The following is a 56,137-nucleotide window of genomic DNA, read 5'->3' on the forward strand; positions in this document are numbered from 1 at the left end:
GCGGTCGGGATCGGTGCGGACGTCTCCGACGCGGCGTCGGTCGACGCGGCGGTCGAGCGGGTCGTGGGCGAGCTCGGCGGGATCCACGTGCTGGTCAACAACGCCGGCATCACCCGCGACAACCTGCTGTTCAAGATGACCGAGGCCGACTGGGACCTGGTCATGGGCGTCCACCTCAAGGGCGCGTTCTTGATGACCAAGGCCGCCCAGAAGCACTTCGTGGAGCAGAAGTACGGCAAGATCGTGAACCTCTCCAGCGTCTCGGCGCTGGGCAACCGCGGCCAGGCCAACTACTCCGCGGCGAAGATGGGCGTGCAGGGCTTCACCCGCACCCTGGGCATCGAGCTCGGCCCGTTCGGCATCAACGTCAACGCCGTCGCGCCGGGCTTCATCGCCACCGAGATGACCGACGCCACCGCCGCGCGGCTCAAGATGGACGTCGAGGAGTTCCGCAAGGTCAACGCCGAGGCCAACCCGGTGCGCCGGGTCGGGTTCCCCGAGGACATCGCGGCCGCGGTCGCGTTCCTGGCCAGCGACGAGGCGTCGTACATCACCGGCCAGACCCTCTACGTCGACGGCGGCGGCAAGCTCTGAGGAATCCCACGGCTCTCGCCATGACACGGAAACCGTGGCCCGCCAGCGCTCGCGACGAGGGCAAGCCGTGCTTCGAGACGCTCCAGTGCTCCGACGCCGATCGGCGCTGGCCGAGCGAGGAGTCAGTCGACGCGAAGCTGGCGGTTCAGGTGGCGCTCATGACCGCTGCCGGCGCCATGGCCTGCGTCCCGCTACTCGCTTCCGCGCCGCACCCGCGAGCGGCGTCTCTGCGGTGAGCAGGAGATCTCCCGTCACCGGCGGGGCCGTACGGGCGGTGCCCGCCGCCGCGCCGCCGTATCGGCAGGGCGTCGCGGACGTCGCCAGCCCTCACCACTCGTCCCTGAGCGACGACGCCGGTCGCCGCCCGAAAGTGCTAGGAGAAGTCATGGCAACGTTCCCCGCGATCGCAGTCGACCTCGAGGGCCTCGAATCCTGCATCGGGGCCACCGCCGGTCCTGGGCCGTGGCTCGCAGTGGATCAAGGACGTATCGGCCAGTTCGCAGACGTCACTGAGGATCATCAGTGGATCCATGTCGATCCCCAGCGAGCGGCTGCCGGGCCCTTCGGAGGAACCGTCGCGCATGGCTATCTGACGCTCTCCCTCATACCCCGCCTCATCGAGGACCTGATCGCGGTCGACGGCGTGACGATGGGTGTGAACTACGGCCTCAACAAGGTGCGCTTCCCCGCCTCCGTGCCAGCCGGAAGTCGCGTCCGCGCGAGCGTGGAGCTCATGGACGTCACGCGGGTCTCCGGTGGAGCACAGCTCCAGGTCCGGGTGATCGTCGAGTCCGACGTGCAGGAGCGGCCGGTGTGTGTAGCCGAGGTCGTCTTCCTCTACTTCTCCTGAGCGAGCCGACCGGAAAGATCAAGGCGTGCTCCGCCAGGGGAGTTCAAGCGCGTCGCGGAAGTCTTCGCGCGTTGACCGGTTGATCCTCGCGATCCGCCGGCGTGTCACCTGCGTCGCAGGCAGGGCGCCATGGGACAAGCGCCGGCGATCGGCTCGGTGCCGCCCCTGCGCCGCTGGTGCTCGGCGTCAGGAGCACCCCTCGGCAGTGGGCGCATGGAAGCCTCTCCGGCGCCCAGCGGCGCAGGCGAACGGACCGCGGGCGTCCCCGGGTTGTCTCACCTCGGCACCATGAAGTCCCACGACTCGCGTCGTCAGGCGATGGGTGCTCGTCCGAGTGTGGCGTCCGCGCCGTCGCTCTCGCCTGCGTCGTCTGTCCAGGACAACGAGATGGTGTCCCCTGCGTTGTAGCGCGCGAGCCAACGGCGGAGCGCGCCGGCGCTCTCGATGGCGTGGCCGTCCAGAGCGGTGATCGTGTCGCCCGCAGGCAGGCCGGCATCAGCGGCCCCACCCTCGAGGACCTTTGTGGCGGTCGCAGGATCGGTGTCTCGAGTGCTCAGCGCGATCCCGAGGAAGGCGTCGTAGCCGAGGTCGATGGTGGCCGATCCGTCGCCGGCGAGCACGGCGGAGGCGACCCGCAGCACGCGGGCGACCGGGATCGCGTAGCCGGTGATGTCGGTCGTGCCGGAGGACGCGGCGACGTTCATACCGATGACGTCACCGTCGGCGTCGAGCAGCGCGCCGCCGGAGTCGCCCGCGATGATGTCGGCGTCGACCTCGATGAGTCCTCGGATCGTGGTCTGCGTGCCGTCGTCGTCGGTGACGGTCACCGGTGCCCGCGTGTCGGTGATCGTGCCCGTGGCGGCCGTCAGGGTCCCGCCGTCGCCGCCGGCGTCCCCGACGGCGGTGATCTGGTCCCTGACCTCGAGGGCGTCAGTGTCGAGCGTGACCTCGTCCAGGGCGGGTGCGTCGGTGAGCTCGAGCACGGCAATGTCGTGGGTGGCGTCGGCCCCGAGCAGGGTGGCGGTGTAGGTCTGGCCGGTGGTGGCGATGGTGACCTCGATGCTCGTCGCGCCCTCGACGAGGTGGTGGTTCGTGACCACGATGCCGTTCTCCCCGTCCATGACCATGCCGGTGCCGGCGGCCTCGCCGGTGCCGAAGTCGAGGACGCTGTCGATGAGCACGACGCCGGTGGACTGCTCGTCGGTGGCGTCGGTCGTGTCGAGCCCGGCAGTTTCCGGGGCGACGCTCGAGCCGTTGGTCGGTGGCAGCGGCGCGCCGTAGACGCCGTACGCGGCGGCTGATTCTCCCCCGTAGGTGCCGTCGGGGTTGTGCGGGTAGGCCGGCCACCCGTGCTCCACGGGTCGGACCACGTCGGCCCGGTCGGACGGTGCAGTGGCCGCGACAGCGACAGGAACGACGCCCAGGGTCATGGGGACGGCGCTGACCATGGCAGTCAGTCCGGCGACGGTTCGGCGCAAGCGAGGCATGGGGGGCTCCTTGAGTAGCAGTGGCTTGGTCTCGTCCAGAACCGTCGCGACCGTGCCTGTGCGAACGCAGTGCGGGAGCCCGGACGTCCCTGCGAAGGCAGCGCTCGTTCTCCTCGACGCTCGCGCGACGCGCCGAGCGGCAGCCTTTGGTGCCTTGTCGAGGATCATCGCCCAGGAGCCGCACAGCCTGCACACAGGAACGTCGGTCACGCTTGTCCCATGGACGCTGGCTCTTCACTCACCCGGCCGGACGGGTCGCCTCTGCGCGTGTTGGTGGTCGACGACGAGGTCAACCTCGCCGAGCTCATCTCCATGGCGCTGCGGTACGAGGGCTGGCAGGTCGAGGTGGCTCACACCGGCGCGAAGGCAGTGAGCGCAGCCAAGGAGCAGCGCCCCGATGCCGTCGTGCTGGACATGATGCTGCCTGACTCCGATGGTCTGGAGGTGCTGCGACGCATGCGGGCCAGCGACCCTGGGTTGCCGGTCGTGTTCCTGACCGCCCGTGACGCCGTGGAGGATCGCATCGCCGGGCTGACGGCAGGAGGCGACGACTACGTCACCAAGCCGTTCTCCCTCGAGGAGGTCGTCGCGCGGCTGCGCGGCCTCATGCGCCGAGCCGGAGCGCAGCAGGCCGCGACGTCCTCGGTGCTGACCGTGGGGGACCTGACGCTGGACGAGGACAGTCGAGAGGTGACCCGAGCCGGTGAGGAGGTCTCGCTCACGGCGACGGAGTTCGAGCTGCTGCGCTTCCTGATGCGGAACCCACGCCGGGTGCTGAGCAAGGCGCAGATCCTGGACCGGGTGTGGAACTACGACTTCGGCGGCCAAGCGAACGTCGTCGAGCTGTACATCTCCTACCTGCGCAAGAAAATCGACGCAGGCCGGGCACCGATGATCCACACCATGCGCGGCGCGGGCTACGTGCTCAAGCCCGCCGATCGATGACCCCGCACCCGCAGCGGTCGGCCGAGCTCCGTCGCAAGCCACGTCGGCCGTCGCTCAGCCCGCACAGCCTGACCTCACGGGTCGTGGCCGCCGCCGTTCTCCTCGTCGCGGCGGTAGCGATCTGCATCGCCGCGGCGACCACGTTCGGAGTGCGCGGGTACCTGCTGGACCGCCTCGACGACCAGGTGCAGCGCTCGGCCGAACGGTCCGACAACGATCTCGCTCTGTATCAACAGGGCATCGTGCCCGGCCTCACCGCAGGGCCCGGAGGGGATGACGGCGGGCAGGTCGACGGCCCACGAGGACCACGCATCCAGGACCTCGGCTCCCTCACCGCGTTCCTCGACGTCTCCGGCCGACCGGACTTCGGTTGGGTCCTCGGTCAAGGCCGGGCCGGCCAGGGCGAGTCCAGGCAGCTCGACGACGACGCGATCGCGTCCCTGTTCGACGTACCCGCCGACGGTCGCACCCACCGGATCGACATCGACGGTCTCGGTTCCTACCTCGTCGTCGTCACGGACCTGGCGGGCGGGACCGTCGTCTCGGGACTGCCCACCAGCGAGGTCGACGCGGTCGTGGGGACCTTGGTGCGATGGGAGGCGGCGCTCATCGCCGTCGGCGGCGTGGTCGCGCTCGGCGTCGGTCTCGTCGTCGTACGACGCCAGCTCCGCCCGCTGCGGGAGGTCGCAGCCACGGCGCACGAGGTCGCAGCGCTCCCCCTGGGCGCCGGTGATGTCGAAGGCCTGTCCGGCCGCGTGCCGATGCATCTGTGCGACGCGACCACGGAGGTCGGCCAGGTCGGCGCGGCGCTCAACACGCTCCTGGCCCATGTCGAGTCGTCGCTCCGGGCCCGTCACCGCAGCGAGCAGCAGGTCCGCCAGTTCGTCGCGGACGCGTCCCACGAGCTGCGCACCCCGCTGGCGACCATTGCCGGCTACACCGAGCTGGCCCGGCGACACCCCGAGGACGCCACTGCCGCCGCGACGGCGCTGACCAAGGTCGCCGAGGAGTCGACGCGGATGACGGCCCTGGTGGAGGACCTGCTGCTGCTCGCGCGCCTGGACGCCGGTCGACCGCTCGCCCACGGGCCGGTGGACCTGACGCGACTCCTCCTGGAGGCCACAGAGGACGCACGCGTGCTCGCGCCGACCCACCACTGGCGACTCGACCTGCCGAGCGAGTCCGTCGAGGTCACGGGGGACGAGCAGCGGCTCCACCAGCTCGTGACGAACCTGCTGACCAACGCGCGCAAGTACACGCCTCCGGGCAGCACCGTCACCGTGGCCATCGCGGCCGATGAGGGCAGGCGATGCAGGACGCTGGTCGTCGCCGACGACGGACCGGGGTTCCCGCCCGAGCTCGTCGACCACGCCTTCGAGCGTTTCGCACGGGGGGACGCCTCCCGCAACCGCGAAGGCGGAGTGGGGCTCGGCCTCGCCATCGTGGCCGCCATCGTGGCAGCCCACGGCGGCACCGTCTCACTCAGCAGCGCACCAGGAAGAACAGTGCTCGAGGTCTCCCTGCCGCGCTCGGAGTGACGCGTACGGTCGATGCACGAAGCGTCGGCGCCGCCGCCCGTCGGCTGGTCATCGCGCTCGTCGGCCGGGCGTGGCCCACAGCAGGGCGGGGATGAGCGCGAGCGCCAGCAGGCCTCCGCCGATGGCGAGCGCCGGGTAGCTGGTGAGGGCGACGACGATTCCGGAGAGGGCGCCACCGCTGGCTCCCGCAAGAGCGACGAGGACGTCGATCCGGCCCTGGGTGCGGGGCCGGTTGGAAGGTTCGGTGGCGTCGACGACGAGCGTCGTCCCCGAGATGAGGCCGAGGTTCCAACCCAGGCCGAGGAGAACCAACGCCAGGATGAGCAGCCCCAGGGAGTCTCCCGGGGCGGCGGCGGCGGTGCCGCCAGCGGCGAGGAGGACGACCCCGGAGGCGGCGGCCACGGCGGATCGGCCGATGCGGTCGACGAGCAGGCCAGTGATCGGGGACGGCAGGTACATGGCGGCGATGTGAAGCCCGATGACCAGGCCGACGTCGCTCATGCCGTGGTGGTGCGCTCGCATGTGGACCGGGGTCATGGTCATGACCGCCACCATGGTGATCTGGGTGAGGACCATGATGGTCGCGCCGACGTGGGCGCCACGACCCACGGGGGGTGCCACCGGTCGCATGCCTTCGGATGCCTGTGCGGGCGGTGCGAGGGCGCGCCGCTCGTCCTCGAGACGCCGCGCCAGCAGAAGCGGGTCGGGGCGCAGCAACGCGAACAGGGCGGTGCCAGCAGCGGAGTACGCGACCGCGGCGAGGAGGAACGGGCCGGACAGTGCCGGGAGACCGAGGCCGGTGGCGAGGTGTCCGAGCGGCTCGACCAGGTTCGGTCCTGCGACTGCGCCGAGGGTCGTGGCGACGAGAGCAGCGCTGATCGCAGTGCCGCGGGTCGCCGGGGTCGCGAGGTCGGCGCCGGCGTAGCGAGCCTGCAGGTTGGTGGCGGTGCCGGCCCCGTAGACGAGTAGTGCGACGAACAGCAGGGGCACGCTGTCGGTCGCTGCGGCCACGACGACGCCCGCTGCGCCGAGGCCACCTGCGGCGAATCCGAGGGTGAGGCCGATGCGCCGCCCGGCGCGTTCGCTGATGCCGCCGACCAGGTACGCGGCGAGTGCTGACCCGAGGGTGAAGAGAGCCGCGGGCAGGCCCGCGAGGCCCTCGGTGCCGAGCATGTCCTCTGCGAGCAGGGCGCCGACGGTGACGCCGGCAGCGAGGCCGGCGCCGCCGAGGACCTGCCCGACCATGACGACCTTGACGGTGCGGCGGTGGATGCGGGAGCGCTCGCCCTCGGAGACGTACATGCTTGTATCCTACTTGTATCCCAGACCTCAGGGGTCGGCGCGCATCGCTTGTGGTGCACACGGGGGCCCGCCTATGGACGAACTACGCTGCGGTGCACTGGCCCTGTCGACAGCGAGAGGCGATGATGCAGACCTCACCGACGCCCGGTCGCGCCGCGGATCGGGCCCACGCGCACATCCGTGAGGAGATCCTGCAGGGCCGCCTCGCTCCGGGAACGATGCTGAGCGAGAACGACCTGGCGACGACCCTGTCGATGAGCCGCACGCCGGTGAGAGCCGCGCTGACGCGGCTGCAGGACGAAGGATGGGTCACGATCTACCCGCAGCGCGGGGCACTGGTGCGCGAGCTGAGCGAGCAGGAGGTCCGCGAGTCCGCCGACGTGCGCCACGCGCTGGAGTCGGCCGGGATCCAGCGCAGCGATCCGCTGCGGCGTGCGCACCTGGCGGACCAGCTCGCGGAGAACGTCGATGAGCAACAGCGTGCGCTTCGCCGTGGAGACTTCGCGGCCTTCACCGTCCTGGCCATGCGGTTCCACCGCTCCTTCGTGGAGATGTCGGGCAATCGCGTGATGCTCTCGGTCTACGACCGCCTCCAGGACCAGCAGCAGCTCTCGATCGTCCGCAGCTCGGACCGCATCACCGGCGAGCCCGACCAGGTGCTCGCCGAGCACCGGACGCTCCTCGATGACGCTCGCCGCGGGGACTGGGCGGCGTTCGGCGCTCACCTCCACGAGCACCAGGCCCGCTCCCACGGCGTCGAGACCGGCCTGAGCGCAGAGGCGGCCAGGTTCGCTTGACGTCAGCCGTTGCGGTCCTTGACGACCCGGTCGCGGAGTCCCTCCGAGGGGCACATGCTCACCTCGCCCGTCGCCGTGGCCGCGCCCCCGATACGAGCGCGACGTCGCCACCTTCGTCGCCGTCCCGGCCGAGCACGTGCCTGAGGACTGGGCCGACCTGGCCCACCTGCTCGGCCCCGGGGGTTTCGCCGACATGTTCAGCTCGGCTGCCGAGCCGCCCGGTGGGTGGGACCCCGTGTTCGCGATGTCCGGGGTGCAGATGGTCGCCGACAGGGCGACCTTCGCGGGCCAGGTCCGCGATCCCGACGTCGTCGAGCTCGGTGAGGACGACGTTGCCAGCATGCTCGCGCTGGCCGCGACCGCACGGCCGGGGCCCTACTGGCCGCGGACCCACCTGATGGGTACCTATGTAGGAATCCGCCATCGAGGCCGACTGGTAGCGATGGCCGGCGAACGGCTGCGCCCGCCGGGCTGGACCGAGATTAGCGCCGTCTGCACGCTGCCCGGCTTCCGCGGGCGCGGACTCGCCAGCCGCGTCGTGCGCGCCCTGGCCGCCGGCATCGCAGGTCGCGGGGATCGGCCGTTCCTGCACGTGGGGACCGAGAACGCCGCCGCCGTCGCCTTGTACCAGCGCCTCGGTTTCACCACGCGCAGGCCTGTCGCCTTCCGCGGGTTCCGCGTACCGCCGCGCTAGCGGCTCAGCCTGCGGGAGGAGCTGCGGGCGCGCCCTCGGGTGCTTCGCTGTCGGCAGGCGAGGTCCCACCGTCGCCGGGGCCCCCGGAGCCGCCGGGGCTACCGCTCATGCCGGTGGCTGCCTGCTGCGTCGCGCTGCCGGCGTAGTCGTTGCTGGGGTCGCGGTAGATGGTGTGGACGTGACCCCAGCCGGACGTGGTGACGCCGTCGACGTCGGCGCCCGCTGAGCCCTGCTGGGCCTGGAAGGCCAGGTAGACGTCCGGACCGGAGACGGAGAAGTTGATGCCGTCGCCGGTGCTCATGTCGTAGGTGGCCTCCCCGGACCACGCGATGACGGTGTCGTCGAGGGTGGCCTCGATCTCGGCAAGGGCGGTCTGGGTGGTCTGCTCGTCAGCCATGCCGGCCCAGTTGGCGATCAGGTCGAGCAGGAGCTGCCGCTGCTCCTCGGTGAGGTCGGCACCGGTCAGCCCGCCTCCGACGGGGTAGTCGCAGGTGTCGCCGGGCGCGCACATCGTGACCTCACCGGAGGTGAGGGTCGCCTGCTGCTCCTCGGTGAGGCCGTCGAAGAACGCGAAGGCGTCGGTGTAGATGTCGTCGAAGGGCTGGACCTCGTCGCCGTCCGCGTTGGTGTAGACGGCCGGTTGGACGCCGAGGTGCGTGGGGGCGAAGGTGAGGGTGTCCTCGGCTCCAGTCATGGTGGCGTTGATGCCGAGGTGGTGGCCGCCGAACTGGACCTCCCAGGCGTCGGTGGTGGAGGGGTCGCCGAAGAAGGCGATGTAGTACTGGCCGAGGGAGTCCTCGGTGGAGCTGCTGTTGTCGGCGAGGTACTGGTCACCGCCGATGATCCCGGCGACTGTCTGGTAGGCCTCGTCGCTCAGCAGGGCCTCGAGCACCTCCATGGCCGCCACCTGCTGTTCCTCGGTCAGGTCGGCCAGGTTCACGCCGGCGCGCTCGACGAAGGTGACGGGGAAGTTCGACCACGAGGTCGTCTTCGTGTCGTCGTCGAAGTCGTACAGGACGGCTTCGCGCTGCTCGTCCGAGAGGGTGGCGAGGAACGCTTTCGCTGCTGTCGCCGTGTCCTCGATCGTCTGGGCCGTCGTGGTCGCGTCTGAGGTCGAGGCAGACGAAGCCGCCGAGGTGGTGGCAGCCTGCGCGACCGTGCTCGAGGACGTGGCAGACGTCGTGCTGGAGGTGAGGTCGGTGGTGGCGTCGGTCCCGGCACATCCGGTGAAGGCGAGGGCGCCGATGAGCGCGAGGGAGGACAGTGCGGCGAGGGCTCGGGGGCGCTTGCGGCGGACGGGGGCAGTAGTTCGGTGGGTCATGCATCCAGGTTGGAGTCGCCGCCTGTCCGGAACCTGTGAGCCTTCTGTACGGCGGTTCTGGATCGGCGGCGTTGGAGACCCCGGACCGGCGCTTGCTCGGGCGTTCAGCCCAGCACGTCCCGGACGAGCTCCACGTAGAAGTCGACGCCGTTCTCCAGGATCGCGTCGTTGAACACGTAGTCGTGACTGTGCAGCGGCACGCCCCCGGCGCCCGGCTCCGCGCCGTTGCCCAGGAGGACCAGGCATCCCGGCACGTGGGACGCGAGCACGCCGAAGTCTTCACTCGCCATGATCGGGTCCGCGTGGGCGTCGACCTGTTCCCCGCCCAGGGCGGTGGACGCGGCACGCTCGGCGGTGGCCACGCAACCGGGGTCGTTGACGGTCGGTGTGAACTCGTGGGTGTACTGCACGTCCACGGTGGCGCCGTGGGCGGCGGCGACGCCGGCGCTGATCTGCCGGACGCGACGTTCCAGGACTGCTTGGGCGGCTGGGTCGAAGCTGCGGGTGTCGCCGCTGATGGTGACGTGGGTGGGGATGGCGTTGCGGGCGCCATCGGTGACGACGTCGGTGCACGAGAGCACCGCGGTGTCCGTGGGGCTGATGCTGCGGGCGACGACGGTCTGCAGCGCGACGATGATCTCGGCTGCGACGACGAGCGGATCGATGACCAGGTGCGGCGCGGAGGCGTGACCGCCTCGACCGACGACTCGGATGACGAAGTCGTCCTCGCTCGCCATGATCGGGCCGGTGCGGGTGAGCAGCTGCCCGGCGCGGAAGCCAGGTATGTTGTGGATGGCGTACACGCTGTCGACCGGGAACCGGTCGAGGAGCCCGTCGTCGATCATCGCCTGCGCCCCGCGGCCCGGCTCCTCGGCCGGTTGGAAGAGGACTCGCACGGTGCCGTCGAACCCACCTTCCTCGGCCAGCCGCGCGGCAGCGCCGAGGAGCATCGCCATGTGCCCATCGTGACCGCAGGCGTGCATCGCGCCGGGATGCGTGGAGGTGTACTCGACGCCGCTGTGCTCCTCGATCCGGAGGGCGTCGAGCTCGGCGCGCAGCGCGACGGCGCGTCCGGACGCACCGCGGGTCAGCGACCCGACCAGTCCGGTCCCGCCGATGCCGGTCGTCACCCCGTAGCCGAGGCCGGTGAGGACGCCGGCCACGTACGCGCTGGTCCGGTGCTCGGTGAACGCGGTCTCCGGGATGCGGTGGAGGTGGTGCCGCCAGCGGCGCACCTGTTCTCCGCCCGCGGTCACGGCTGGTTCGCCAGGCGGAGGACGGCGTTGGCCAGTACGTCGGTGCCGTTGCCGCAGGCCGCGGGATCGGAGTACTCGCGGGGCGTGTGGCTGATGCCCCCGTGCTCACCCGCCACGAAGACCATGGCGGTCGGGCAGGTGGCGGCGATCTCCTGAGCGTCGTGCCCCGCGCCCGACATCGCCCGGACGTAAGGGAGGCCGAGGTCGTCCGCGGTCGTGGAGAGCACCTCCTGGATGCCCCGGTCGAACGGGACCATCGCAGTCTTGGCCATGCGCTCCCACGCGACCTCGACACCGTGCTGGGTCGCCAGCTCGGCGACGTACGCGGCGAGGTGTCGTTCCGCCGCGCTCATCAGCGTGTCGTCCGGGTTGCGCAGGTCGATGGTGATCACGGCCCGCTGGGGGATGACGTTGGTCTGGCCCTCGCCGATGTCGAAGCTGCCGACCGTGGCGCGGAGCTGCCCGAAGTCGCCGCTGTCGCACATGCGCCGCAGCTCGACCACGACCGACGCCGCGACCAATCCGGCGTCGTGCCGGGAGACGATGGGGGTGGTGCCGGCGTGTGCGGCTTCGCCGTGGATGGTGAGCCGCTGCCAGGAGATCGACTGGACGCCCTCGACGATGCCGATGTCGACACCGGCGTCGGCCAGGATCGGCCCCTGTTCGATGTGGCACTCGATGTAGGCGTAGGGCACGGGCCGGAGCTCGGGCTCGGGCCCGTCGAAGCCGATGCGGACGAGCTCCTCCTCGACGGTCTTGCCCTCGGCGTCGGTGAGCTTGTGGGCGTGGTCGAGCGGGATGCGGCCTGCCGTGACGGCCGAGCCGAGCATGTCGGTGCCGAAACGGACTCCTTCCTCCTCGGTGAAGAAGGCGACCTCGACGTCGCGCAAGGTCTCGATGCCGGCGTCGTTCAAAGCCCGCATCACCTCGATGCCGCCGAGCACGCCGAGCGTCCCGTCGAACGCACCCCCGGTGGCGACCGTGTCGATGTGGGAGCCCATGAGCACGCACGGCAGGGACCGGTCACGGCCCGGGCGAGTGGCGTAGACGTTGCCGATCCTGTCGACGCGGACCTCGAGCCCGGCCTCGACCATCCACGCGACACAACGCCGTCGGGCCTCGGCGTCGGCGTCGGTCAGGGCGAGCCGGCGCACGCCACGCAGCCCGGTCGCCTCGTCGTCGTAGGCGCCGATCTCCTTGAGCTCCATGAGCGTGTCCCAGAGCCGCTCTCGGTCGATGCGGACGAGGTCTCCTCGCAGGTCGGTCATCGGTCGTTCCCTTCGGTGCTGAGCATGACGACGACGGCGTCAGCGGAAAGGTCGAGATGCCGAGCGACGCGGCGGACGCCGGCCAGGGTGGCGGCCCCGCTGGGGCCCGAGGAGACGCCCAGGTCGCCGAGGTCCGCGACCGCTTGCTCGGCCTCGAGGTCGCTGACGGCGACGGCGGCGTCGAGGCCGCTGCGCAGCACCGGCCACGCAGTGGCGGAGACGGTGCCGCAGTTGAGGCCCGCCATGACGGTCCCTGACGTCGGCACCGTCACCGGTCTGTCGGCTTGCATGCTCCTCAGCACACAGGCGGCGGTTGCCGGTTCCACCGACAGGATGCTCGGATGCGGTGCGCCCGGTCGGCGGTGATGACGCACAACCGCCTCGAGCAGCGAGCCGACGCCCACCGGAACCGCGATGACGTCGGGGGCGGTGCCCAGTTGCTCGTCGACCTCTTCGAGGAGCGTGCGGTAGCCGTCGACGATCCACGCAGGCACGTCGGTGTAGCCCTCCCACGCGGTGTCCTGCACGAGTGCTCGGGAGCTCGACTCGGCGGCGTACGCCGCGGCTGCACGGACTGCGTCGTCGTACCCCACGTCGAGGCGGATCACCTCCGCGCCCTCGTCCTCGATCAGGGCCGCGGTCTGGGGGAGCATCACGTCGGGGACGAAGACGGTGGCCGGCACTCCGAAGTGCGCAGCCACACGTGCGACCGCGCGACCGTGGTTCCCGTCCGTCGCGGTCACCAGTCGAACGCCCGGCCGCTCCTCGAGGATCCGGTGACAGGCCCAGGACGCACCGAGCACCTTGAACGCCGGCAGGCCGAGTCGCGCGGACTCGTCCTTGAGCAGCACCCGAGCCACGCCGAGCTCGGCCGCGAGCCTCGGCAGCTCGATCAGCGGCGTCCGCTCGTAGCCGGCCAACGTGCGGTGGAACTCGCGGGCCGAGGTCCCCCGGCTCGGCGCGTCCCACCCGCGTGCGGCAGGGGCCAGGAAGAAGTCCGTCACCCTCTCAATGTCAGGTCCACCCAATGCTCAGGTCCAGCGCGGAACAATGACCTCGACCGTGAAGCAGATCTGAAAGGTCGGCGAAGCCCGTGCTCGACCTCCATCGCCTTCGCCTCCTCCGCGAGCTGCATCGGCGGGGCACCATCACCGCCGTGGCCGAGGCGCTCTCGTACAGCGCGTCGGCGGTCTCGCAGCAGCTTGCGACCCTCGAACGCGAGACCGGGGTGCGGCTGCTCGAGCCGGCCGGCAGAAGAGTCCGGCTCACGGCGCAGGGAGAGATACTGTCCGAGCACGCCGCACTGCTGCTAGAGCAGATGGAGCGCGCCGAGAACGCCCTGGCCAGGTCCGGCCACGAGATAGCCGGCACCCTGCGGGTCGCGGCGTTCCAGACGGCAGTGATGGCGCTCGTTCCCGGAGCCCTCACGCGCCTGCTCGGCGCGCACCAGGGCCTGCGGGTCGAGGTGACCGAGCTCGAACCGGAGATCGGCCTGCCCGCGATGGTGACCGGCGAGTTCGACCTCGTCATCGCCGAGGAGTACCCCGGACAGCCACTGCCTCGACTTCGCGAGACCGACCGGACCGATCTGCTCGAGGACGAGCTGGTCATGGCGGCGCCGACGTCCTGGGGCGCCCGAAGCCTCGAGGACCTGGCCACCCGGCCATTCGTCCTGGAACCGGCCAGCACGACCGCCGGTCAGTGGGCACTGGCTGCCTGCCGTGCAGCCGGCTTCGAACCGGATGTGCGGTACACAAGCACCGACCTGAACATCCACCTCCGGCTCGTCCAGGAGGGCCTCGCCGGCGCGCTCGTGCCAGAACTGGCCCGCGCCCGAGAGGTCCCGAGGGTCGCGGTCCGCAGGCTCGCGGGGCGGCCGTCGCGCACCATCTTCTGTGCGGTTCGACGGGGAGCGGCTGACCGTCCGTCCGTGCGCGCATTCGCCGACGCCATCGTCGTCGCGTCAGCGTCGGGCACGGATTGATGAGCCCCTCAGTCGCCCCACGGGCCTGCGGGACGGCGGTCCGCCGGCGGCACGGGGCGTCTGCGCCTGTTCGGGACGTCGGGACCGGCGCGTGCGCGACGGCCGGACGTCGTGTCGAGAGGAGCAGTTCGTACCCTGCTCGGATGAGTGAACAAGCGGCCTCCCCCGCCCCAGCGGCGACGTCCTTGCAGGACCGGTACTTCCCAGAGCTGCCGTGCTTCGGCTGTGGTCCGTCCAACCAGGACGGCCTGCGACTGAAGAGCTTCGCTGCGGATGACGGCCTCGTCGTGGCTCGGTTCACCCCGTGGCCGCAGCACAACAACGGGCTCGGGTACCTGAACGGCGGCATCATCGCCACCGTCCTCGACTGCCATGCGGCCGCGGCGGTGACGCACGAGGCGCACCTCCGGGGTTGGCCGCCCTTGCCCGGTGCGCCGCTGCCGTACGTCACCGCCGGGCTGGACGTGCGCTACCTGCGTCCCACGCCGCTCGACCGGACCATCGCCCTCTGGGCGCGGGTGACCGAAGCGTCCGAACCCGAGATGACGGTCGAGGTCGGGATCGAGTGGGACGGCAAGGAGCGCAGCAGGGCCGAAGCGCACTGGAAGCGCTGGAGGCCGCGGCCCTAGCCCGGACACGCCGAGGCCCGACCCGCGGTGTGGCGGGCCGGGCGCGACCGGCCGATCAGCTCCGCTGGGCCGAGCTCCCGGCGCCATCCTGCGAGGTGTCCGGGCTGGAGTCCTGCGTGGTGCCGGGGGAGGTGTCGTCGGGCTGCCCGTCGCCGTCGAAGTCGGGTGCCTCCCCCGAGGGCGAGCTGCCGTCGCGTTGCCCGTCCTGGCCGGTCAGCGGGCCGCCCATCCGGCCGTCCTGCGGACCGTCGAAGCCCTCACCGTCCGGGCCGAGGCCCGGCCCCTGGTGGCTGGGGTTCGTCTGCTCCGTGTCGTGGCTCCCGAGGGCGTATCCCGTGCCGAAGCCCGCGCCACCGACGACCAGGGCAGCAGCCGCGGCCGTGGCCGCCACGGCGACGCGTCCACGCGGGCGGCGGCGCAGGACGCGGGCGAGCCGACCGTTCTTGCCGGACGACACGGTGGTCTGCTGGGGGTTGGAGGCGAGCCCGGGGTCCTGCTGGGGGTCCGGGGGCTGCGTGCCCGGGGGCTCGGCGTCGTCGTGCTGAGGGTCTTGGTGCTGGGTGTCCTGGTGGTGGTTGTCCATGGTCGCTCTCCTGTGAGTGGTGGTTCCGTGCGGGCGGGTCGAGCCGGCGCTCAGCGGCCGGCGGGGCGGTGGCCGGCGGGGGCCTCCCCGGCGGTGACGGTGGTGGAGCCGCCGGCGACGGTGACGGTGTAGTCCTGGCCAGGGCTAATGCCGACGGAGGAGAAGACGACGGAGGCGGAGTCCTTCGGGACCGTGTAGGCCGCGAGCTCGGTGCCGTCCTCGTCCGCGATCGTGACTCGTGAGCCGGCAGTGGCGGTCGGTTCGAGGGTGGTCGCGATCCAGCCCTGGCCCGACTCGGTCGACGGTGCCACCAGCATCCCGGCGCTGCCGACGGCGAAGAGGGTTCCGCCGGTGATCTCGAAGGTGTCGTTGACGTCGAGGGCTCCGTTGCCGTCGCTGGTAGGGCCGTAGACGATTAGGTCGCCGCCGGTGAGGGTGGCGTTGCCGTTGGAGTCCAGCCCGTCACCGCTTGCCCAGACCTCGAGGGTTCCGCCGTTGACGACGAGGTTGAGCGAGTCGTCGGCCGCCATGGAGCCGCCGCGACCCGCGTCCGGGGGGCCGCCGGTGCCGTCGGTGCTGGCGCTGTCGTCGGAGGTGGCGACGTTGACGCCGTCGTCGGCGGAGTGCAGCTCGATGTCGCCGCCGTCGATGATGATCAGCGAGCCCTCCATGGCTTCGGTGGAGCCGGCGACGTCGATCGTGCCGCCGGCTACGAGGACCTGGACGCCCTTGATGCCGTCGTCCTGGGAGCTGACCTCGACGGAGCCGTGCTCGACCAGGACGAACCCGGACCCGGGGTCGGTGGTGTTGTCGGACTTGATGCCGTCGTCGACGGCGTCGACCGCGATGTCTCCGCCGCTGATCGCGAGGTAGTCCTTGCCGATGATGCCGTCGTCGACGGCCGTGACCTCGATGGTTCCGCCGGTGATGACCAGGCCGTCCTTGCCGACGATGCCGTTGTTGGTGTTGCCGGTGACGGCGAGGGAACCGGTGCCGCCGATGGTCAGGTCAGCGGTCGAGTAGAGGGCTGCGGTGGGGGCGTCCTCGGAGGTGTCGGCGTACGACGTCGCGTCGGCCAGCATGTTGGTGCTGCCATCGGCCATCACGACCACCACCGACTCGGCGTCCACGATGTCGACGGCTGCGGTCGTCTCGGAGGTGATGGAGACGTCGTCGAGGACCAGGCGTACGACGCCGTCGCCCGCGCTGTCGACGACGAGCTGGCCGTCGAGCTCACCACTCACCCGGTAGGTCCCGGGAGCGCCGATGGTGACGGTGCCGGCCCGGGAGCTGACAGCCTCGCTGTCGGTCTCCGCGCTCGCCCCGGCGAGGGTCACGTCGACCACCTCCAACCCGTCGTAGGACGTGTCACCGGTCTCGACGTCGATGTCGTCCGCCAGGGCGTCGGCGACGGTGGTGGCGTCAGTGAGAGCCACGGTGGACGTCGTGGTGGTGTCGGTGGTCGCGGCGGGCGTGCTGCAGCCGGTCAGGACGGCGGCGGCCGCGGCACCGGCGATCAGCCGCCGGAGGTTCTGGAGTCGCATGGGGGTGTGCCTCTCGGGACGGGTTCACGCCGCGCGCGGCGGCCGGTGGGAGGGAGCGTGGCCAGCGCACCTGTCTGCCCGGTGGCGTGGCTCTGTGCGGTCCCTGTGAGATCGGGCCAGGACCCGGAACGCCGCTCGCGGTTCGGCGGGTCCCGGGCGACGCGCTCGGCCGGGTTCACAGGCTTGGCACAGCGCCGGGGAAGGAGGCGGACAGAAGTCGCGGCGAGCCTCGGGGGACATCCGAACGACCCGGAGGGACTCCGCATGAACACCTACCTGCTCGCCGGCGCCGACATCGTCGCCGTCCTCGTCCTCTCACTCGCCGTGTACTTCCAGCGGCACCGCCGCGGTGACCTGGTGACCGCCTTCGTGGCGGTGAACGTGGGTGTCCTGGCGGTGACGATCGCGCTCTCGAGCAGCGCGGCGACGGTGGGACTGGGGCTGGGACTGTTCGGCGTCTTGTCGATCATCCGGCTCCGGTCTGCCGAGCTCGGGCAGCACGAGATCGCCTACTACTTCGCGGCGTTGGCGCTCGGCCTGCTCGGCGGGCTGGGCGCCGGGGCACCAGGGCTCGCGGTCACGCTGATGGCGTCGGTGGTCGCGGCCGTCGCTGTCGCGGACAGCTCCATGCTCCAACGCGGCGCCCGGCAGCAGGTCGTGGTGCTGGACTCGGCCATCACCGACGAGGACGCGTTGGTCGAGCGCCTCGAGCTGGTCCTGGACGCGCGAGTCCATCGCGCGGTGCCGCTGCGGGTGGACCTCGTCAACGACGCCACCACGGTCGACGTCCGCTACGTCCACGCTCCCCGCCCCACGATGACGGCGTCCGAGCGCAGTGCCGCGAACGTCCTCGTCACCCGCTGACGAGGGCTGCGAGATGGATCCGATCGCACACCTGCCTGCCGTGGGGCTCGACGAGCTCAACACGACCTCGCAGCTGCTGATCCGCACCGACCGCAAGTACGTCGTCCCGCTGACCGAGCTGCCTGCGGTGATCACCGGCGTCGATGGACTGCGGGTGCTCGAGCTGGCCGGCTCCCGACGGGCTCGCTACGAGTCGACCTACTTCGACACCACCACGCTCGCCAGCTGGGCGGCCTCCGCCCACCCGCGCCGGCGCCGCTGGAAGGTCCGCACCCGCCTCTACGCCGACACCGGCGAGTGCTGGCTGGAGGTGAAGACCCGGGGCGCGCGTGGGGCCACGGTCAAGGAGCGGATCCCGCACGACGCCGCGGACCGGGACGACCTCACCGGCCAGGCCGCTGGTTGGGTCGGTGATCGCCTGGCCGCGGCAGGCGCCCCAGACGTCGACGCCCGCGAGCTGGTCGCCACGCTGCACACCAGCTACCGGCGGACGACCCTGCTGCTGCCCAACGGAGCGGGCCGGGCGACGATCGACGCCGACCTGTCCTGGACCTCGAGCAACGGTCGCGCCCATGTCGGCGAGGTGCTGGTCATCGAGACGAAGTCAGCGGGCCGCGCGGCCGGGGCACTCGACCGGAGGTTGTGGCAGCTCGGTCACCGGCCGGCTCGGATCTCCAAGTACGGCACCGGTCTGTGCCTGCTGACCCCGGAGCTTCCGAGGAATCGCTGGCACCGTGTGACGGCCCGCCAGCTGGACCCGACGCTCTGCATCCTTGTGGGCTCGGCCCTCTGAGCGCAACGCCGCGCGGGCTGGGCCGCCCGCGCCGGGGGGTGCCGAGCATCCATCCCGAAACGGTGGTCGCCGATCGCTCGACATGGCGGGGGCAGTGAAGCCACGATGAACGACTATGTCGTTTCAAAAGGTCGGCGTCCGATATGGCCGCCGCCGAACCGAGCGGAGAGTGGCGATGGCTGGCGCACAACTGGCGCATAGGTCGTTCCGTCAGGTGCGCTCCGGTGCTGGTCGGTGCAACGCCGCAGTCCGAGCTTGCACAGCGGCGGGCCCGATCCCGCCTCAACTTGTCCCGAGGTCACGGCTCCGCTCGACAAGCTTGACCTGCGAAAACGTGGCCTCAGAGGCTCGACTGGACCCCGGCGAGGAGCTGGCGGGCCATGACGATCCGCTGGACCTGGTTGGTGCCCTCGTAGATCTGGGTGATCTTGGCGTCGCGCATCATCCGCTCGAGCGGGTAGTCGCGGGTGTAGCCGTAGCCGCCGAGCACCTGCACCGAGTTGGTGGTGACCTCCATCGCGACGTCGGAGGCGAAGCACTTCGCGGCCGCCCCGAAGAAGGTGAGGTCGGCGTCGCCGCGCTCGGAGCGACCGGCGGCGGCGTACGTCATCTGCCGGGCGGCCTCCACCTTCATGCCCATGTCGGCGAGCATGAACTGCAGGCCCTGGAAGTCCGCGATCGGTGCGCCGAACTGGCGGCGCTCCTGGGCGTAGGCCAGCGCGTGGTCCAGCGCCCCCTGGGCGACGCCGACGGCCTGGGCGGCGATGGTGACGCGGGTGTGGTCGAGCGTCTTCATGGCGGTCGCGAAGCCGGTGCCCTCGGCGCCGACCATCCGGTCGGCGGGGATGCGGACCTTGTCGAGGTAGACCTCGCGGGTGGGGGAGCCCTTGATGCCGAGCTTCCGCTCCGGGGCGCCGAAGGAGACGCCCTGGTCGGACTTCTCCACGACGAAGGCGGAGATGCCCTTCGAGCGCTTGTCGGGGTCGGTGACGGCGAGGACGGTGTAGTACTCCGAGACCCCGGCGTTGGTGATCCACCGCTTCACGCCGTCGAGCACCCACTCGTCGCCGTCGCGGACCGCGCGGGTGCGCATCGAGACGGCGTCGGAGCCGGCCTCGGGCTCGGAGAGGCAGTAGGAGAAGCCGCCCTCGCCGCGGGCGAGCGCGCCGAGGTACTGCTTCTTCTGCTCCTCCGACCCCGCGATCTGCACCGGCAACGAGCCGAGCTTGTTGACCGCAGGGATGAGCGAGGCCGACACGTCGGCGCGCGCGACCTCCTCGATGACGATCACGGTGGCGAGCGCGTCGGCGCCGGCGCCGCCGTACTCCTCCGGCACGTGCGGGGCGTGGAAGTCCGCGGCCAGCAGCGCGTCGGCCGCCTCCTGCGGGAAGCGGGCCTGCTCGTCGACCTCGGCGGCGTACGGCGCCACCTTGGCGTCGCAGATCGCGCGGACGGCCCCGCGGACCGCGCGGTGCTCCTCGGACAGGTCGTACAGGGGGAAGTCGTTGCTCATGCGGGGTGTCTCCAGCGTTGGTGCAGGCGGATCAGTACGTGTAGAAGCCGCGGCCGCTCTTGCGGCCCAGCAGGCCGGCGTCGACCATCCGCTGGAGGAGCGGCGGGGCGGCGTACAGCGGCTCCTTGAACTCCTCGTAGAGCGACTCGGCGACGGCCTTCGTGGTGTCGAGGCCGATCAGGTCGGCGAGCGCGAGGGGGCCCTGCGGGTGGGCCGCGCCGAGCACGAGGCCCTGGTCGATGTCCTCGGCGGAGGCGAAGCCGGACTCGTACATCCGGATCGCGGAGAGGATGAACGGGACCAGCAGCGCGTTGACGACGAAGCCGGCGCGGTCCTGGCAGTCGATGGCCTGCTTGCCCAGGCGGTCCTGGACGAAGGCGCGGCTGCGCTCGGTGGTCTCGGGCGCGGTCAGCAGGCTCGGGACGAGCTCGACCAGCTTGAGCACCGGGACCGGGTTGAAGAAGTGGATGCCGAGCACGTTCTCGGGGCGCTGGGTGACGACGCCGAGCTTCATGATCGGGATGGAGGAGGTGTTGGACGCCAGGATCGCCCGGTCGTCGGTGAGCGTGCGGTCGAGGGTGCGGAACAGGTCGACCTTGGCCGCCTCGTCCTCGACGATCGCCTCCACGACGAGCTGCCGGTCGGCGAGCGCGTCGAGGTCGGTGGCCGGAGTGATCCGAGCCAGCACCTCGTCGGCGCTGCCGGTGAGCTTGCCCTTGGCCTCGGCCCGCCGCAGCGACGCCTCCAGCCGCGAGCGGCCGCGGTCCACCGCCGCCTGGTCGGCGTCGACCACGACGACGTCGAGGCCGGCGCGCGCGCTGACCTCCGCGATGCCGGCTCCCATGAGCCCGAACCCGATGACTCCCACGCGCTCCACGTCTGCGTCCTCCTCCCGGCCGGCCGGGCCAGGGCGGCACCGGATACCGCCTGCACGGTACGCCGTACCGTCTAGGCTGCGGGCGGCAGGTCCGGGTCCCGGGTCGCTGCCGAGGCCGCTCGAGACGACCGGGAGGGACGGACGTGCCAGAGTCCAGCGCGCGCGAGCGCATCGTCGACGCCGCGTTCGACCTCTTCGCCGAGCGCGGGTACGACGCGACGACGGTCGAGGACATCGCCGCGCGGGCGGGGGTCGGGCGCACGACGTTCTTCCGCCAGTTCCGCTCCAAGGAGCACGTGGTCTTCCCCGACCACGAGCAGCTGCTGACCGCGATCGCCGCGCGGCTCGCGACCGCCACGCCCCGGACCGCGGTCGTGGGGGTCTCCGAGGCGGCCGGCCTGGTGCTGCAGCACTACCTCGACGAGGGGGAGCGGGCGCGGCGCCGCTACCGCCTGACCCGCAGCGTGCCGGCGCTGCAGGAGCGCGAACGCGCGGGGATCCGGCAGTACGAGCGGACCTTCAACCGCCACATCCACGGCTGGCTCGGCGGGGCGCCGGAGAGCCTGCTGCGCGCCGAGCTGATCGCCAACGCCGTGGTCACCGGCCACAACCACGTGCTCCGGGCCTGGCTGCGCGGGCAGCTGGCGACCGCGTCCGAGGCGCGGCGGGCCTTCCGCGCGGCGATGGCGGAGGTCGAGTCGCACGTCGACGTGCCCGGCCGCGAGGCCGCCGCGCCGGCCGAGGCGCTGCCTGCGGTGCTGGTGCTCCGCGACGCGGGCGACCTCGACCGGCTGCTGCCGCAGATCCGCGACCTGCTCGGCTGAGCCGTCAGAGGCGGAAGGTGAGCCGGCTCGCGTCCAGGTAGTCGCGGGTGTCGCGGACGAACCGCAGCCGGGGACGGCGCGCGGCCGGCAGCCCGGCGAGCCCCTCGCGCAGCACCCGCTCGTACGCCGACGCCGGCGCGGTGATCGGTGGCAGCCAGTTGTCGTGGTGGCTGGGCACGAAGACCTGCGCGCGGACGGCAGCGGCGTAGTCGAGCGGGTCGCGCAGGCCGTTGGTGTACTGCCCGAAGCCCTGGACCGCCCCGACGTGCACGCTCGAGCGCGGCCGACGCCCGAGCACGTCGAGCACCGCGGGCGCGTCCTCGCGCAGCGGACCGGCGGTGTCGTGCCACGTGAGGGAGAAGTCGGCGGCCTCCAGGCGGTAGAGCAGCGACCCGCCCTCCTCGTCCGCCTGGTGCAGCAGGGTGTGCAGCCCGTCGGCCAGGCTCGGTGGGGAGGTGAGGACCGGGGTCAGGTCCGGGAGGGGCACGAACGGCGGCGCCTCGCCGGTGGGCGCCCCGACCGCGGAGTGTACGTGGCGCACCACGCTGACCCGCAGCCCGCGCCCGAGCCGCAGCTCGTCCTCGTCGCCGACGTCCGGCAGTCGCAGCGGGCGGGTGCGGACCGGCCCGAGCCCGAGCGCGGCCGCCTGGGAACGCACCTGGGCGCAGTGCTCGGGGGTGCCCACGACGACCGCCCCCGACGCGGCGGCGACGGGGGCGGCGTCCGCGGCGTGGTCGAAGTGGCCGTGCCCGAGCAGGACGTGGGTCGGCCGGAGCGCCGCCAGGTCGGCGGTGGTGACCGGCACCCGGCGGGCGTAGGTGCCGCGGGGGATCCAGGCGTCGAGCAGGAGCACCTGGCCGCGGACCGCGACCGCGAAGCCGGTCACGCCGAACCACGACAGCAGCACGCGGTCGGGCCGCACGCGACCGTCGGCCGCGACGTTCGCGCGACCGAAGAACATCCGCCGGGCCGCGACCGTCCGGGCCCGGGCGGGGCCGGACGACGGGGCGGCCGCGGCACGCGGCGTACCCCCGAGGGTGAGGGCGGAGGCCGCCGCGCTGCTGGTCAGCAGCGTCCGGCGGGTGAGGTCGCACATGCCCGCGTCAACGACCGGGCCCCCGCGACGTCACCCGCCGGGCGGCCTGGCCGGTCAGCCGGTCAACGCCAGCCGAGGGCGGGAGCGACGTGCTCGACGACCGCCTCGAGGACGTGCGCGTTGTAGTCGACGCCGAGCTGGTTGGGGACGGTGAGCAGCACGGTGTCGGCCGCCGCGACGGCCTCGTCCTCGGCGAGCTCGCGGACGAGCTGGTCCGGCTCGCCGGCGTAGGTCTTGCCGAACCGGGCGCGACCGCCGTCGATCATCCCGACCTGGTCCTGGCTGCGGGACTCGTGGCCGAAGTAGGCGCGGTCCATGTCGTTCACGATCGGGAAGATGCTGCGGCTGACCGAGACGCGCGGCTCGCGCGGGTGGCCGGCCTCGGCCCACGCGGCGCGGAACCGCTCGATCTGCTCGGCCTGGAGCCGGGAGAACGGCACCCCGGTGTCCTCGGTGAGGAGCGTGGAGCTCATCAGGTTCATGCCCTGCTGCGCGGTCCACTCGGCGGTCGCGCGGGAGCCCGCGCCCCACCAGATCCGGTCGCGCAGGCCGGGGGAGTGCGGCTCGAGGCGGAGCAGCCCGGGCGGGTTGGGGAACATCGGTCGCGGGTTCGGCTCGGCGAAGCCCTCGCCGTCGAGCACCTGCAGCAGCACCTCGGTGTGCCGGCGCGCCATGTCCGCGTGGTCCATGCCCTCCGGCGGCTCGTAGCCGAAGTAGCGGAAGCCGTCGACGACCTGCTCCGGTGACCCGCGGCTGATGCCGAGCTGGAGCCTGCCGCCGGAGATGAGGTCGGCCGAGCCGGCGTCCTCGGCCATGTAGAGCGGGTTCTCGTAGCGCATGTCGATGACGCCGGTGCCGATCTCGATCCGGCTGGTGCGGGCGCCGACGGCCGCCAGCAGCGGGAACGGCGACGCGAGCTGCCGCGCGAAGTGGTGCACGCGGAAGTACGCGCCGTCGACGCCGAGCTCCTCGGCCGCCACCGCGAGGTCGATCGACTGCAGCAGCGCGTCCGAGGCCGAGCGCGTCTGCGACTGCGGCGACGGCGTCCAGTGGCCGAAGGAGAGGAAGCCGATGTTCTTCATGACTGGTTGAACATTCACTCGTCGGCGGTTGTTCCGCCCTCACGCCGCTCGTGCAGGCGCTGCTGGGCCTCCCCGAGGAACGCCAGGCAAGGGGCGTCGCTGTCCGGGTGCTTCTCGACCAGGTGGAAGGTCCAGCGGTCCATCGTGCCGAGGTAGCCGTTGTCCTCGCCGGGGCGGTATGCCGACCAGGGCTTGCCGCTGCGGACGGTGCACGCGGTGCAGGAGATCTTGTAGACCAGCTGGTCCGCGGCGTCGACGTCGACCTTCACCCGGGCGAGCGGCCCGGCCTGGGTGGCCGCACGGCGGCCGCGCGCGGATCGGCTAGCAGTCATCCCGCAGAGGCTACGCGCCGCTCGGCCGCGTCCCCGGCAGGGGAGCCCGGGGACGTCCGGCAGGGCGGGACGTCCAGCACGGCGGCGGTGACGCACACGAGCCGTTCCACCCGACGAACCAGCCGCTGCGCGGGTCCGGGTCGGACGGCACGTGTGCGCTCCGCCGTGCCGGTCACCGTCGCCGGCCGCTGCTCCGGGTGGGTGACCAGGAGCCACGCTAGGGCGCCGACGCGCCGAAGCACGACGAAACGGCGGGTACTAGGACCATCGGGCACGCGCGGCTGGCACCCGGCGTACCGTGTCCGCACCCGCCGACCTGCCAGCACGAGAGACCCGCCATGCCCCGTCTGACCACCGCCGTCGCCGGTCTCGCCGTGCTCGCCGGCACCCTCGTCGCGACCCCCGCCGCCGCGGCCGAGCCGATCACCGGGCCGGGCGCCGCCCGGGCCACCGGTCCGGCGTACGTCGCCCTCGGCGACTCCTACGCCTCGGCCGCGGGTGTGCAGCCGGTCGACCCGACGGCGCCGGCCGAGTGCCAGCGGTCGACGCGCAACTACGCCCACGTGATCGCGGAGCGCACCGGCGCGACGCTCACCGACGTGACGTGCGGCGGCGCGCAGACCCGCGACCTCCGCGCCGCCCAGCACCCGGGGGTCGCCCCGCAGCTCGACGCGCTGTCGGCGTCGACCGAGCTGGTGACGGTGACGATCGGCGGCAACGACGGCAGCGTCTTCGGCGGCGCGATCCGCGACTGCAGCCTCGCCGGCTTCTCCACCGGTGGCACCGGCAGCCCGTGCCGCGACCAGCAGGGCTCGCGGTACAAGGACGTCGTCCGCGGCACGACGTACCCCGCGCTCGTCCAGGCGTTCACCGACGTGCGTGAGCGCGCGCCGCGGGCGACGGTGGCCGCGCTCGGCTACCCGTGGATCCTGCCACCCGCGGGCGGCTGCTTCGGCAGCATGCCGGTGGCCGACGGCGACGTGCCCTACCTCCGCAGCCTCCAGCACACGCTCAACGACGCGGTCCGCCGCGCGGCCGAGGAGGCCGGGGCGACCTACGTCGACCTCGAGCAGGTCTCGGAGGGCCACGACGCCTGCCAGCCGGCCGGCACCCGCTGGATCGAGCCGGTCTTCGGCGGCACCAACCCCGTCGTCGTCCACCCGAACGCCCTCGGCGAGCAGCGGATGGCGGAGGCCGTCATCCGCACGTTGGGGCTGACGGTGCTGCCGGAGGAGACGCGCGGGGACAAGGTGCTGCGCCGCTGGGCCGGCCTCGTCGCCCACCAGGAGCTCCCCGCCGCCCGGGCCCGGGCGCTGCGCAAGCACGTCCAGGCGGTGGTGCGGTACGCCGCCCTCGGCCTCGACTCCGACGCCCGGTTGCGCCTCCAGCTGCTCCGCGAGCGGGTGACCCGCCACCAGCAGGCCGGCCACGTCACCCGGCAGCAGGCGAAGGCGCTGAAGCGGTTCACCCGGCGCGCCGCGGTCCTGCTCGACCTGTGAGGGTTGGGCTGTGAGGGCGCGCGTGAGGGGGCAGGCGTGACGTCCGGGCTGCGCACCGACGAGGTGCTCGCGATGCTCCAGGAGGTGGCGGCGGAGGTGATCACGCCCCGCTTCCGCAGCCTGGCCGAGGGGGACGTGACCTCCAAGAGCCACCCGGGTGACCTGGTGACCGTCGCCGACCGCGAGGCGGAGGTGCTCATCACCCGGCGGCTGCGGGCGGCCTACCCGGACGCGCTCGTGCTCGGCGAGGAGGCGGCGTCCGCGGACGCCTCGGTGCTCGACCGCTTCCGGTCCGCCGACCACGCCTTCACCGTCGACCCGGTCGACGGCACCCGGAACTTCGTCAAGGGCTCGCCCGACCACGCGGTGATGGTGGCCGAGCTGCGCGGGGGCGAGGTCGTGCGCAGCTGGATCTGGCAGCCGCAGCACGACGCGGCCTACGTCGCCGAGCGCGGCGCCGGCGCGTGGCGCAATGGCGAGCGGGTGCGGCGACCGCCGGTCGGCGACGGGCTGCTCGGCGTCACCTCGCGCCACGGCTGGATCGGCCGCGCGCTCGGCACGCTGCGGACCCTCGAGCTGTCGTGGCGGTGCTGCGGCGTGGACTACCCCGCGGTGGTCGACGGTCGCGCGGACTACGCGCTCTACAAGAAGACCAAGCCGTGGGACCACGCGCCGGGCTCGCTGCTCGTCACGGAGGCCGGCGGCCACGTCGGGACGTTCCGGGGACAGCCGTACCGGCCCCAGGGCCCGCCGCCCTCCGGCCTGGTGGTGGCGGCCGACCGGGCGACGTACGACGTCGTGCGCGGGCTGGTGCCGGCCCTTCCCGGACGCTGAGGACGGGCGCATCCTGGGAAGGCAACCGGACGGCCGTCCGGTGCGTCCCTTGAGGAGAACCGTCCCCCGACCCGAGGAGCTCCCGTGCTCAAGTCCATCTCCGCGGCGGCCGCGGCAGCCACCGCCGCCGCACTCGTCCTGACCGCCCCCGGCCCGGCCCACGCCGCCACGTCGACCTTCGCCGACAAGGCCGGCGACGTCGGCCCCGGCGTCGACCTCCGCTCGGTGAAGGTCGTCAACGGCAAGCAGAACCTGCGGGTCGTCACGACCCACCGCAACCTGGTCCCCGGCTTCAGGTCCCAGGCCGGCGGCAAGGTCTTCCTCGACACCGACCCGGACGACAAGGGGCCGGAGTACGTCCTGGTCGGCGGCTACTTCGAGGGCACCGACTACGCGCTCGTCGAGGTCGACGGCTGGGCCGACCGGGACGGCGACCGCGTCGAGTGCTCCTACGTCAGCAAGCTGGACTACGAGGCCGAGACCGTGCGCTCGCGCTTCGCCCAGGACTGCTTCGACGACGACGGCACCGACGTCCGGATGGAGGTCCGGGTGAGCGGCGCGAAGAAGGGCGGCGGCACCGCCGTCGACTGGTTGGGCACGCCGCGCACCTTCAGCGCCGTCGTCCCGCGAGGCTGAGCCCCTCGGGCTCGCGCTCGACTCAGGCGGCCGGGGCCTCGACAGGGGCGGCCGGCCGCCGCACGAGCAGCGCGACGAGCACGGCGATCGCGGAGATGACGCCGCCGTAGAACAGCGCGGCGTGGACGCCCGCGGCGGTCGCGTCGACGACCGACGCGCCGGAGGAGACCTCGCTGACGGAGCGCTTGGTCATTACCGTGACGAACAGCGCCGTGCCGGCGGCGCCGGCGACCTGCTGCAGGGTGGAGACCGTGGCGCTGCCGTGGGAGTAGAGGTGCGGCGGGAGCGAGCCCAGCGCCGAGGTCATCAGCGGCGTGAACATCAGCGCCAGGCCGATGCTCATCACGACGTGGATGGCCACGACCGTGCCCTGGCCGGTGGTGGTGTCCAGCATCGACATCGACCACAGGGCGACCGAGGTGATCGCCGCGCCCGGAGCCACGAGCGGGCGGGGGCCGACCCGGTCGAAGAGGCGGCCGACGAACGGCGCCAGCAGGCCCATGGTCAGCCCGCCGGGCAGCAGCACCAGGCCGGTCTCGAGCGTGGTGAGCCCGAGGACGTCCTGCAGGTAGATCGGCAGCAGGATCAGCGTGCCGAAGAGCGCCATCATGCTGACCGCGACCAGGGCGACGGCGACGGTGAAGGTGCTGGTGGCGAAGGTGCGCAGGTCCAGCAGGGCGCGCTCGCGCAGCGACAGCTGGCGCACGACGAAGGCCGCCAGCGCGGCGGCGCCGACCACGAGGGGCAGCCAGACGGGCAGGGGGGTGTCGCCGGCCGCGGCCTCGCCGATGCTGCTCAGCCCGTAGATCAGGCCGCCGAACGCGAACGCGGAGAGCACCACGGAGAGCACGTCGATCGGGATCTGGCGGGGCTCGGTGACGTTGCGGACCCAGGCCGTGCCGAGGGCGAGGGAGACGGCCGCGATCGGCAGCACCAGCCAGAACATCCAGCGCCAGTCGAGCTGGTCGAGCACGATGCCGGAGATCGTCGGGCCGATGGCCGGGGCGACCGAGATGACGATCGAGATCGTGCCCATCATCCGGCCACGTCGCTCCGCGGGGACGATCGTGAGGATCGTGGTGATCAGCAGCGGCATCATCAGCGCGGTGCCGACCGCCTGGACCACCCGGGCGCCGACGAGCACGGCGAAGGTCGGCGCGAGCGCGGCCAGCAGCGTGCCGAGCGTGAACGAGATCATCGCCGCCATGAAGACCCGGCGCAGCGGGAAGCGGGTCAGCAGGAAGCCGGTGATCGGGATGACCACCGCCATGGTCAGCAGGAACGCCGTGGTCAGCCACTGGGCCGTCGCCGCCGGCACGTCGAACTCGCGCATGAGCTCGGGGAGCGCGACGCCCATGATCGTCTCGTTGAGGATCACGACGAACGCCGAGCCGACCAGCAGCGCGATGAGGCGACCCGGCCGCTCCACGACGGGGGCGGACAGGGTGGGCGGAGCGGCGGTGGTGGTCACGAGGGGTAGGAACGCCCGCCGCGACCCGGTTGTTCCCGTCAACCAGTCGGCGCGGGTGTGACTCGGGCGTCAGTCGCGCAGGCGGCGCACCAGCGCGCCGACGTCGTCCGGCGCGACGCCGAGCCCGTCGACCACGTAGGTGCGGAGGTCGCCGTACGCCGCCGCGACGGCGTCCCACGCGGTGCGGAGGTAGGCCTGGTCGGCGACCATGACCGCCTCGTAGACCGCGACCTTCTCGGGTCCGAGGTGCTCGGCGATCTGGCCGAGGTACTTCTCGCGGGTGGCCGTGGAGAAGGTGTTGGTGAGCAGGTAGTCGGCCAGGATCACGTCGTCGGCCACACCGGCGAGCCCGAGCACGACCGCCGCCGCCCAGCCGGTCCGGTCCTTGCCGGCGGTGCAGTGGAACAGCTGCGGGCCGTCGGTGGTCGCCATCGCGGTGAGCAGCTCGCCGAAGGCGGACCGGGCGGCCGGGTGCTCGACGAACCCGCGGTAGACGTCGAGCATCGCGGCCAGGGAGTCCTCCCCGGACTCGAGCGCGGCGACCCGGTCCATCGGGATGCCGCCGACGGGCAGGTGGCGCCAGGTCGCGCCCGGCACGGGCACGTCCGGGTGCGCCTCCACCTCCTGGTCGCCGCGCAGGTCGTAGACCGCCGTGACGCCGAGGTCGCGCAGCGCGTGCGCGTCGGCGTCGGTCAGCTGCAGCTCGTTGGAGCGGAACAGCACGCCGCGGCGCACCCGTCCGCCGTCCGTCGTCGGGTGGCCGTCCCCCGCGACGTCGCGGAAGTTGTCCGCCGACGCGAGCCGGACCAGCTCCTCGCCGACCTGCGGTTCGCTCACCCGCGCAGGATAGGGGCCGTCGGCGACCGGTCGGCGGCGAACCGGCGAACCAGCCGCGAACCACCTGCCAACCGGTGGCGCTCAGACCAGCGGCACGAAGCGGTAGTGGCCCTCGCGTCGCACGGAGGCGCGCTCCCCGTCGCGGTCCACGACCAGCATGACGCCGGCGACCGGCAGCACCATGCGGCCGCCGTCGACGAGCTGGTCGACCAGGCTGCGGGGCAGCTCGGGGGCGTCAGCGGAGACGAGGATGCGGTCGTACGGCGCGTGGCCGGGGTCGCCGAGCACGTCACGGTCGGCCGCCACGAGCGAGGCCCAGGGCCGGTCGGTCCGCGCCAGGTTGGCCGCGCCGAAGGACACCAGCTCCGGGACCACCTCGGTGCCGCGGACCCGGCCGGTGGGGCCGACGAGGTGTGCCAGCAGGGCGGTCGTCCAGCCCGAGCCCGCGCCCACGTCCAGCACGTGCTGCCCCGGGCGCACGTCGAGCAGGCGCAGCATGGCCGCCACCGTGCTCGGCTGGGAGCTGGTCTGCCCGTGGCCGAGCGCGAGCGGTCCGTCGTGCGCCGCGCGGTCCCGCACCTCCGGCGGCAGGAAGCCGGAGCGCGGTGTGGCGGCGAAGGCCGCGGCCACAGCGTCGGCACCGGTCGGCTGCTCGGGGACCACCCCGGACCGGTGCCCGGCCCTGCGGGGAGCAGACCCCCGAGGGCCGGGCCCGACGTCAGGCGTCGGCGAACTGCACGACCAGGACGGGCGTCTCGGACGGCACGACCGACCCACCGGCGGGCTCGACGGTGATGCCGAAGCCGTCCGCGGTGGCCGGGTCGCCCTCCAGCGGGACGACGTTGTCCGGTCCCTCGGGCATCAGCCCGGCCGAGACCATCGTGTCGTCGTGCTGCAGCCAGGCCTGGAAGACCTTGCCCTCCGGCGCCGGACCCATGTCGCTGGTGACCACGACCGCCTCGTTGAGCGAGGCCGAGCGGTAGAGGACCGCCTCGGCGCCGTCGGGGAAGCGGTGGCGGAAGGTCTGCACGTCCGACGCCTGCTGGATCCGCTCGACGGCGGACAGGCGCGGCGCCTGGCTGGTGTCGTCGTCGGCCCACGGCTGCTGGGCCACCACGGTGCCGCCGACGCCGACCGCGACCACCGCGGCGGCTGCGACGAGCAGGGTCCGCAGGCGGCGCGTGCCGGGCGCCGACGTGGAGCCGGTGGACGTCCCGGCATCCGGCGCGGAGCGCGGCGCGGCCTTCGTCCCGGGCCCGTCGGGGGCATCGGTCCCGACGGGTACGACGGGGGGCAGCGGCCGCACGGTGGCGATCTGGGCGAGCACGCGGTCGCGGAGGTCGGCGCCGGGCGGCGTCATCGTGGTCTCGGCGAGCAGCGCGCTCGCCTCCTGGAGGCTCGCGACCTCCTCGCGGCAGGTCTCGCAGCCGGCCAGGTGCCGCTCGAACTGGGCGCGCTCGATGTCGTCCAGCGCGTCGACGGCGTAGGCGCCGGACAGGGCGTGGATGTCGTCGCTCATGTCAGCTCCCTACTCCCATCGTGTCTCGTAGTCGGATCAGCCCGTCGCGGATCCGGGTCTTCGCCGTGCCCACCGGAAGGTCGAGCATGGAGGCCACCTCGGTGTGGGTGTACCCCCCGAAGTACGCCAGCTCCAACGCCTGGCGCTGGACCGGGGTGAGGCTCTGGAGCGCGTGGCGCACCCGGTGGGCCTCCAGCGAGGCGTGGGCGGCCTCGGCGGTGACGTCGTGCGGCACCGGCTGGTTCTGGTGGTGGTAGCCCTGGTCGCGCCGCGTGGCCGCCTCCGCCGAGCGGACCCGGTCGACGGCCTTGCGGTGCGTGATCGTCATCAACCACGACAGCGGGCTGCCGCGGTCGGGGTCGTACCGGCTCGCCGTGCGCCAGATCTCGAGGAACGCCTCCTGGGCGACCTCCTCGGCCTGGGCCGGGTCGCGCACGACCCGGACGGCCAGTCCGACGACCCGCGAGCACGTGGCGTCGTACAGCTGCGCGAAGGCTTGCTGGTCCCCCCGCCCCGCCGACCGCAGCAGGTCGGCGAGGTCGGGTGCGACGGGCGTCCCCTCGTCGGGGCCGCCCGTCGCGACGGGTCTCAGGTGTTCCACCCGATGAATCCTGTCAGTCGCCCGAAGCCGGTGGGTGCCACCGGTCAGGCCGGGGGCATGAGGACCTGGTCGATGACGTACACGGTCGCGTTCGCGGTCGGGATGTTGCCGCAGAGCACGTTCGCGTCGTCGACGGTCATGCCCGAGGTGTCGCCCTCGACGGTGACCATGTCCTTGTTCAGCGTCTCCTGCTCGCCGGCGACCGACTCCGGGTCGAGCTGGCCGGCGACGACGTGGTGGGAGAGGATCGCGGCGAGCTGCTTCTGGTCCTTGAGGACCGCCTGCAGCTGCTTCTCCGGGATCGCGGCGAACGCGTCGTTGGTCGGCGCGAAGACGGTGAGCGCCTCGGCGGAGTTGAGGGTGTCGGCGAGGCCGTCGACGGCGCCGACGGCGGTGACGAGGGTCTCGAGCAGCGGGTTGTTGGACGCCGCGGTCGCGACCGGGTCCTGGACCATGCCGTCGAAGGAGCCGGGGCCGTCGGTGGGCACCGCGGAGCACGCGTCGCCGAAGGTCTGTCCCTCCGCGCCGGCCGCGGCCTCGGTCGTGCCCTCCTCGGCGGGAGCGCTGGTCTCGGCGCTGCTCGAGGAGGTGCTGTCGGAGGCGGTGTCGCTGCTGTCGTCCTCGCTGCTGCAGGCCGCCAGGCCGAGGGAGAGCGAGATCGCGGCGGCCGCGACACCGGTGCGGCGCAGGGTCTGGAGCTTCATGGTGGAGCCTTCCTGGAGGGGCCGTGCGCACCGTGTCGGTGCGCTGTCGGGGGTTGTTCGGCCCCGCGGCCCCGGCGGATTGGTCCGTCCCTGTGACGCGGGCAACGGCGTTCCTCAACGTTGGTGCAAGGAACGTCGCCGGGCCGCTCGATCAGCCGGGTGCGCGGCGCGGCGGAGGTAGCGTCGGTGGCGACCGCGACGGTCTCGTGACCACGACCGCGCGAGCCGGTGCCGAGCATCCGTCGGGCCGGAGGATCGATCCGCCTGCGGTGCAGGCGCACGGCTGGGGGGCCGCACACATGTCCTCGTCCTGGCGCGCGTTCCTCGCGTTCCTCGCCTTCCTCGTGCTGGCGGTGACCGTCACCGTCGTCTCGTTCCTGGTCCCGGCGCTCGCCGGGACGGCCGGCAGCTCGGCGGCCACGTGCAGCGTCGGGGTGACCTGCTCGCCGGAGTGACCTGCTCGCCGGAGTGACCTGTCCGCGGGGGCTGACGTGGCAGTCCACGGGGGTGGTCCGCTCCGAACCACCCCCGTGAACCGACTCCTCGCCGCCCTCGCCGGCGTCCTCGCCACCCTCGCCGGCGTCGCCGCCGGGCACCTGGTCGCCGCCCTCCTCGACCCGGCGACCTCGCCCGTCCTCACGGTCGGCTCGCAGGTCATCGACCTCACGCCCACGCCCGTGAAGGAGTGGGCGATCAGCCAGTTCGGCGACCGCGACAAGCCGATCCTGATCGGGTCGGTGCTCGTCGGGGTCGTGCTGCTCTCCGCGGTCGCCGGGCTGGTGGCCCGGCGGCGGTTCGCGTACGGCGCCGGCGTGCTCGTGCTGCTGGTCGCGGTCCCGGCCACGATCGCCCTGACCCGGCCGGCGGCGGACCCGTCCGCGGTGGTGCCGAGCCTGGTCGCGCTCGTCGTCGGCGTCGCCGCGTTGGGGTGGCTGGTGCGGTCGGCCCGGCCCGCCTCCCCCTCTTCCTCCCCCTCTTCCTCGGGCGCTAGCGCCGCAGGTTCCGGGCCGTCCCGCCGCGGACTGCTCGTGGCGTTCGGCGTCGTGGCCGGCGCCGCGGCCGTCCTCGGCGGCGCGGGCCGGTGGGTGGCGTCGTACCGCTCCCGTGGTGTGGACGTCGACCTGCCCGCGGCTGCGGACCCGCTGGCGCCGCTGCCGCGCGGGCTGGAGGAGCGGTTCCCGGGGATCACGCCGCTGCAGGTGCCGAACGACGAGTTCTACCGCGTCGACACCCGTCTCGACGTGCCGATCGTCGACCACGAGAGCTGGACGCTGACGATCGACGGCGACGTGGAGCGCGAGGTGACGTTCACCTTCGACGACCTGCTGGCGATGGACCTGGTCGAGAAGGACATCACCCTGACCTGCGTCTCCAACAGCGTCGGCGGCAAGTACGTCGGCGGCGCCCGCTGGCTCGGCGTACCGCTCGTCGCGCTGCTCGACCGGGCCGGCGTCGGCTCACGCGCGGACCAGATCCTCTCCACCGACGTCGACGGCATGACGATCTCCACGCCGCTGGCGCTGGCCACCGACGGCCGCGACGCGTTGCTCGCGGTCGGCATGAACGGCGAGCCGCTGCCGCGCGAGCACGGCTTCCCCGCGCGGATGGTCATCCCCGGTCTCTACGGGTTCATCAGCGCCACCAAGTGGGTCACCCGGATGACGCTCACGACGTATGCCGACCAGGACGCCTACTGGACCGAGCGGGACTGGGCCACCGACGCCCCCATCAAGCCGTCGAGCCGCATCGACACCCCGCGTGCCCTCGCCGACCTCGACGCCGGCGAGAACGTCATCGGCGGCGTCGCCTGGGCGCAGTTCGACGGCGGCGTCGGCCGGGTGCAGGTCCGCGTCGACGGCGGCCCCTGGCAGGACGCCGAGCTCGGCGCCGACGTCGGCAACGACTACTGGCGCCAGTGGTTCCTCCGCTGGGACGCCACCCCCGGCCAGCACCGGATCGCCTCCCGCGTCGTCGACGGCGACGGCGACCCCCAGTCCCCCGCCCGCGCCAACCCCTTTCCCTCCGGCTCTAGCGGCATCCAGGAGCTCCTCGTCACCGTCTCCTGAGCCTCGTCGATCTCGTCGACGAGCGACCACAAGTCTCGATGCGGCCCCCGCCCACCTGCGAGAACGGACGCCGCGGCGGAGTTCTGGTAGTTCGCCGACGGCCGACCGGTCCCGCCGCGACCACCCACGGCCCGTGGGCCGAGAGCGCCCAGCAGGGGTCCGGCAGGATGACGGCATGGCTGATGAGCTGGTCCACTACGCGGTCGCCGACGAGGTCGCGACCATCACCCTCGACTCTCCGCACAACCGCAACGCGCTGTCGGCGCAGCTGGTGCGCGAGCTCGGCGAGTGCCTGGAGCGGGCGGAGGCGGACGAGGCGGCGAAGGTGGTGCTGCTGCGGGCGGAGGGGACGGTGTTCTGCTCCGGCGCAGACCTGTCCGAGGCGTCGACGGGGGCGCCGGAGGACGCTCCGCGGGGGATCGTCCGGCTGCAGCGGACGATCGTGGGCTCGAGCAAGCCGGTGGTGCTGCGCCTGCAGGGGGCGGTGCGCGCCGGCGGGATCGGGCTGGTCGCGGCGGCGGACGTGGTGGTGGCGAAGGAGGACGCGACGTTCGCGCTCACCGAGGTCAAGCTCGGGCTCGCCCCGGCGGTGATCTCGCTGACGGTGCTGCCGCGGCTGACGTCGCGCGCGGCGGCGTACACGTTCCTGACCGGCGAGACGTTCACCGGCGCGGAGGCCGAGCGGATGGGCCTGGTGACCCGGGCGGTGCCGGCGGAAGGGCTGGACGCGGAGGTCGAGCGGGTGTGCGCGTCGCTGGCGACCGGCGCGGTGCAGGGGCTGCGCGAGACCAAGGCGCTCCTCGCGCACGACCTGCTCGAGCGGATCGACCGGCTCGGGGACGACGTGGCGGCGCAGAGCGCCCGGCTGTTCGGCTCGGCGGAGGCGCGCGGGGCGATGTCGGCGTTCCTGTCACGCAGGAGGTAGCGGCCCGCGCGGGAGCGCAGAAATGACGAGACCCGTCCGGCGGTCCCCCAAAGGCGCCGGACGGGTCTCGACGGACGAGGACGCTCGGCGCCCCCCGACGCCGCACGCGAGCCATCCCCCCGGTGGCTCGTGTCGTTCCTCGTTCCCTGGCAGGTCACCCTGCCGATGAAAAGAAAACTACGCGGGCGCCATCCACACGACGTCCACGGCAAAGTCAGCGTTCGGTAACAGATCGTGACCACGGGCGAGGGACGTCACGAATCGGTCCCGCCTGCGAGCCCCGCGAGCGCGGTGGCCAGGGCCGGCGACACGCCGATCCGTTGGTCGTCGAGGTGCACGGCGTCGCACTCGGCGCCCGCCAGCCCGACGTCGTAGGTCGTCCCGTCCCGCCCGACGAGCCTCGCGAGGTACGCCGCGGCGCCGGGGTCGGGCGTGCACCGCGGCGGGGTCGGGTCGAAGGCGCCCAGCGCGAGCACCCGGACCCGCTCGGCGTCGCTCGGCCGCAGGGGCGCGGCGACCGGACGCGCACCCGGACCGTCGTACCGGCACACGACCGCCGCGGCCACGCCGGTCCCCACGAGGTCGGTGGTCGGCCGGCGGGTGATGCCGGCCGGCAGGTCGGGCGGCGAGGCCGGGCAGCCCGGCTCGACCGTCGAGGGGGCGTCGGCGGCGCCCGCCTCGAGCGCGAGGGCGGTCATCAGGTCGCGGAAGACGCGACCGCCGGCGACGACGCGGACCGCGGAGCCGGGCCGGGTGTAGGCCGGGCACTCCGAGGTCTCCCCGAACACCTCGGCGACGGTGCCGTCGTCGAAGCCGACCTGCACCGCGAACTTGGTCGCCGACAGGGTCGGCCGGCACGGGCCGCCCTGCCCGTCGGCGCGCTGCCAGCCGCGCACCAGTGACGCCGCGCCCTCCGCGAGGACCGCATCGGGGACGAGCGCGGAGCCGATCTTCAGGGGATAGGAGCCGCCGACCACGCAGAAGCGAGCCCACGCGGCGTCGCCGAGCAGGAAGTCCGGATGGTCGAGCTCGCCCTCCGCGCGGGACCGGCACTCGGTGGAGACCTCGACGACCTCGGGCGCGGACAGGTCGGGGCCCGGCCGGGACGCCTCCACCCAGCGGGGCGCGAGCGGCACGACGATCGCGGCCGTGACGACCACGGCGCCGGCCGCGGCGACGCGGGCGCGGCGCACCCAGCGCGCGCTCCGCCACCCCGGCATCAGCGTCGACTCCTCGGCATGGTGCGCAGGATCCCACAGGCGGCGGTTAGGCTTGAGGACTTGCCGATCCGGGCGCGACGACCGGGCGGCGCAAGCCCGCAGGGACGTCGCACGAGTGGAGAACGAGCGTTGTCCGGAGCATCGAATGACCAGCAGGACCAGCACGACCAGCAGCTCGCGGACCGGGAGGTCGCGGGCGAGCAGGCGTTCGTCGACCGCGTCTACCGCCAGCTGAAGGAGTCGGCCACCGCCGCGCGCCAGCTGGCCGCGGAGGGTCACGAGCGCGGTCGGCTCGGCCACGAGGGCGGTCTCGTCGAGCGCGACGCGATGGTCTTCCAGGCCGCGAAGCGGATCGCGCAGCTCGACGCCGCGCACGAGGGCCTGGTGTTCGGCCGCCTGGACATGCGGCCCGAGCTCGACCCCGCGCCGCGGTACGTCGGCCGGATCGGCCTGCGCGACGCCGACCGCGACTCGCTGCTCATCGACTGGCGCGCGCCCGCAGCCGCGGTGTTCTACCAGGCCACGGCGGCCGAGCCGCACGCCGTGATCCGCCGCCGCGTGCTGCGCTGCGCCGGGCCGGAGGTCGTCGGCGTCGAGGACGAGCTGCTGGACGCCGAGGCGCTCGAGGAGGCAGGCCTCGACCTGCCGATCGTCGGCGAGGGCGCGCTCATGGCGCAGCTCTCGCGGGCCCGCGACCGGTCGATGCACTCGATCGTCGCCACGATCCAGGCCGAGCAGGACAAGGCGATCCGCGCGCCCAGCAAGGGTGTCGTCACCATCTCCGGCGGCCCCGGCACCGGCAAGACGGTCGTCGCGCTGCACCGCGCGGCGTACCTCCTCTACACCGACCGCCGCCGCTACGAGACCGGTGGCGTGCTCGTCGTCGGCCCGAGCGGCGTCTTCATGCGCTACATCGAGCGCGTGCTGCCCAGCCTCGGCGAGACCGCGGTCGCGCTGCGCTCGCTGGGCGAGGTCGTCGACGGCGTCCGCGCGACCCGGCACGACGAGCCGGCGGTCGCCGACGTCAAGGGCGCGGCGCGGATGGCGGAGCTCGTGCGGCGCACGGCGCGGCAGCAGGCTCCGGGCAGCCCGACGGAGTTCCGGATCTTCTGGCGCGACGACACGATCGTCCTCGACCGCGGCCTGCTCGGCCGGCTGCGTCGCCAGCTGATGTCGCAGGGCCGCCGCAACAAGCAGCTGCCGCGGGTCGCCCCGACGTTGCTCGACGCGATGTGGCGGCAGGTGCGGGGCGAGCGCGGGCGCGACCGAGGGCGCGAGGCGTTCGACGAGGAGATGCTCTCGGACCAGCGGTTCGTGGACTTCGCGGTGGCCTGGTGGCCGCCGCTGGACGCGCCGACCGTGCTCGGCTGGCTGCGCGACCCCGAGTTCCTCGCCCGGGTCGGCGAGGGCGTCGTGACGCCCGAGGAGCAGCGGCTGCTGCTCAAGTCGTGGGCCGGCGCCACCGACCTGTCGGTCGCCGACGTCGCGCTGCTCGACGAGCTGCGCTACGCGCTCGGCGACGTGCCCGCCAAGCCCGACGACGACCGCGACGACCCGCTCTCGGCCATCGAGGGCTCGGTCGACCTGCAGGAGCTGACCACGGCCGCCGACCGGGAGTACGCGCCCTCCGGCCGTGCGTGGGCGCCCCCGCAGCACCGCATCGAGGACGACGGCTTCGCCCACGTGCTCGTCGACGAGGCGCAGGACCTCACCCCCATGCAGTGGCGGATGGTCGGCCGCCGCGGCCGCGCCGCCTCGTGGACGATCGTCGGCGACCCGGCGCAGTCGTCCTGGCCGGTGCGCGAGGAGGCCGAGGCCGCCCGCGCCGAGGCGCTCGAGGGCAAGCGGATCCACGCCTTCCACCTCTCGACGAACTACCGCAACTCGGCCGAGATCTACGCGTACGCCGAGGCGTACGCCCGGCGCGTCGGGCTCGACGCCGACCTCCCCACCGCCGTCCGCTCCACCGGCGTGGACCCGGTCGAGGTCACCGGCGTCACCGACCTCGAGGCGGCCACCCGCGAGGCCGTCGTCGACATCGCCGGGAAGGTCGGCGGCACCGTCGGCATCGTCGTCCCGGTCGCCCGCCGCTCCGAGGTCAACTCCTGGCTGGCCTCCTGGCCCGAGCTCGCCGACGACGCCCCCGGTGCCCGTGCGGCGGTCGACTCCTCGGTCACGCCGTCCGGGGAGGACCGGGTCGTCGTGCTCACCGGCCTCGACACCAAGGGCCTGGAGTTCGACGGCATCGTCGTCGTCCGCCCCCAGGAGATCGAGGACGAGTCGCTCACCGGCCGCGCCACGCTGTACGTCGTCCTCACCCGCGCCACCCAGCTGCTGACCACCATCAGCTGAGCGCGGGGCGGAGCGGTGGAACCGGGAGGAACCGGCGGCGGGTGACAACTAGAGTTCGCGCCATGACGAGCACGCCGAACGCCCGGGACGCCATCGCCGCGCTCCAGGGGCACGAGGCGTGGGCGATCATCCGGCGGTCGACGCGGGCGGGGGACCGCGACAGCGTCGGGCTCGTCGGCGGCAGGCGCTCCGTGGTCGAGTCGCTGCTCGACGTACCGCTGGAGCAGGGGCCGCCGCGCGACGGCCACATCGCCGACCGGCTGCTCGCGGTGCCGTTCCGGCAGGTCGCCGAGCGTGGGTTCGAGGCGCACGACGACGGCACCCCGCTGGTGGTTGTCGACGTGGAGACCGAGCTGGAGTTCTCGGTCGCCGAGGTGGTCGAGGCGATCGACGACGTCGAGGTGACGTTCGCGGACCGCGGCGGCTTCGAGACCGACGACGAGGAGTACGGCAAGCTCGTCGACGCGATCATCCGCGACGAGATCGGCCAGGGCGAGGGCGCGAACCTCGTCGTCGGCCGGCACTACCGCGCGCAGGTCGCCGACTGGGGCGCCGACAAGGCGCTGGCCGTCCTCCGCCGGCTGCTGGAGCGCGAGCGCGGGGCGTACTGGACGTTCCTGTTCTTCACCGGCGACCGCTACCTCGTCGGCGCCAGCCCCGAGCGGCACGTGTCGATCCACGGCGGCGACGTGCGGATGAACCCGATCAGCGGCACCTTCCGCATCCCCCGCGACCCGCACGCCGACGTCAAGGGCGACCTCCTGGAGTTCCTGCGCGACGAGAAGGAGATCTACGAGCTCTTCATGGTCGTCGACGAGGAGCTGAAGATGATGTGCGACATCTGCAACCAGGGCGGCCAGGTGCTCGGGCCGTTCCTGAAGCCGATGAGCCGCCTCGTCCACACCGAGTACCTCCTCGCCGGCCGCACCGACCGCGACCCCCGCGAGGTGCTGCGCGACACGATGTACGCCGCGACCGTCACCGGCAGCCCGGTGGAGAACGCCTGCCGGCTGATCAAGCAGTACGAGACCGAGGGCCGCGGCTACTACGGCGCCGCGCTGGCCGTGCTCGGCCGCGACGCCGAGGGCGGGCCGGTCGTCGACAGCCCGATCGTCATCCGCACCGCCGACGTCGACCTCGAGGGCAACCTCAAGGTGACCGCCGGCGCGACGCTCGTGCGCGACTCCGACGCGGCCTACGAGGTCGCCGAGACCCACGCCAAGGCCGGCGGCATCCTCAGCGCCTTCGGCCTGGTGCCGCCCGCGCCGACCCCGGACGTGAACGTCGCCGAGCTGGTCAGCGACGAGGACGTCCTGCTCGCGCTCAACGCCCGCAACCGCCGGCTGTCGTCGTTCTGGCTGACCGACCAGGGCGGCTCCACCCCCGACCCGCGGCTCGCCGGCCGCAGCGCGGTGATCCTCGACGGCGAGGACGACTTCGTGAACATGCTGCGCCACGTCCTCGGCGTGCTCGGCATGACCAGCGAGGTCGTGCGCCACGAGGAGTACGTCGCCGGGTGCCTCGACGGCTACGACCTGGTGATCGTCGGGCCGGGCCCGGGCGACCCGCGCGACGACGCGGACCCGAAGATGGTGAACCTGCGCGGCGCCGTCGCGGAGCTGATGGCCCAGGAGCAGCCGTTCCTCGCGGTGTGCCTCGGCCACCAGGCGCTCTGCCACCAGCTCGGCATCCCGCTGACCTACAAGGACATCGTCTTCCAGGGCACCCAGTCGCCGGTGCCGCTCGGGGGCCGCACGGAGCGGGTCGGCTTCTACAACACCTTCGTCGCCCGGGTCGGCGACGACGACGCGCTCCCGGACGGCGTCCGCGTCGACACCGACCCGGAGTCCGGCGACGTGCACCACCTGGCCGGGCCGCACTACCGGGGCATCCAGTTCCACGCCGAGTCGATCCTCACCGAGCGCGGCTACGACCTGCTCCACGACTACGTGGTCTCGTTGCTGCTCGACACCCCCACGACGCGCTAGCGCGCACGCGCCGACGACGTCCGGCGAGCACCCCCCAAGTGTTCGTCGGGTCGTCGGCTGACGTACAGGTGGTCCACACCCGGGCCCAGCGCCGTGCTCCGAGACTGCTCCGGCCAGTCCACGACTCGAACGGAGCACGACAGCCATGCCCCCACGCCCGCCCAGGTGGAGCAGACTGACCGGCCTGATCGCCGCCGCGACGCTGGGAGGTGGGGCGCTCGTCGGCACGGGAGCGACCACCGCCCACGCCGCCCCCGCCGCACCGGAGGTCGCGGTCCCGGTGGCCGACGTCCTCGACGTCGACTTCCGCGACGGGACCACCGCCGACCACGCGCGCGCGGTCTCCCCCCGCAACCTCGGCCAGCCGAGGCTCGTCGGCGACCTCGACCGCGGCCGCACGTCGCTCACCGTCGACGGGGACGACGCCGTCGCCTACGACATCCGGAACGCGTACCCCTCCCTCGCCGGTGGCTTCTCGCTGGAGTGCTCCTTCCGGTACGACGGTGCCCGCACCGCCGCCAGCGGCGAGGCCTCGGTCTGCTCGAACAAGAACTCGGGCGGGTTCGCGACCGTCGTCGTCGGCACGAACGTGCGGTTCATGGCCCACCTCGGCGGTGCCTACCGCCAGATCGACGCCCCGATCCGCACCGGCGAGTGGGTGCACACGGTCGGCACCTGGGACGGCACGGCCGCCCACTTCTACGTCAACGGCACCCTGGTCGGCTCGGTCGACGCGGCGGCCCCGCTCCGCACGCCGGCGGGCGGAGCCCGGAGCCTCCTGCTGGGCGCGGACAGCAACACCACCGACGGTGGGGAGTTCTGGTCGCTCGCCACGATCCGTGGCGCGCGGATCTTCGGCGACGCCCTGAGCCTCGAGCAGGTCCAGGCCCTGCAGGCCGCCGAGCAGACCTCGCCGGTCGCCCCGGTGGCCGACGTCCTCGACGTGGACTTCGCCGACGGCACCCCGGCCGACGCCGCCCAGGCGATCGCACCCCGCACCTTCGGCGAGCCGCGGATCGGCACGCACGCGCCGCTGGGCAAGCAGGTCGCCACCTTCGACGGCACGTCCGCGGCGTACCTCTACCCCTTCGAGGAGCAGTTCCCCAAGCTCCGCTCGGCGCTCACGGTGGAGTGCTTCTTCAAGTACGACGCCGACTTCCAGGCCGGTCGCGAGGAGTCCCGGGGCAACGTCTGCGGCGCGAAGGAGTCAGGCGGCTTCTCGATCACGATGTACGGCAACAACCTGTCGTTCAACCCCTACGTCGGCGGCTCCTACCGGAGCACCGAGACGGTCATCGAGCCGGGCCGCTGGTACCACGTCGTCGGCAGCTGGGACGGCACCACCAGCCGGCTCTACGTCGACGGCACCCTGGCTGCCGAGCGCGCCGCCGCCGGCACGCTGGGCACGCCGACCGCGGGTGCCCGCAACTTCGTGGTCGGCGGTGACGCCGCCGCGCGCAACCTCCCGCAGTTCTACTCGCCGTCGACCGTCTCGGCCGCCCGGGTGTTCAGCCGGGGCCTGACCGCCAGCGAGGTGCTGGCCCTCGGGCACCACGCCTACGCCGGTCGTCCCAACGACTACCGGCCCGGCGTCCTCTCCTCCACCCCCGCCGACGGCGGGGTGCTGACGCGTGCCACCCGGTTCGAGGTGGAGCTGCGCAACCCCGAGGCGCTCGGCTACGACGTCGCCTACACCCTCGACGGCGACGAGATCCGGCCCGGGCAGCGCATCGGCGTCGGCATGAAGGCCGGCCAGCACGTCATCCGGATCTCCGGCCACGACGTCTTCGGTGGTCTCGTGGACGAGACCATCGAGTTCACCTCGGCCGACATCCCGTCCCCCGGCGGCACCCAGACCGACCAGGGCGCGGGCTCGGCCACGCTCTCGGCCATCGCGACCAACCCGAGCGGACGCGACGTCACGACGACCTTCTCCGAGGCCCGCGTGGTCGTCGCCGAGGGCGGGCGCCAGGGCGTGCTCGCCGACCTGCCGACCACCCGCGACTTCACCGGCCGGACCGAGGAGCCCGTCACCGACGCGCTGCGCCCCGGGGACGGCTCGCTCCTCGAGAGCCCCGCCACCGACGGCATCCCGTTCCAGCAGCTCGACGTGCCGGCCGCCGACGTCGCCGACCAGCAGCTGATCTGGACCGGCGTCGTCGACCCGGCCCGGGAGGCCGTCCTGCGGGCATGGAACGGTCAGGCCTGGGAGGAGCTCGGACGCACCCGCGGCAACGCCCAGGGCGAGGTCCGGCTGGCCGCCGAGGTCACGGCGCGCCACCGTGACCAGGGCGTCGTACCGGTCCTGGTCACCGGCGAGGACCCCTTCGCCGACGACCTGGAGAACCCGGTCCGCGACGCCTTCGAGGACCCCGACGACTACGACTTCGCGCTCGCCCACCTCACCGACACCCAGTACCTCGTCGAGGGCGCGGTCGAGCAGGAGACGCAGGCCGAGCGCGACACCTGGCGGCGCGCCTACGAGGACACCGCCCGGTGGATCGCCGCGAACTGGAAGGACCGCAAGATCGCCTACGCGGCCCACACCGGCGACATCATCGAGAACTGGCACAACGCCACCGACGACGAGGCCAACGCCCGCAAGGAGTACGAGGTCGCCTCCGCGGCGCAGAAGATCATCGAGGACTCCGGCATCCCCAACGGGACGCTCCCGGGCAACCACGACAACGTCTACGGCGCCGACAACAGGCTCTACAACGAGTACTTCCCGGCGTCCCGCTACCAGGCGCAGGCCACCCAGCAGACCTGGCAGGACGCCCAGGTGAGCTACCACCCCTGGAAGGCCGACGACAACAGCAACCACTACTCGCTGATGACGGCGGGAGGCCTGGACTTCGTGATCGTCGCGCTCGGCTTCGGCGTGAGCGCCGAGGAGGCCGCGTGGGCCGACGGTGTGCTGCAGCAGTACGCCGACCGCAACGCGATCGTCCTCACCCACGCCTACATCACCCCGAGCTCGAACCCCGACGGGCGCGGCGGCGGGTTCTCCTACGACGGCCGGCAGGTCCTCGACGGCGTGATCCGCGGCAACCCCAACGTCGCCCTCGTCCTGTCCGGCCACGAGCACGGCGTCAACATCGAGCTGCGCCGCGACGTCGGGCGGACCGGCAACCACGTGGTGGAGCTGCTCGCCGACTACCAGTTCTACAAGGTGACCGCGGGCGAGCTCGGGCTGACCGAGGTGGGCGGCTACCAGCCGAGCACGCCGCTGCAGTTCGGCGCCGCGTTCTTCCGGATGCTGCAGTTCGACGTCGACCGCGGCGAGGTCGCGGTCGACACCTACTCACCGTTCCTCGACAACTTCGGCGCCACCGAGTACGACGACCGCCGGCGCTACAACGGCATGGAGGACGACACCCGCCTGCCGATCCAGCTCGAGACGCGCCGGACCAGCGTCGCGACCGACTCGCTGGTCGTCGTGGAGCCGACCGACACGGTGATCGGCACGGACACGGCACGCTCGGGCTGGCCGACGTCGGTCACGTGGTCGGGCCTGGAGGCCGGACGCACCTACGGCTGGTACGCCGTGAGCCGCGACGCCCGGACCGGCGAGCCCATCGAGGCCGGCGAGGTCGGCCAGCTCTCGCTGTTCACCGCCGAGGCCACCGACCCGGGCACCGACCCGGGCACCGACCCCGAGCCGGGTCCGGGCCCGGGTCCCGGCCCGGTCACCCCCGGTGACACCGTGGCCCCGCGCCTGCAGGTGCCGGCCGGCGGCCGCGTGGTCGCGGGTGGGTCCTTCGACCCGCTCGCTGGCGTCACCGCGGTCGACGACGTCGACGGGGGCGTGCTGGCCTCGATCCAGGTGGTCGGCGCGGTCGACACCACCGTCCCGGGTCGCTACGCGCTGACCTACGTCGTCCGCGACCGTGCGGGCAACCAGGCCGTGGCCAGCCGGGTGGTCGACGTGGTGGCGCCCCCGGCGCCGGTGAACCGCGTCGCCCCGACCGTCGGTGGCTCGCCGCGGGTCGGCGGGGTCCTGACCGCCGACGTCGGCGGGTGGGACAACGTCGACGGCGTGGTCTTCGAGGTCCAGTGGCTGCGGGACGGCGCACCGGTCCCGGGCGCGACCGGCTCGGACTACCGGGTCGGCGCCGCGGACGCGGGCGCCCGGCTCGCGGTGCGGGTGACGGCCACCGTGCCCGGGCGGGAGGCGGTGACCGCCGCCTCGACCGGCACGGCGGTCAAGCGGTACCGCCCCGCGGTCGCGCTGAAGCTGGTGAAGGCCGCTGTGCGGCCCGGCCAGCGCGCCAAGGCGGTCGTCGTCGTGGCGGCGCCCGACCTGCGGATCAACGGCCGGCTGCTCGTCCGGGTGGGCGACCGGGTGGTGACGGCCCGGGCCGGCGGCAGCGACCGCAGCCGGGTCGTCGTCCGGCTGCCGAAGATGCCGCGGGGCGCGCACCGCGTCGTGGCGGTCTTCGACGGCTCCGACGTGCTGACCTCGGCCCGGTCCGGCGTCCAGCGCCTCAAGGTCCGGCGCTAGCACGATGACCGCTCGGCCCCCGTTCCCCACCACCGGGGAGCGGGGGCCGAGCCGTTCTGCACCCACTAGCCTGAACCGGTGGTCATGGACGTGGTGGTGGTCGACCACCACGACTCCTACACCTGGAACCTCGTCCACCTCGTCGCCCGGGTCACCGGCGTCCTCCCGACGGTCGTGCAGCACGACGAGGTGACGGCCGCCGACGTGCTCGCCCACGACCACGTGGTGCTCTCGCCGGGCCCCGGTCGCCCGGACGAACCCGCGGACTTCGCGGTCGGGCGCGGGGTGCTCGAGGCCGCGACCCGGCCGGTGCTGGGCGTGTGCCTGGGCATGCAGGGGCTGGTGACGGCGTACGGCGGTCGCGTCGAGCGGGTGGAGCCGGCCCACGGCACGGTCTCGCGGGTGACGCACGACGGCCGCGGGGTGCTGGCCGGCCTGCCGCAGGGGTTCGCGGCGGTGCGCTACCACTCGCTCGCAGCGACGGTCGTGCCCGACTGCCTCGAGGTGACCGCCCGCGCGGAGGACGGCGTGGTGATGGGCGTGCGGCACCGGTCGCTCCCGCTCGAGGGCGTGCAGTTCCACCCCGAGTCGGTGCTCTCCGAGCACGGGCTGCGGATCGTCGCGGCCTTCCTGGGGGTGGACCGATGAGCGCCGCCCACGACGTCGAGGAGGCGTTCGCCGAGGTCGCGGCCACCCACGCCCGCTGCTTCTGGCTCGACGGCGGCGGCGCGCGGGAGTGGTCGGGGCGCCGCTCGCTGCTCGGCTGGCTGACCGACGACGACGTCTCGATCTCGTACGACGCCGCCACCCGGACCGTCACTCGGCACGTCGGCGGCCGCTCGGACGTGGTGGCCGAGGGCGCGGACGTCTTCGCGGTCCTCGAGGCGGAGCTGGCCGCGGGTGGGCTCGACGACCAGTGGTTCGGCTACCTGGGCTACGCGTGCCGCCCCGACCTCCCGGCCCGCCCCTCGCCGGGGCTGCCCGACGCGGTGTGGATGCGGCCGTCGCACCTGCGGCTGTTCACCCACGACGACCCCGGACGTCATGCGGACGGAGCACCCGCTGCCACGGACCGCCTGACGTCGGCGCCCGACCAGCTGCCGGAGGAGTACGCCGCGGCGTTCGCCCGCGTGCAGGAGGCGCTGCACGCCGGCGACTCCTACGAGGTGAACCTGACCCACCGCGAGCGGGCGACGAGCGACCTCGAGCCCGTGGCGGCGTACCTCCGCCTCCGCGACCTCAACCCCGCGCCGTACGCCGGCTTCCTCCAGCACGACGTGCCCGGCGCGCGCGCCTGGCTGCTCTCCAGCAGCCCCGAGCGCTACGCCACCGTCTCCCGCGAGCCCGACGGCGGCCGAGCGCTGGAGACCAAGCCGATCAAGGGCACCACGCCCCGCGGCGCGACCCCCGCCGAGGACGCGGCGGCGGCCGAGCGGCTGCGCACCGAGCAGCGCTACCGCGCCGAGAACCTCATGGTCGTCGACCTGCTCCGCAACGACCTGGCCACCGTCTGCGAGCCGGGCTCGGTCGAGGTGCCGGTGCTGATGGACGTGGAGTCCTACGCGAGCGTGCACCAGCTGGTCTCGACCGTCCGCGGCCGGCTGCGCGAGGGCGTCACGACGGTCGCGGCGCTGCGCTCGCTCTTCCCGGCCGGCTCGATGACCGGCGCGCCGAAGCTGCGGACGATGGAGGTCATCGACGCGGTCGAGACCACGCCGCGCGGGGCGTACGCCGGCGCGTTCGGCTGGGTCGCGGCCGACGGGCGGGCGGACCTCGGCGTGGTCATCCGGAGCCTGGTGACCGCGGGTGACGGGCGGTGGGAGCTGGGTACCGGAGGCGGCATCACCGTCCACTCCGACGCCGCCTCCGAGCACGCCGAGGCACGATGGAAGGCGGAGCGGCTGCTCGCCGTCTTCGCGAGACCCGTTCACGACCCCAGGAGGTAACCCCGCGTGAGCACCGTCGAGAGCCTGGCCAAGCCGCACGTGATCGTGCTGTTCGGCGCCACGGGCGACCTGTCCCGCCGCAAGCTGCTGCCGGGCCTGCTGCACCTGTTCGAGGCGGGGCTGCTCGCGGACACACGCATCGTCGGCACCTCCCTGGAGGACGTCGACAGCGCGCACTTCGAGTCGTTCGCGCGCGAGGCCTGCGAGGAGTTCGGCGAGGGCACGATCGACGACGCTCGGTGGGCGCCGTTCGGCAACCTGCTCAGCTACCTCCCGCAGTCCGCGGGGCCGCAGGCGCTGGCCGACGAGGTCGCCCGCGCGGAGGAGACGCTGCCCGGGCCCGACGAGCGCAAGCGCCGGCTGCACTACCTCAGCGTGCCGCCGAAGGCCGCGCTCGACGTCGTCCACCAGCTCGACAAGGCCGGGCTCGTCGAGCGGTCGCGGATCGTCATGGAGAAGCCGTTCGGCACCGACCTGGCCTCGGCGGTCAACCTCAACGCCGAGCTGCACGAGGTCTTCGACGAGCAGCAGATCTTCCGCATCGACCACTTCCTCGGCAAGGAGGCGGCGCAGAACATCCTGGCCTTCCGCTTCGCCAATGGCCTCTTCGAGCCGATCTGGAACCGCAACTTCATCGACCACGTGCAGATCGACGTCCCCGAGACGCTCGGGCTCGAGGGCCGCACCAAGTTCTACGAGTCGACCGGCGCCTACCGCGACATGGTCGTCACCCACCTGATGCAGGTGCTGGCGTTCATGGCGATGGAGCCGCCGACCTCGCTGGAGCCGGGCCCGATCGGCGACGAGAAGAACAAGGTGTTCCGGTCGATGAAGGCGATCGACCCGCACGACGTGGTGCGCGGGCAGTACGACGGCTACCGCGGCAAGGAGGAGGTCGCCGACGACTCCGACACCGAGACCTTCATCGCGCTCAAGGTCGAGATCGACAACTGGCGGTGGGCCGGGGTGCCGATCTACCTGCGGACCGGCAAGAAGCTGGCCGAGAGCGCGCGGATCATCTCGATCGCGTTCAAGGAGCCGCCGCTGTCGATGTTCCCGGCCGGCTCGCAGGCGGGGATGCAGGGGCCGGACCACCTGACCTTCGACCTGGCCGACCAGTCGCGGATGTCGCTGTCCTTCTACGGCAAGAAGCCCGGGCCGGGCATGAAGCTGGAGAAGCTCTCGATGCAGTTCGCCACGCACGAGACGTCCTCGTCGACGGCCGTGCTGGCGGCGTACGAGCGGCTCATCCACGACGCGATGCGCGGCGACCACACGCTGTTCACGACCGCCGAGGGCATCGAGACGCTGTGGGAGAAGTCGAGCGCGCTGCTCGAGACGCCACCGCCGGTGCGGACCTACCAGCCCGGCACCTGGGGGCCGAACGCGATCCACCAGCTCGTCGCGCCGAACGCGTGGCGGCTGCCCTTCGAGCGCGCCTGGCGGATGCCGGCCCCGGACGGCACGTACGCCTGACGCCGACAGGTGTGAGCCGGCTCAGGCGCCCGACGTCGTACGCCGTCCGTCGTCCTCCCACTGCTCCTTGCCGAGGTCGACGGTGCGGCGGGCGTTGGCGAGCGAGGTGACCACGATGGTGCCGAGCGCGCCCTCGCGGTCGAAGACGGTCGCGGTGCCGACGGCGATGCCGTCCTGCTCGAGGCGGTCCACGGCCTGCAGCCCGATCTCGGTGCCGGCGGGGCGGCGCACCAGCGTGAGCGTGATGTCGGTGTTGATGTGCTCGACGCCGTTGGTGCCCCAGTTGGTGACCAGGCTGGCACCGTCGGCGATGGCGGCGACCGCCTGGAACGGCGTCAGCGGCTCGCCGGCGACGATGGGGACGCCGCTGTTCCACGACGTCTTGCGCGAGGCGTTCTGGTGCTCGCGGAAGTCCTGCGACCAGCCGGCGTCGCTGTGGAGGTACGGCACGTGCGGCTCGGTCGTCGGCGGCGCGACGTCGACCGGGGGCGGCGACGGGGCGGTGCCGGGGGACCACACCTCGCCCTCGGTGTCGGCGGTCGGCTTGAGGAACAGCCCGCTCGCCCGCGAGACCGCCCTGCCGTCCTGGAGTGCGGTCACGTCGACCAGCGCGAGCCGGGGCCCGGCGCGGACGACCTCGGTCGCGAACGTCAGGGGCTGCCGGCTCGCCGGGCGGAACAGGTCGACGGTGTAGCGCGCCGGCCGCAGGTCGGTCCGGCCCTCCTGCTCCAGCCGCGACTCGAGCGCGCGGGCCATCCCGCCGCTGACGGCCACGCCGTGCAGGTGGTCCTTGCCCCAGCTGCTGACCGCCAGGTCGGTGGCGACGAGGCTCGCGCCGCCGTCGTCGGACGTGAAGAACGCCAGCTCCATGCCGGCATCCTGGCAGGCGGTCAGCCGGCGGCGCGCTCCGGTGCCCGCTCCGAGAGCAGCCGCAGCAGGCCACGGGTCGCGCGGAGGAGGCTGTCGCGCTGCCCGGGGTCGAGGACGATCGCGTTGACCGACTCGATCAGCCCGCCGGTCTGCACGAAGCCCGTGACCACGACCGCGTCGTCGGTGACCTGCACGACGGTGCGGGCGGCATCGGCCGTGGGCAGGTCGAGGTCGCTCACCCGGCCGGTGATGTCGCCGCCGATCGTCTCCCAGGCGTCGGCGAACGAGCCGTCGAACCACAGGTAGTTGACGTCGAGCGTCGGCCCGCCCTCCTCGACCGGCAGGTAGGCGCAGCGCATCGCGCCGGGCTCGCCGTCCTCCTCGGTGACCGCCGAGCCGAGCAGCTCGCCGACCTCCTCGGGCTCGACGTCGTCGCACGGGTTCCACGGGACGGCCGCGGGCGTGCTGGCGCCGCCGTGCGGGGATCCGCCGGACCGGTCGCCCTCGTCGTCCCCTCCGCCGGAGCAGCCGGCGAGGAGCAGGAGGGGTACGAGGAGCAGCGTGCGCCTCACGGGCGGCCTCCGGGGATCCAGGTGGGCGGGGGGCCGGTGGGGCCGCCGGGCGTCGGTACGCCGGCGGGCAGGGTGAGCACGAGCCGTGCGCCACCGGCGGGGGACTCCGCGACGTCGACCCGCCCCGCGTGGCGGTCGGCGACCTGGCGGACGATGGAGAGGCCCAGGCCGGAGCCGGGCATGCCGCGGGACTCGTCGGCCCGCCAGAACCGGTCGAACACGTGGCCGCGGTCCTCCTCGGCGATGCCCGGCCCCTCGTCGTCGACGGTCAGCACGCCGTCGACCAGCCGGACCGTGACCGTGCCGCCGGGCGGGCTCCACTTGGCGGCGTTGTCGAGCAGGTTGGTCACCGCGCGCTCGAGCGCTGCCGAGTCGCCCACGACCTCGTGCGGCTCGACGGCGGTGTCGAAGACGAGGCCGGGCGCGCGGCGGCGTACGCGCGAGAGCGCCTGGTCGACGACCTCGGCCAGGTCGACGGGGGCGACCAGGTGGGCGGCCGGCTCGTCGCGGGAGAGCTCCATGAGGTCGCCGATGAGGGTGGTCAGCTCCTCGATCTGGGCGCGGACGTCGTCGAGGAGCTCGGCGCGGGCGCCCTCGGGGAGCGCCGCGGCGCCGGGGGTGTCGGCCTGCGTGTCGGCCTGGGTGAGCAGTTCGATGTTGGTGCGCAGCGAGGTCAGCGGCGTGCGCAGCTCGTGGCCGGCGTCGGCGACGAGCTGGCGCTGCCGGTCGCGGGAGGCGGCGAGGGCGGTGAGCATCTCGTTGAAGGCGGCGGCCAGGCGGGCGACCTCGTCGTCGCCCTCGACGCGGATCGGGGTGAGGTCCTCGGTGCGGGCGATCGCCTCGACGTCGGTGGTCAACCGCCGGACGGGCCGCAGGCCGTTGCGGGCGACCGCCCAGCCCGCGGCTCCCGCGGCGGCCACGCCGAGCAGCCCGAAGAGCAGCATGACGACCCCGAGCCGGGCCAGCACCTGCTTCTGCGGCTCCAGCGACTGCGCCACGACGAGGGCCTGGCCCGGGGTGGCGACCGGCACGCTCACGACGCGGTAGTCGGTGCCGCCGGCCGCGATGGTGCGGATGCTGAAGCGACGCTCCCGCTGCGCCACCGCGAACTCGGGCTCGCCGATGTAGAGCCGCGGACCCTGGTCGGGGGTCATCACCTTGCCGTCGGGGTAGACGAACGCCACCCGGATGTCGCCCGCACCGAGCATCCACGACGGGATCTCCAGGCGGGTGCTGAGCTGGGAGAGCGCCGAGGTCCGGGCCGCCTGCTGGGCGCGGTCGAGCAGGGAGTTGTCGAGGGTCGACTGCATCTGCACCCGCACCGTCACGAACGCGCCGGCCGCCACGAACGCCACGGCCAGGCCGACCGCGATGGTGGTGAGGAGGGTGACCCGGCCGGCGAGCGAGCGCAGCAGCCGGCTCATGCTTCCTTCAGCACGTAGCCCACACCGCGCACGGTGTGGATCAGCCGCGGCTCGCCCTCCGCCTCGGTCTTGCGGCGCAGGTACCCGACGTACACCTCGAGCGAGTTGGCTGTCGTCGGGAAGTCGTAGCCCCAGACCTCCTCGAGGATGAACGAGCGCTCCAGCACGCGGCGCGGGCGGCGCAGGAACATCTCCAGCAGCGTGAACTCCGTGCGCGTCAGCTCGATCAGGCGCTCGCCGCGCCGGACCTCGCGGGTCGCCACGTCCATGGAGAGGTCGGAGAACGACAGCACCTCGTCCGGCGCGTCCTCGGCCGGCACCACCCGGCGCAGCAGGGCGCGCAGCCGCGCGAGCAGCTCGGCCAGCGCGAACGGCTTGGTCAGGTAGTCGTCCGCCCCCGCGTCCAGGCCCTCCACCCGGTCGCCGACGGCGTCGCGGGCGGTCAGGACGAGGACGGGTACGTCGTTGCCCGCCGCGCGCAGCGCCCGGGTCGCCTCGATCCCGTCGAGCCGCGGCATCATCACGTCCATCACCACCACGTCGGGGGCGACCCTGCCGATCGCGGCCAGCGCCTCCGCGCCGTCGACGGCGACGTGCACGTCGTACCCGTTGAACTCCAGCGACCGCCGCAGCGACTCCCGCACCGCCTTGTCGTCGTCGACGACGAGGGCGCGGGGCTTGGCGGACGCTGGCACGACGACATGGTGCCAGTCGGTCCTGAGCCACCGCTGAGAAGCACTCCCGCGCAGCCACGGCTCCCCTGGGGTGGGCGGGTCGGCGTCAGCGGTAGCGGGCGGCGGCGGCCGCGGCGCGCGCGCCGTACCCGCCGCCGAAGAGGCACGCGTGCACGAGCAGCGGGAAGAGCTGGTGCAGCGCGAGCCGGTCGGCCCAGCCGTCGGCGAGCGGGGCGGCCTCGGCGTACGCCTCGAGCACCTTGGGCAGGTGCGGCAGCCCGAACAGCGAGAGCATCGCGAGGTCCGCCTCGCGGTGCCCGCCGTACGCCGCGGGGTCGACGAGGTGGACGCGGTCGACGCCCCAGACCACGTTGCCGTTCCACAGGTCGCCGTGCAGCCGGGCCGGGCCCTCCTCGGGCAGCAGCGACGGCAGCCGGCCGATGACCGACTCGACCGTCGTCGCCTGCTCGGGGGTCACCGCGCCGCGGTCGCGGGCGAGCTTGAGGTAGGGCAGCACCCGCCGGACGGCGAAGAACTCCGCCCAGGTCGGCGCCGCCCGGTTCGGCAGCGGGAGCCGGGCGATGTAGCCGTCGCGGTGCTTGCCGTCCGGGCCCGCGCCGTACGCCGCGGCGCCGGCGGCGTGGGTCGCGGCCAGCGCCCGGCCCAGCTCGGCGGCCGCCTCCGCGGTCTGCTTGCCCGGCTCGACCCAGCGGACCACGAGGCACTCGGCGTCGACGGCCAGCACCTCCGCGACGGCGGCCCCTCCCTCGGCGGCCGCCAGCCAGCGCAGCCCGCGCGCCTCGGTCTCGAAGAAGTCGGCCGGCGCGTGCGGCATCGTCTTCATCAGGGCGGTGGTGCCGTCGCTGAGCCGCAGCTTGGTCGCGGTTGCGGTGTCGCCACCCGCGACGGGGGCCGTGGCCACCACCGCGGCGCCGAGGAGCTCCTCGGCGCGGCGGGCGACCAGCGGCTGGCGGGCCATGTCAGGGGCGGCCCAGCAGGCGCTGGAGGGCCGCGGTGATCGCGTCGGCGGTCCGCTCCACCATGTCCAGCACCTCCTCGAAGCCGTCGTCGCCACCGTAGTACGGGTCCGGTACCTCGCTGCCCGGGGCGACCGGGTCCAGGTCGCGGAAGAGCCGGACGCGCTCGGAGGCGCCGCCGACGTCGGCGAGGTTCGAGCGGTCCATCGCCAGCACGAGGTCGTGCTCGTCCAGCCACGTCGGCGCGAACTGCTGCGCGCGGTGCCGCGTCGCGTCGTACCCGGCCGCGGCCAGCGTGGCCGCCGCCCGCTCGTCCATCGGGTTGCCGACGTGCCAGCCGCCGGTGCCGGAGCTGACGACGCGGACCCGGCCGGCCAGGCCGGCCCCCTCGAGGCGGGCGGAGAGGACCACGTCGGCCATGGGGGAGCGGCAGATGTTGCCCAGGCACACCAGGGCGACCGAGTAGCGACCGGGCGTGCGCGGGGCGGGCAGCACGGTCTCGGCCGTCGTCATCGACGGTCGTCCCCGATGAGCCGGTCGACGATCCAGGTCATGACGGTGATGACGACGGCGCCGAGCACCGCCGCCCAGAAGCCGTCGACCCGGAAGCCGAGGTCGAGCTGCTCGGCCAGCCAGCCGGTGAGCGCGAGCATCGCGGCATTGATGACCAGCAGGAACAGGCCGAGCGTGACGACGATGAACGGGATCGACAGGACCGTCAGCACCGGCTTCACGAACGACGTGACCACGCCGAGGATCAACGCCACGACCAGCAGCGTCGGCCACTTGTGCTCGAGCTCGGCGGTGCCGCTCGAGGGGCCGGTGAACCGCACGCCGTCGACGAGCCACGCCGCCGTCGCGAGGGCGACCGCGTTGGTCAGGAGCCAGGAGAGGAAGCGCACGCGGCTCAGTCTCCCAGGCGGGTGTCCTCAGGCCCCGGCGCGTCCTCCAGGCCCAGCGCCTCGATGATCGCCCCCTCCGCGTCGGCGAGGTGCCGGTCGAGGAAGGCCGACGCGCCGGGGAGGTCGCCGGCCTCGAGGAGGTCGAGCAGCGCCTGGTGGGAGTCGGCCTGGTCGTGGGCGTTGCGACGGATCCGGTCGACCTGCGCCAGGGCCAGCTTGAGCTCGGTGACCAGCTGCTCGGCCATGTGCACCAGCCGCGGGGAGCCGGTGAGGCCGACGAGGGAGACGTGGAAGGCGAGGTGGCGCTCGTTCAGCAGCTGGTACGACGCGCCGTCCGCCATCGCGGTCGTGTAGGCCACGAGCGTCGTCCGCACGCGGTCCCGCAGCGCCTCGTCGGCCTCGGCCCAGCGGCGTACGCCCGCTCCCTCGAGGACCGCCCGGGCCCGGCACACGTCGCGGACCGAGTCGGGGTCCGGGCTCGTCACGCTCACGCCGCGATGGGGCTCGCGGGTGGCTAGGCCCTCGGCGACCAGCAGCGTGAGCGCCTCGCGCACGGTAGGTCGGGAGACGCCGAGCGACGAGGCCAGCGCCACCTCGCGCAGGGCCGTGCCGCTCTCCAGCTCGCCCTCGAAGACCGCGCGGCGCAGCTCCTGGGCGACCCGGTCGACGGTCGAGGAGTGGTCGAGGCTCAGCGTGCCGAACGGCTCGGACATGCGTCCCATCCTCCCCCATGCGCGGCGACTTGTGCTCAGGAGCGGTGGTGCCCCACACTCGGCTCGGTCTTGTCAGGTTGTCTGACAATCATTGATGGCCCCGGACCGGGCCGGAACGAACGGGGAGGTGCTCGGGTGGAGCAGCTGCAGTGGGGTCGTCACTACGTCGCGGTGGAGCCGACGCACTTCCGCGTCGACTACGTCATCAACCCGTTCATGGATCCCGCCGTCCAGCCGGACCCCGAACGGGCGATGGCGCAGTGGCGGGAGATGGTCGCGGTGCTCGAGCGGCTGGGCGCGACCGTCGACGTGCTGCCGCAGCGCCCGGACGCGCCGGACATGGTCTACGCGATGAACCTCGGCCTCGGCCTGGTCCGTGCGGACGGCTCGCGCCACGTCGTGCTGTCGCACATGCGGTACGCCGAGCGGCGGATGGAGACGCTCACCGCGGCGCCGTGGTTCGCGGCGAGCGGGGCCACGACGTCGTACGTCGGTCGCGACGGCGTCGGCGCGCACCTCGAGGCGGGCGACGCGTTCGCCTTCCGCGGCGACCTGGTCGTCGGCCACGGGCCGCGCACCGAGGAGCTCGCGCTCAAGCACCTCGCGACGGAGCTGGGCGTGCGGGTGCGTGGCCTGCGGATCACCCACCCGGGGATGTACCACCTCGACCTGGCCTTCTGCCCGCTCGACGACCGCCGTGCCCTGGTCTGCCCGGCCGCCCTCGACGAGGCCTCCGCGGCGGCGCTGCTCGACCTGGTGCCCGAACCGCTCGTGGTGACCGAGGACGAGGCGCTCACGACGTTCTGCGCCAACTCGGTCGTCGTCGGCCGCACGGTCGTCATGCCGGCCTGCCCGCCTCGGGTGCGCGCGCAGCTCGAGGAGTGGGGCTTCGAGGTGCTGCTCGTCGACGTCTCGGAGTTCCACAAGGGCGGCGGCTCGATCCGCTGCCTCACCAACCCCGTCGACCTCACCCTCGGCCGCGACCTGGCCGTCGTCCCCGGCGGCGAGGTGCTCCTCCCCACCAGCTGAGGACCTCGGTCGGGCGAGGAAGGCGCGGCGCGTCGAAGGCGGCGGGTCAGCGGCAGGTGGGGGTCGCGCAGCTCGTGGTGGTCAGCTCCGCCTGCGGCGCGTGGCCGACGGCCAGCACGGCGAGGCTGGTGAGCAGCAGGCCGAGGCCGAGGTTGCGGGCGACAAGCACGGAGCAACCGTAGGCGCTGACCGGATCCGGGCGTGGCGGTTCACGCGAGGATCGTC

The 56,137-nt window shown here is 73.1% G+C and carries 53 protein-coding genes (1 of these 53 cut by a window edge); 24 read left to right on the forward strand and 29 right to left on the reverse strand.

What is annotated here, in order from left to right; all coding sequences use genetic code 11:
- Positions 1-594, forward strand: partial view of a 3-oxoacyl-ACP reductase FabG gene (gene fabG / locus G6553_RS01825; RefSeq protein WP_166188641.1) — the 3' portion only. It extends 171 nt beyond the left edge of the window; 594 of the gene's 765 nt are visible here — the last part of the coding sequence; its start codon lies beyond the left edge, outside the window; the stop codon is at positions 592-594.
- Positions 595-979: 385 nt separating this feature from the next.
- Positions 980-1,444 carry a MaoC family dehydratase gene (locus G6553_RS21535; RefSeq protein ID WP_166188643.1) on the forward strand — a complete coding sequence of 155 codons (465 nt, stop codon included), beginning with the start codon at positions 980-982 and terminating at the stop codon, positions 1,442-1,444.
- Positions 1,445-1,755: 311 nt separating this feature from the next.
- Here G6553_RS21535 and G6553_RS01835 read toward each other — a convergent pair whose 3' ends face one another.
- Positions 1,756-2,814, reverse strand: a complete 1,059-nt coding sequence (locus G6553_RS01835; protein WP_166188644.1) for a trypsin-like peptidase domain-containing protein — start codon at positions 2,812-2,814, stop codon at positions 1,756-1,758.
- A gap of 336 nt (positions 2,815-3,150) precedes the next feature.
- On the opposite strand from G6553_RS01835, the gene G6553_RS01840 reads away from it, so the two are divergent.
- Complete coding sequence (locus G6553_RS01840) at positions 3,151-3,876, forward strand: response regulator transcription factor (protein WP_166188646.1); 726 nt, start codon at positions 3,151-3,153, stop codon at positions 3,874-3,876.
- A gap of 83 nt (positions 3,877-3,959) precedes the next feature.
- Positions 3,960-5,414 (forward strand): HAMP domain-containing sensor histidine kinase, encoded by a 1,455-nt coding sequence (locus G6553_RS01845; protein WP_347565441.1) that lies wholly within the window; start codon positions 3,960-3,962, stop codon positions 5,412-5,414.
- A gap of 48 nt (positions 5,415-5,462) precedes the next feature.
- Here the strand turns inward: G6553_RS01845 and G6553_RS01850 are convergent, their stop codons facing one another.
- The gene (locus G6553_RS01850) at positions 5,463-6,716 is read right to left on the reverse strand and encodes an MFS transporter (protein ID WP_166188650.1); all 1,254 of its coding nucleotides are present in this window, start codon (positions 6,714-6,716) and stop codon (positions 5,463-5,465) included.
- A gap of 122 nt (positions 6,717-6,838) precedes the next feature.
- On the opposite strand from G6553_RS01850, the gene G6553_RS01855 reads away from it, so the two are divergent.
- Positions 6,839-7,513 carry a GntR family transcriptional regulator gene (locus G6553_RS01855; protein ID WP_166188652.1) on the forward strand — a complete coding sequence of 225 codons (675 nt, stop codon included), beginning with the start codon at positions 6,839-6,841 and terminating at the stop codon, positions 7,511-7,513.
- A gap of 136 nt (positions 7,514-7,649) precedes the next feature.
- Positions 7,650-8,207 (forward strand): GNAT family N-acetyltransferase, encoded by a 558-nt coding sequence (locus G6553_RS21975; protein ID WP_347565442.1) that lies wholly within the window; start codon positions 7,650-7,652, stop codon positions 8,205-8,207.
- Positions 8,208-8,211: 4 nt separating this feature from the next.
- On the opposite strand, the gene G6553_RS01865 is transcribed toward G6553_RS21975, so the two are convergent.
- From G6553_RS01865 to G6553_RS01880, 4 genes are all read right to left on the reverse strand, one after another.
- Positions 8,212-9,528: a DUF3500 domain-containing protein gene (locus G6553_RS01865; RefSeq protein WP_166188653.1), complete on the reverse strand. Its 1,317-nt coding sequence runs from the start codon at positions 9,526-9,528 to the stop codon at positions 8,212-8,214.
- 104 nt (positions 9,529-9,632) lie between these two features.
- Positions 9,633-10,784, reverse strand: a complete 1,152-nt coding sequence (locus G6553_RS01870; RefSeq protein WP_207619237.1) for an amidohydrolase — start codon at positions 10,782-10,784, stop codon at positions 9,633-9,635.
- Positions 10,781-12,052 (reverse strand): M20 family metallo-hydrolase, encoded by a 1,272-nt coding sequence (locus G6553_RS01875; RefSeq protein WP_166188655.1) that lies wholly within the window; start codon positions 12,050-12,052, stop codon positions 10,781-10,783. Before G6553_RS01875 ends, G6553_RS01870 begins: the two co-directional genes overlap by 4 nt.
- On the reverse strand, positions 12,049-13,056 hold the full coding sequence (locus tag G6553_RS01880) for a pyridoxal-phosphate dependent enzyme (protein ID WP_347565443.1): 1,008 nt from the start codon (positions 13,054-13,056) through the stop codon (positions 12,049-12,051). The genes G6553_RS01875 and G6553_RS01880 overlap by 4 nt, the downstream gene beginning before the upstream one ends.
- 89 nt (positions 13,057-13,145) lie before the next feature.
- Here G6553_RS01880 and G6553_RS01885 point away from each other — a divergent pair, with 89 nt between their 5' ends.
- Entirely contained in the window at positions 13,146-14,036 is an 891-nt protein-coding gene (locus G6553_RS01885; protein ID WP_166188659.1) for a LysR family transcriptional regulator, read from the forward strand.
- A 185-nt stretch (positions 14,037-14,221) separates the two neighbouring features.
- Positions 14,222-14,665: a PaaI family thioesterase gene (locus G6553_RS01890; RefSeq protein ID WP_242679873.1), complete on the forward strand. Its 444-nt coding sequence runs from the start codon at positions 14,222-14,224 to the stop codon at positions 14,663-14,665.
- Positions 14,666-14,720: 55 nt separating this feature from the next.
- Here the strand turns inward: G6553_RS01890 and G6553_RS01895 are convergent, their stop codons facing one another.
- On the reverse strand, positions 14,721-15,248 hold the full coding sequence (locus G6553_RS01895; RefSeq protein ID WP_166188663.1) for a hypothetical protein: 528 nt from the start codon (positions 15,246-15,248) through the stop codon (positions 14,721-14,723).
- Positions 15,249-15,298: 50 nt separating this feature from the next.
- A complete protein-coding gene (locus G6553_RS01900) occupies positions 15,299-16,792 on the reverse strand; it encodes a carbohydrate-binding domain-containing protein (protein WP_166188665.1) in 1,494 nt (497 codons plus the stop codon).
- A 264-nt stretch (positions 16,793-17,056) separates the two neighbouring features.
- Between G6553_RS01900 and G6553_RS01905 the strand changes: the two genes are divergently transcribed.
- Together G6553_RS01905 and G6553_RS01910 are read left to right on the forward strand one after the other, a co-directional pair.
- Positions 17,057-17,656: a DUF4956 domain-containing protein gene (locus G6553_RS01905; RefSeq protein WP_166188666.1), complete on the forward strand. Its 600-nt coding sequence runs from the start codon at positions 17,057-17,059 to the stop codon at positions 17,654-17,656.
- A gap of 13 nt (positions 17,657-17,669) precedes the next feature.
- Positions 17,670-18,449 carry a polyphosphate polymerase domain-containing protein gene (locus G6553_RS01910; protein ID WP_166188668.1) on the forward strand — a complete coding sequence of 260 codons (780 nt, stop codon included), beginning with the start codon at positions 17,670-17,672 and terminating at the stop codon, positions 18,447-18,449.
- A 340-nt stretch (positions 18,450-18,789) separates the two neighbouring features.
- Here G6553_RS01910 and G6553_RS01915 read toward each other — a convergent pair whose 3' ends face one another.
- Positions 18,790-19,962 carry an acyl-CoA dehydrogenase family protein gene (locus tag G6553_RS01915; RefSeq protein ID WP_166188670.1) on the reverse strand — a complete coding sequence of 391 codons (1,173 nt, stop codon included), beginning with the start codon at positions 19,960-19,962 and terminating at the stop codon, positions 18,790-18,792.
- Between the two features lie 31 nt (positions 19,963-19,993).
- Positions 19,994-20,839, reverse strand: a complete 846-nt coding sequence (locus tag G6553_RS01920) for a 3-hydroxybutyryl-CoA dehydrogenase (protein ID WP_166188672.1) — start codon at positions 20,837-20,839, stop codon at positions 19,994-19,996.
- Positions 20,840-20,982: 143 nt separating this feature from the next.
- On the opposite strand from G6553_RS01920, the gene G6553_RS01925 reads away from it, so the two are divergent.
- Positions 20,983-21,663, forward strand: coding sequence for a TetR/AcrR family transcriptional regulator (locus G6553_RS01925; RefSeq protein WP_166188674.1), 681 nt, complete (start codon positions 20,983-20,985; stop codon positions 21,661-21,663).
- A 4-nt stretch (positions 21,664-21,667) separates the two neighbouring features.
- On the opposite strand, the gene G6553_RS01930 is transcribed toward G6553_RS01925, so the two are convergent.
- From G6553_RS01930 to G6553_RS01940, 3 genes are all read right to left on the reverse strand, one after another.
- A complete protein-coding gene (locus tag G6553_RS01930) occupies positions 21,668-22,759 on the reverse strand; it encodes an MBL fold metallo-hydrolase (protein WP_166188675.1) in 1,092 nt (363 codons plus the stop codon).
- A gap of 62 nt (positions 22,760-22,821) precedes the next feature.
- Entirely contained in the window at positions 22,822-23,841 is a 1,020-nt protein-coding gene (locus G6553_RS01935; protein ID WP_166188677.1) for an LLM class flavin-dependent oxidoreductase, read from the reverse strand.
- A 14-nt stretch (positions 23,842-23,855) separates the two neighbouring features.
- Positions 23,856-24,173 carry a hypothetical protein gene (locus G6553_RS01940; protein WP_166188679.1) on the reverse strand — a complete coding sequence of 106 codons (318 nt, stop codon included), beginning with the start codon at positions 24,171-24,173 and terminating at the stop codon, positions 23,856-23,858.
- A 338-nt stretch (positions 24,174-24,511) separates the two neighbouring features.
- Between G6553_RS01940 and G6553_RS01945 the strand changes: the two genes are divergently transcribed.
- The 3 genes from G6553_RS01945 to G6553_RS01955 all read left to right on the forward strand — a co-directional run bounded on the left by G6553_RS01945 (position 24,512) and on the right by G6553_RS01955 (position 27,142).
- Complete coding sequence (locus G6553_RS01945) at positions 24,512-25,672, forward strand: SGNH/GDSL hydrolase family protein (RefSeq protein WP_207619238.1); 1,161 nt, start codon at positions 24,512-24,514, stop codon at positions 25,670-25,672.
- A 36-nt stretch (positions 25,673-25,708) separates the two neighbouring features.
- Positions 25,709-26,506, forward strand: a complete 798-nt coding sequence (locus tag G6553_RS01950) for an inositol monophosphatase (RefSeq protein WP_207619239.1) — start codon at positions 25,709-25,711, stop codon at positions 26,504-26,506.
- Positions 26,507-26,590: 84 nt separating this feature from the next.
- Positions 26,591-27,142 carry a hypothetical protein gene (locus tag G6553_RS01955; protein ID WP_166188681.1) on the forward strand — a complete coding sequence of 184 codons (552 nt, stop codon included), beginning with the start codon at positions 26,591-26,593 and terminating at the stop codon, positions 27,140-27,142.
- Positions 27,143-27,164: 22 nt separating this feature from the next.
- On the opposite strand, the gene G6553_RS01960 is transcribed toward G6553_RS01955, so the two are convergent.
- The 6 genes from G6553_RS01960 to G6553_RS01985 all read right to left on the reverse strand — a co-directional run bounded on the left by G6553_RS01960 (position 27,165) and on the right by G6553_RS01985 (position 32,274).
- Positions 27,165-28,613 carry a DHA2 family efflux MFS transporter permease subunit gene (locus G6553_RS01960; protein ID WP_166188683.1) on the reverse strand — a complete coding sequence of 483 codons (1,449 nt, stop codon included), beginning with the start codon at positions 28,611-28,613 and terminating at the stop codon, positions 27,165-27,167.
- A 69-nt stretch (positions 28,614-28,682) separates the two neighbouring features.
- Positions 28,683-29,450: a tyrosine-protein phosphatase gene (locus tag G6553_RS01965; RefSeq protein ID WP_166188685.1), complete on the reverse strand. Its 768-nt coding sequence runs from the start codon at positions 29,448-29,450 to the stop codon at positions 28,683-28,685.
- A gap of 81 nt (positions 29,451-29,531) precedes the next feature.
- The gene (locus G6553_RS01970) at positions 29,532-30,113 is read right to left on the reverse strand and encodes a protein-L-isoaspartate carboxylmethyltransferase (protein ID WP_166188686.1); all 582 of its coding nucleotides are present in this window, start codon (positions 30,111-30,113) and stop codon (positions 29,532-29,534) included.
- 55 nt (positions 30,114-30,168) lie between these two features.
- Positions 30,169-30,969 (reverse strand): anti-sigma factor, encoded by an 801-nt coding sequence (locus G6553_RS01975; protein WP_166188688.1) that lies wholly within the window; start codon positions 30,967-30,969, stop codon positions 30,169-30,171.
- A gap of 1 nt (position 30,970) precedes the next feature.
- Complete coding sequence (locus G6553_RS01980) at positions 30,971-31,570, reverse strand: sigma-70 family RNA polymerase sigma factor (RefSeq protein WP_166188690.1); 600 nt, start codon at positions 31,568-31,570, stop codon at positions 30,971-30,973.
- 44 nt (positions 31,571-31,614) lie between these two features.
- Complete coding sequence (locus tag G6553_RS01985; RefSeq protein ID WP_166188692.1) at positions 31,615-32,274, reverse strand: fasciclin domain-containing protein; 660 nt, start codon at positions 32,272-32,274, stop codon at positions 31,615-31,617.
- Between the two features lie 299 nt (positions 32,275-32,573).
- On the opposite strand from G6553_RS01985, the gene G6553_RS01990 reads away from it, so the two are divergent.
- The 3 genes from G6553_RS01990 to G6553_RS02000 all read left to right on the forward strand — a co-directional run bounded on the left by G6553_RS01990 (position 32,574) and on the right by G6553_RS02000 (position 35,265).
- Positions 32,574-32,729: a hypothetical protein gene (locus G6553_RS01990; protein WP_166188694.1), complete on the forward strand. Its 156-nt coding sequence runs from the start codon at positions 32,574-32,576 to the stop codon at positions 32,727-32,729.
- A gap of 75 nt (positions 32,730-32,804) precedes the next feature.
- The gene (locus G6553_RS01995) at positions 32,805-34,340 is read left to right on the forward strand and encodes a molybdopterin-dependent oxidoreductase (protein ID WP_166188695.1); all 1,536 of its coding nucleotides are present in this window, start codon (positions 32,805-32,807) and stop codon (positions 34,338-34,340) included.
- 175 nt (positions 34,341-34,515) lie between these two features.
- Positions 34,516-35,265, forward strand: coding sequence for an enoyl-CoA hydratase-related protein (locus G6553_RS02000; protein ID WP_166188697.1), 750 nt, complete (start codon positions 34,516-34,518; stop codon positions 35,263-35,265).
- A gap of 254 nt (positions 35,266-35,519) precedes the next feature.
- On the opposite strand, the gene G6553_RS02005 is transcribed toward G6553_RS02000, so the two are convergent.
- Complete coding sequence (locus G6553_RS02005) at positions 35,520-36,485, reverse strand: hypothetical protein (RefSeq protein WP_166188698.1); 966 nt, start codon at positions 36,483-36,485, stop codon at positions 35,520-35,522.
- A 129-nt stretch (positions 36,486-36,614) separates the two neighbouring features.
- Here G6553_RS02005 and G6553_RS02010 point away from each other — a divergent pair, with 129 nt between their 5' ends.
- The 6 genes from G6553_RS02010 to zwf all read left to right on the forward strand — a co-directional run bounded on the left by G6553_RS02010 (position 36,615) and on the right by zwf (position 48,751).
- A complete protein-coding gene (locus tag G6553_RS02010) occupies positions 36,615-38,837 on the forward strand; it encodes a UvrD-helicase domain-containing protein (protein WP_242679874.1) in 2,223 nt (740 codons plus the stop codon).
- Between the two features lie 62 nt (positions 38,838-38,899).
- A complete protein-coding gene (locus G6553_RS02015; protein WP_166188701.1) occupies positions 38,900-40,825 on the forward strand; it encodes an anthranilate synthase family protein in 1,926 nt (641 codons plus the stop codon).
- A 145-nt stretch (positions 40,826-40,970) separates the two neighbouring features.
- Positions 40,971-45,329: a LamG-like jellyroll fold domain-containing protein gene (locus G6553_RS02020; protein WP_166188703.1), complete on the forward strand. Its 4,359-nt coding sequence runs from the start codon at positions 40,971-40,973 to the stop codon at positions 45,327-45,329.
- 84 nt (positions 45,330-45,413) lie between these two features.
- Positions 45,414-45,977: an aminodeoxychorismate/anthranilate synthase component II gene (locus G6553_RS02025; protein ID WP_207619254.1), complete on the forward strand. Its 564-nt coding sequence runs from the start codon at positions 45,414-45,416 to the stop codon at positions 45,975-45,977.
- The gene (locus G6553_RS02030; protein ID WP_166188707.1) at positions 45,974-47,275 is read left to right on the forward strand and encodes an anthranilate synthase component I family protein; all 1,302 of its coding nucleotides are present in this window, start codon (positions 45,974-45,976) and stop codon (positions 47,273-47,275) included. Before G6553_RS02025 ends, G6553_RS02030 begins: the two co-directional genes overlap by 4 nt.
- 6 nt (positions 47,276-47,281) lie before the next feature.
- Positions 47,282-48,751, forward strand: a complete 1,470-nt coding sequence (gene zwf, locus G6553_RS02035) for a glucose-6-phosphate dehydrogenase (protein WP_347565444.1) — start codon at positions 47,282-47,284, stop codon at positions 48,749-48,751.
- Between the two features lie 21 nt (positions 48,752-48,772).
- Here zwf and G6553_RS02040 read toward each other — a convergent pair whose 3' ends face one another.
- From G6553_RS02040 to G6553_RS02075, 8 genes are all read right to left on the reverse strand, one after another.
- Positions 48,773-49,621 carry an acyl-CoA thioesterase domain-containing protein gene (locus G6553_RS02040; RefSeq protein ID WP_166188708.1) on the reverse strand — a complete coding sequence of 283 codons (849 nt, stop codon included), beginning with the start codon at positions 49,619-49,621 and terminating at the stop codon, positions 48,773-48,775.
- 20 nt (positions 49,622-49,641) lie between these two features.
- Positions 49,642-50,193, reverse strand: coding sequence for a DUF3558 family protein (locus G6553_RS02045; RefSeq protein ID WP_166188710.1), 552 nt, complete (start codon positions 50,191-50,193; stop codon positions 49,642-49,644).
- A complete protein-coding gene (locus G6553_RS02050; RefSeq protein WP_166188712.1) occupies positions 50,190-51,617 on the reverse strand; it encodes a HAMP domain-containing sensor histidine kinase in 1,428 nt (475 codons plus the stop codon). Before G6553_RS02050 ends, G6553_RS02045 begins: the two co-directional genes overlap by 4 nt.
- Positions 51,614-52,312, reverse strand: a complete 699-nt coding sequence (locus G6553_RS02055; RefSeq protein WP_166188714.1) for a response regulator transcription factor — start codon at positions 52,310-52,312, stop codon at positions 51,614-51,616. The genes G6553_RS02050 and G6553_RS02055 overlap by 4 nt, the downstream gene beginning before the upstream one ends.
- An 85-nt stretch (positions 52,313-52,397) precedes the next feature.
- Positions 52,398-53,270 carry a fructosamine kinase family protein gene (locus G6553_RS02060; protein ID WP_166188716.1) on the reverse strand — a complete coding sequence of 291 codons (873 nt, stop codon included), beginning with the start codon at positions 53,268-53,270 and terminating at the stop codon, positions 52,398-52,400.
- Position 53,271: 1 nt separating this feature from the next.
- Positions 53,272-53,781 carry a low molecular weight protein-tyrosine-phosphatase gene (locus tag G6553_RS02065; RefSeq protein ID WP_166188718.1) on the reverse strand — a complete coding sequence of 170 codons (510 nt, stop codon included), beginning with the start codon at positions 53,779-53,781 and terminating at the stop codon, positions 53,272-53,274.
- The gene (locus G6553_RS02070) at positions 53,778-54,170 is read right to left on the reverse strand and encodes a phage holin family protein (protein WP_166188720.1); all 393 of its coding nucleotides are present in this window, start codon (positions 54,168-54,170) and stop codon (positions 53,778-53,780) included. The genes G6553_RS02065 and G6553_RS02070 overlap by 4 nt, the downstream gene beginning before the upstream one ends.
- 5 nt (positions 54,171-54,175) lie before the next feature.
- Positions 54,176-54,883 carry a GntR family transcriptional regulator gene (locus tag G6553_RS02075; protein WP_166188721.1) on the reverse strand — a complete coding sequence of 236 codons (708 nt, stop codon included), beginning with the start codon at positions 54,881-54,883 and terminating at the stop codon, positions 54,176-54,178.
- 135 nt (positions 54,884-55,018) lie between these two features.
- Between G6553_RS02075 and G6553_RS02080 the strand changes: the two genes are divergently transcribed.
- Positions 55,019-55,912: an arginine deiminase-related protein gene (locus G6553_RS02080; protein ID WP_347565445.1), complete on the forward strand. Its 894-nt coding sequence runs from the start codon at positions 55,019-55,021 to the stop codon at positions 55,910-55,912.
- A 46-nt stretch (positions 55,913-55,958) separates the two neighbouring features.
- On the opposite strand, the gene G6553_RS21545 is transcribed toward G6553_RS02080, so the two are convergent.
- Positions 55,959-56,081 (reverse strand): hypothetical protein, encoded by a 123-nt coding sequence (locus G6553_RS21545; RefSeq protein ID WP_278249463.1) that lies wholly within the window; start codon positions 56,079-56,081, stop codon positions 55,959-55,961.
- Positions 56,082-56,137: the final 56 nt, after the last annotated feature.

It is taken from the genome of Nocardioides sp. IC4_145 (assembly GCF_011250565.1).
In the GTDB taxonomy this organism is placed as follows: Bacteria; Actinomycetota; Actinomycetes; order Propionibacteriales; family Nocardioidaceae; genus Nocardioides.

What these genes read in the sequence shown, in the direction of transcription:
- G6553_RS01850 (WP_166188650.1), bottom strand. Translation starts at nt 6,716, where the DNA reads ATGTACGTCTCCGAGGGCGAGCGCTCCCGCATCCACCGCCGCACCGTC.
- G6553_RS01990 (WP_166188694.1), top strand. Translation starts at nt 32,574, where the DNA reads ATGTCCTCGTCCTGGCGCGCGTTCCTCGCGTTCCTCGCCTTCCTCGTG.
- G6553_RS02050 (WP_166188712.1), bottom strand. Translation starts at nt 51,617, where the DNA reads ATGAGCCGGCTGCTGCGCTCGCTCGCCGGCCGGGTCACCCTCCTCACC.
- G6553_RS01900 (WP_166188665.1), bottom strand. Translation starts at nt 16,792, where the DNA reads ATGCGACTCCAGAACCTCCGGCGGCTGATCGCCGGTGCCGCGGCCGCC.
- G6553_RS01840 (WP_166188646.1), top strand. Translation starts at nt 3,151, where the DNA reads ATGGACGCTGGCTCTTCACTCACCCGGCCGGACGGGTCGCCTCTGCGC.
- G6553_RS01945 (WP_207619238.1), top strand. Translation starts at nt 24,512, where the DNA reads ATGCCCCGTCTGACCACCGCCGTCGCCGGTCTCGCCGTGCTCGCCGGC.
- G6553_RS02030 (WP_166188707.1), top strand. Translation starts at nt 45,974, where the DNA reads ATGAGCGCCGCCCACGACGTCGAGGAGGCGTTCGCCGAGGTCGCGGCC.
- G6553_RS01915 (WP_166188670.1), bottom strand. Translation starts at nt 19,962, where the DNA reads ATGAGCAACGACTTCCCCCTGTACGACCTGTCCGAGGAGCACCGCGCG.
- G6553_RS02000 (WP_166188697.1), top strand. Translation starts at nt 34,516, where the DNA reads ATGGCTGATGAGCTGGTCCACTACGCGGTCGCCGACGAGGTCGCGACC.
- G6553_RS02020 (WP_166188703.1), top strand. Translation starts at nt 40,971, where the DNA reads ATGCCCCCACGCCCGCCCAGGTGGAGCAGACTGACCGGCCTGATCGCC.
- G6553_RS02025 (WP_207619254.1), top strand. Translation starts at nt 45,414, where the DNA reads ATGGACGTGGTGGTGGTCGACCACCACGACTCCTACACCTGGAACCTC.
- G6553_RS02005 (WP_166188698.1), bottom strand. Translation starts at nt 36,485, where the DNA reads ATGCCGGGGTGGCGGAGCGCGCGCTGGGTGCGCCGCGCCCGCGTCGCC.
- G6553_RS01875 (WP_166188655.1), bottom strand. Translation starts at nt 12,052, where the DNA reads ATGACCGACCTGCGAGGAGACCTCGTCCGCATCGACCGAGAGCGGCTC.
- G6553_RS01940 (WP_166188679.1), bottom strand. Translation starts at nt 24,173, where the DNA reads ATGACTGCTAGCCGATCCGCGCGCGGCCGCCGTGCGGCCACCCAGGCC.
- G6553_RS01985 (WP_166188692.1), bottom strand. Translation starts at nt 32,274, where the DNA reads ATGAAGCTCCAGACCCTGCGCCGCACCGGTGTCGCGGCCGCCGCGATC.
- G6553_RS02075 (WP_166188721.1), bottom strand. Translation starts at nt 54,883, where the DNA reads ATGTCCGAGCCGTTCGGCACGCTGAGCCTCGACCACTCCTCGACCGTC.
- G6553_RS01905 (WP_166188666.1), top strand. Translation starts at nt 17,057, where the DNA reads ATGAACACCTACCTGCTCGCCGGCGCCGACATCGTCGCCGTCCTCGTC.
- G6553_RS01910 (WP_166188668.1), top strand. Translation starts at nt 17,670, where the DNA reads ATGGATCCGATCGCACACCTGCCTGCCGTGGGGCTCGACGAGCTCAAC.
- G6553_RS21535 (WP_166188643.1), top strand. Translation starts at nt 980, where the DNA reads ATGGCAACGTTCCCCGCGATCGCAGTCGACCTCGAGGGCCTCGAATCC.
- G6553_RS01935 (WP_166188677.1), bottom strand. Translation starts at nt 23,841, where the DNA reads ATGAAGAACATCGGCTTCCTCTCCTTCGGCCACTGGACGCCGTCGCCG.
- G6553_RS01930 (WP_166188675.1), bottom strand. Translation starts at nt 22,759, where the DNA reads ATGTGCGACCTCACCCGCCGGACGCTGCTGACCAGCAGCGCGGCGGCC.
- G6553_RS01855 (WP_166188652.1), top strand. Translation starts at nt 6,839, where the DNA reads ATGATGCAGACCTCACCGACGCCCGGTCGCGCCGCGGATCGGGCCCAC.
- G6553_RS01975 (WP_166188688.1), bottom strand. Translation starts at nt 30,969, where the DNA reads ATGAGCGACGACATCCACGCCCTGTCCGGCGCCTACGCCGTCGACGCG.
- G6553_RS02015 (WP_166188701.1), top strand. Translation starts at nt 38,900, where the DNA reads ATGACGAGCACGCCGAACGCCCGGGACGCCATCGCCGCGCTCCAGGGG.
- G6553_RS02060 (WP_166188716.1), bottom strand. Translation starts at nt 53,270, where the DNA reads ATGGCCCGCCAGCCGCTGGTCGCCCGCCGCGCCGAGGAGCTCCTCGGC.
- G6553_RS02040 (WP_166188708.1), bottom strand. Translation starts at nt 49,621, where the DNA reads ATGGAGCTGGCGTTCTTCACGTCCGACGACGGCGGCGCGAGCCTCGTC.
- G6553_RS01895 (WP_166188663.1), bottom strand. Translation starts at nt 15,248, where the DNA reads ATGGACAACCACCACCAGGACACCCAGCACCAAGACCCTCAGCACGAC.
- G6553_RS01865 (WP_166188653.1), bottom strand. Translation starts at nt 9,528, where the DNA reads ATGACCCACCGAACTACTGCCCCCGTCCGCCGCAAGCGCCCCCGAGCC.
- G6553_RS02065 (WP_166188718.1), bottom strand. Translation starts at nt 53,781, where the DNA reads ATGACGACGGCCGAGACCGTGCTGCCCGCCCCGCGCACGCCCGGTCGC.